Consider the following 57,106-nt stretch of genomic DNA (forward strand, 5'->3'; position numbering starts at 1 on the left):
CGGACGTTCGTGGGGCGTAAGCCTAAATTATCGCCACCGCGAACTTCGGCAATACATCACGGGTTGGATGAACTATTTTTCGCTATCGGAATACTACCGGCCGATCCCAGAACTCGATGAATGGTTACGGCGGCGCATGCGTTGCTGCTACTGGAAACAGTGGCGGTGGCCGCGCACCAAAATCAAACATCTGGTCAACCTGGGCGTCAGTCTGAAGGAAGCGATTAAAACCGGCGTAAGTTCGAAAGGACCGTACGCCATGTCGCGCACACCGATCACGCAAATGGCGATGTCGAACGCTTGGTTGGCCGCACAGGGCTTGGTGTCGATCAAAGATCAGTGGGTCCGTTTTCATTATCCTGCTTCAACCGCCTAGTGCGGACCCGCATGCTAGGTGGTGTGGGGAGCGCCGGAGAAATACCGGCGCTTACCCGATTAGCCGCCACTCGCGCAGGCTTCTGCGTTGAGCCTACTTTGCGGCTTGGCATTCTTGTCTTGTCCGATACACGCGCCCATTCTCTGGTGAAACATAGATATTGTCATCTATCCCATGATTCTTTGTTGCTTTACCAGGGATAACGACTATGCAACCAAAGTACATGACGGCTGCGTAGTCGTCATTGATATCCGAGTGATTGAAGGTAATTACTTGGTCGCTGCCGCCGGCATCTTTAACAGAGAACTTGAGATTTTGACCAACCTTGTAGTTGCAGTTAAGCCAGTTGTTTAAGTCTTGTTTGCATTCCGCGCCTGCAACTACAAGCTCAAACATTTTGTTGAGCAATGATTGGGCGTCTGCGAGGTTCGACGACGATACTGCGATGAGAAATAATATGAAGCGTAAGGGTTTCATGGTTCGTAGGTCTCCGTAGATGGCCATCATAATGGCAAACGTTTGACGTGAGGGGCTCGCTCGACGGAATGGTCAGCCAGAGTTCCAAACAACATAGATTCCTTTGTGCCCAAGTAACCACGCTCGGCGGAACGTGTGGCGCCACGACCTCAAATAAGGTTTTATCGTAGGTAGTATGACATTGTCAGGAGTTACGATACGCCCCGCTGTGTAACACAACAACTCGATTGGAACATCCGTTGCGTATTTCTTGCGCAGTTTCTTGGAGATTATGCTGGCAGAAGGATCGGATGTTCGTAGATATCCATCATTTGCTACGGCAATTGATTTTGCCATACGTGGATCGCACATTTCGACGAGTTCAAATGCGATTTTTCCTTCTGACTGATGCGTGCAAAGTATGTCGGGCTCTGGTGGAGAGCGCTTCTCAATGCTAGTCGGGTCAATAGACAACTGCGAAGCAGCCAGAAAGCGCAAGAATACGGCGACTTCTGTTTCTCCCTTGATGTTTTCAGATGCCATATCGAAGATTACCGGCTAACTTAAAGTAGACATCCTACAAGACGTATTACAATACGTCATCACGCATTCTAAATCGTAGTCTTTAGTTGCTCTCATATTTAAAATCAATCAATTACCAATTTTTAGCGCATCCTAATTCAAAATACGAATAGCTACGTCGTTGCGGTGTTTGCTGAACCAGGAATAAGCAAACACCGGTTAGTTTCTGTTGTTTTTGATTATGGCTTATCCGCCAGGATTTTTACAAATTAGCTAACGCTTATTTAGCTCCGATATTTATCCTTTTTGCCCAAAATCACAAAAATAACCTGCTCAACTCTGGATCGGCCCTGCTTTTCTCCCAGCAATCATCAAAATACTTGAGTAACTGCCTGCATTTGAGCGGAGCATGGAAGCAGACTTCGCCTTCATAACGGTCTGTCAGGCGGCGGTGTACTAGGCCGCTGTCGTCGGCGATGACGAATTCTTCGGTGTTGTCTTTGTATTCAATCGGTGGTTTGCGAATTTGCAGGCGACTGCTGATGCGGTGGCTCAATTCAACTATGCGGCTGCCTTGTTTGACGACGGGGATGGAGTCTTGAACGATGATGCGCACCATGGCGTAGCGGCTGGAGGTGGCCAGCTTCAAGATCGCGTCGCAGAACGGTTGCTGGTTGTAGATTTTATTATCCAGCTGGTGGCTGAAGATAATGAGGGAACGCTGGGCCTGGGCGGCGAGGGTGGTGATGGCTTCACGAACGTCATCGCTGCTGGTGCTTTGGAGTACGTCTGTTGAGCTGCCTAGCGTGAGTTGGTTGAGATCGAGGGCCATCGGTTCGCTCCTGTTGTGCCGCGTTGAATTAATTGTACGCATTCATGGCGAATAGGCAAAAAAAACCGAACTACCTTGGGGGAGATAGTTCGGTCACAGATTCCGGGGGCGACAGTGGCGAGCGTCGGGGTAGATGCGGGGGTAGCCACTGTCATTCCGCCCGTGAATTAGTTATCGGCCATTGGTTGCCAGTTCCGTGTGCGCTGTGTCACAAAATCGGACAAATCTTTTAGCCGTTTTTTGCCAGGCGCATAAAAAAAACCGAATCACCTAGGGGGAGTGATTCGGTCTGGTACTTGGGCTGAGTCAGCGACAGTGCGTCGGGGTGGATGCGGGGGAGTCGCTAGTGTCTCAGCCCATGGATTGTATTATCCATAGCCTGGGGGTGAATTCTGCGAACTGGGTCACAGTTCGCGATTTTCCCTGTTTGGGTCTCAAGGTCAGCTTTGGACCCATTGTAAGGGCGGGTTTAAAATCCGCCCTTACCCATCCTTAGAGGTTCTTGGCCTGCGCGTCGGCATTACCTATATAAGTGGCCGGGGTCATGGCTAATAGGCGCTTCTTTTCGGCCTCTGGGATCGCCAGGGTATTGATAAAGGCGCGCAGGCTGTCGCGGTCTATACCCTTGCCACGGGTCAGTTCCTTGAGCTTTTCGTATGGCTTTTCAATACCGTAGCGGCGCATTACGGTCTGGATCGGTTCGGCCAGCACTTCCCAGCAGTGGTCGAGGTCCTGGGCCAGGCGGTTGGGTTCGATCTCCAGCTTGGAGATGCCCTTGAGGCACGACTGATAGGCCAGCACGCTATGCGCCAGACCCACGCCCAGGTTACGCAGGACGGTGGAATCGGTGAGGTCGCGCTGCCAGCGTGAGATCGGCAGTTTGGCGGCCAGGTGTTCGAACAGGGCGTTAGCGAGGCCGAGGTTGCCTTCGGCGTTTTCAAAATCGATCGGGTTGACCTTGTGCGGCATGGTTGAAGAACCGATTTCACCCGCAACCGTTTTTTGTTTGAAATAACCGAGCGAGATGTAGCCCCAGATATCGCGATTGAAGTCGATCAGCACAGTGTTGAAACGGGCGATGGCGTTGAAGAGTTCGGCGATGTAATCGTGCGGCTCGATTTGGGTGGTGTACGGATTCCAGTCAAGGCCGAGTGAGTTCACAAACTCTTCACTGATAGTCATCCAGTCCAGTTCTGGATAGGCCGAGAGATGGGCATTGTAATTGCCGACGGCACCGTTGATCTTGCCGAGCAACGGCACCATGATCATTTGTTCACGTTGACGCTTCAGTCGGAAGGCGACATTGGCCATTTCCTTGCCGACGGTGGTCGGTGATGCGGGCTGACCGTGCGTGCGCGACAACATCGGCACATGGGCATAACGTTGCGCCAGATCGCTGATGGCGTTGATGGTGTCATCCATCATCGGCAGGATGGCTTGGGTGCGTGCTTCGCGCAGCATTAAACCATAAGCCAGATTGTTGATGTCTTCCGAGGTGCAGGCGAAATGGATGAATTCGCTGACGGCTTCCAGTTCCTTGTTGCCGGCGATTTTTTCTTTCAGGAAATATTCGACGGCCTTTACGTCATGGTTGGTGGTGCGTTCAATGTTTTTGACGCGCTGTGCGTCTTCGACGCTGAAGTTTTCAACGATGCCGTTGAGCAAATTGATGGTGTGACCGCTGAGTTTGGGCACTTCTTTGAGGGCATCGATCCCGGCCAGTAATTGTAACCAGCGTACTTCCACCAACACGCGGTGGCGAATCAAACCATATTCGCTGAAGATGGGGCGCAGGTCGCCGGTCTTGTTACCGTAGCGGCCGTCGATAGGGGAGATCGCGGTAAGTTCTGATAAGTGCATGGTGACTCCTGCCATTTAATAAGTTTCTTCGAGTATGATTTTGGTTTGATCCAGTAACTTGCGGCGACTGAATAGTAGTTTTAATCGGTGGCCGCCACACTGATGCCACAGCACGGTTGAACGAATTCCTGCCAGCAATAACGCACGCACCTTGGCCGCGTTGTCTGAGTTTGACAGGTGTCCTTGTTCGCCGATGACAATAATCTTGGGCGGAATGGTGCTGATGGTGGTGCTGTATAAATCACCGAGGCGGGCAATGACGTTTTCGTGGGTGTGCGTAAAATGCTCGGCCTGGTTTTTGGCGAAGTCTAACCCCTTACTGACTTTGCGCAACAGATCCTGATTTTTGGTCAGCTTACGCTCCAAATGCATCAGCGAAATGACGTATTTGGTTAGCTCTAGATCGCGGTAAGTCGTCGCATCGCCGAATTGTTCGAGAATCACCTTGAGGCCTGATTCAACACCTTTGGCAGAACCAAACACTTCATCAACGTTTTTCGGGTCGGTGACAAACAGACTTTTAATGCAAACCTCAAAGTCATGGCTGTTGGCATTGCCTTTGTAGGCGATTTGTTTCACCAGCGAAACGGCCTGCCAGATACCGGCAAAGGCCATGACTTGATCGCGATATGAATGTTCCATGCGGGTGTGTTTATCCTGAATGCGCCTGGCGCAGTGTTGTGGTCTGGATCGCTGTGGTTTCGATAATCCCGCCGCCGAGACATTCATCGCCCTGATAAAAGACCACGGATTGGCCCGGTGTGACGGCACGTTGCGGCGTGTCGAAGGATACCAGGCACCGGCCATCCGCCAGTGCTGTGACCACGCAGTCCTGATCGGTTTGCCGATAGCGTGTCTTGGCGGCGCAGCGGAGTGGCATTGCGGGTGTTTCGCCGCTGGTCCAATGCAATTGTCCGGCTTCCAGACTGTCGGAGTAGAGCAGCGGATGATCGTGGCCCTGTGCTACCAACAATACATTGCGCGCCACATCTTTGCCAACGACAAACCACGGCTCGCCGTTGGTGTCTTTCAGACCACCAATGCCCAAACCTTGGCGTTGGCCTAAGGTATAAAACATCAAACCGTCATGTTGGCCGACGAGTTTGCCTTCGGGTGTGCGCATTTCGCCGCGTTGCGCCGGTAAATAACGATTCAGAAAATTTTTAAAATCGAGTTCACCGATGAAGCAAATCCCGGTGCTGTCCTTTTTGTCGTGATTGACAAAACCGGCATCGGCGGCGATCTTGCGTACTTCGGGTTTGGTCAGATCACCCAATGGAAACAGGGTGCGCGACAATTGTGGCTGGCCAAGGGTATAGAGAAAATACGTTTGATCCTTATTCAGATCAGCGGCTTTCAACAAGCGATAACGGCCATCACGAAACTCAACCTTGGCGTAATGGCCGGTGGCGATTTTGTCCGCGCCTTGGGCCAGGGCGTGATCGAGAAAGGCCTTGAACTTGATTTCCTTGTTGCACAGCACATCCGGGTTTGGGGTGCGATAGCGGCGGTATTCTTCGAGAAAGTAGGAAAACACGCGATCCCAATATTCCTTGGCGAAATTGATGCCGTCCATCGCGATGCCGAGCTGGTCGCAGACGGCCATTACGTCCTGCGAATCCTGTACCGCGGGGCATTTGCCGTCCGGAAAGTCTTCCCAGTTTTTCATGAACAGCCCGCTCACGGCGCAACCCTGCTGCTTGAGCAACAGTGCCGCGACCGAGGAGTCGACGCCGCCGGACATGCCGACAATGACGCGCTGGGGGCTGTGTTGAACCATTTCGCCTGAATCTGTAGCCAAAGAGGCGGTATTTTAACCTAAAAACGCTGGGTTACGTAGGTTTGGTGTCCTTGGCACGGCTAACGATCAAGGCTCCGGCGATGACCAGGGTGGCGCCGAGGAACTGGACGAAGGTGAGTTGCTCATCCAATACCAGGTAGGCGAGAAAAATGGTTATCACCGGCCCCACGGCGCTGATGATGGCAGCGGGACCAGCGCCGATGCGTTCGATCCCGGCGTTCATGAAAAAGGCGGGGATGACGGTGGAGAACACAGCCATGATTAGGGCCAGGCCATAGACCGGTGCGGGCAAGTGCAGGATGACCGGGTCGTAGCGGAGTCCGAAATGAAGCAGGGTGGCGATGCTGGCGATGGTCATGGCATAGGCGGTGAAGCGCGTTGAACCCAGGCGTTTGACCATCTCGCCACTGCCGATCAGGTAAATGGAAAAGGCGGTGGTGCTGCCGAAGATAAAGGCCGCGCCGAGGATTACGTCTGGACCGGCCAGGATCAGTTCCTTGGCAAATACAATGACGATGCCGCCATAACTGAGGACCAGCGCCACAACCTCCGGAGTGCGAATCGGCCGCTGCAGAAAGATCGCCGACAACAGCACCACGAGCGTTGGGTAGAGCATCAGAATTAATCGTTCCAGACTGGCGCTGATATAACTCAAACCAACAAAATCGAGATATGCCGCCAGATAAAAGCCGATCACACCCAGTCCCAGAAGGTGAATCATGTCCTGCCGAGTGAGCGGGGTCTGCTGATTTCGTTCAAGCAACACGATGGCGACCAGGAAAAAAGGCAGTGATAGCACCATGCGCAAAGTCATCAACATCAACGGTGTGATCTGGGCGCCGTAACCGTAGGCCAGCTTGATCAGTATCGCTTTGGCCGAGTAGGAGAAGGCAGCGATGATGACCAGCATCAGGCCGCTCATCATGTGTGTGGGTGAATTATTTGCTGGACTCACGTTTTATCTCTCCTAAACGCGGCCACGAATTCCGGATGCAAAATATACATGCAGTCACACGAATATTCGTGGCTGCAAGTTGTTCCGAATGAAAGTTGGGTATCTATAAACGAGCAGCTACGGGCGCGTTAGCGTCGCCATGGCCACAGTTGGAAAGAAGAATCAGTGATGGTGTAAAAGCAGTTCATGGCGGGAGCATAGAGGCGACGACTTGCGAGTGTCAAGCGGGATCACATTTGATTGTTATTCTTCGAGAGATACATCCACCAACAAACTCAGCGGATAACGATGCCCGGCCTGATAGTCATTGATGCATCGTCGTACCAACGGACTCCGCAGACGTGGCGAAAGGTTTTCGATCTCAGCAAGTGTGAGCCAATGCGGGGCGACGATGCCTTGATCCAGCGCACGATTCGGATCATGCCCGGTGATATCGCCCGTGAAACACACGCGCAGGTAGGTGTCACCCGTCTCCGGATTGATCCAGCGATAAATGCCGGTCACGGCGGTGGGTGTGAAGTGATAGCCGGTTTCTTCCAGCGTTTCACGGATCGCGGCGTCGATCAGGCTTTCACCTGCTTCGAGATGCCCCGCCGGTTGATTGAAGACGGTTTCGGGATGACCAACGTCCTCTTCGACCAGCAAATAGCGGTCGTTATCGGCGACGAGGGTGGCGACGGTGACGCGGGGTTTCCAAACCATGGGACGAAACTTTAGCACGTTTCGGAGTCGACTGCGCCAACCACTCCGGTGGGCAGGGTTCCTCGCGCCACTCACCCGGAGTCAGTCCCTCTAGCGTGAATGGACCGATCGCATAGCGAATCAGGCGCAAGGTGGGGTGGCCGACGGCCGCCGTCATGCGTCGCACCTGACGATTGCGGCCCTCGCTGATAATCAGCTCGATCCAGGCGGTGGGGATGCTGGTGCGATAGCGAATCGGCGGATCGCGTGGCCAAATCGCCGGTTCCGGGATCAGGCGCACTTGGGCCGGACGGGTCGGGCCGTCGTTGAGTGTCACACCGTGCCGTAACTGTTCCAGCGCCGTCTCATCCGGAATGCCTTCAATCTGTGCCCAATAGGTTTTTTCCAGCTTCTGGCGTGGATGGGTGATGCGATGCTGAATCGCGCCGTCATCGGTCATGAGCAACAAGCCCTCGCTGTCACGGTCGAGCCGCCCCGCTGCATACACACCCGGCATCTTGATATAGTCCGCCAGCGTCCGCCGACCTTCCTGGTCGGTGAATTGCGTCAGCACGTCGAAGGGTTTGTTGAACAGGATCAGCTTAGCCATGGGCGGGATAGGGGTGGTAGAATGATGGGCTAATTTTGCACAACTGAACTTGGAGTTTCCATGGCTTATCAAAAGATCAAAGTACCGACCCATGGCGAAAAAATCAAAGTCGCGGCCAATGGCGCGCTCACGGTGCCTAACAATCCTATCATTCCCTACATCGAAGGGGACGGCATCGGGGTCGATATCACGCCGGTCATGATCAAGGTCATCGACGCCGCCGTGGCCAAGGCCTATGGCGGCAAGCGCAAGATCTCATGGATGGAAGTTTATGCCGGTGAAAAATCGACCCACGTTTACGACAAAGACACTTGGCTGCCTGCTGAGACCATGGATGCCGTTAGAGAATTTGTTGTTTCCATCAAAGGGCCATTGACCACGCCCGTCGGCGGCGGTATCCGTTCGCTGAATGTCACGCTGCGTCAGGAACTCGATCTTTATGTCTGTCTGCGCCCGGTGCGTTATTTCGACGGCACCCCCAGCCCGCTGAAAGAACCGGAAAAGACCGACATGGTGATCTTCCGTGAAAACTCCGAAGACATCTATGCCGGCATCGAATGGGCTGCCGGTACGCCGGAAGCGAAGAAGCTGATCGACTTCCTGCAAAAGGAAATGGGCGTTAAGAAGATTCGGTTCCCGGGAACGTCAGGTATCGGCATCAAGCCCGTTTCCAGCGAAGGCACGCAGCGTTTGGTGCGCAAGGCAATTCAATACGCCATCGACAACAACCGCGATTCTGTCACGTTGGTGCATAAAGGCAACATCATGAAGTTCACTGAAGGTGGCTTCAAAACTTGGGGCTATGAATTAGCGAAGAAGGAATTCGGCGCCATCGAAATCGATGCCGGTCCGTGGTGCAAATTCAAGAATCCAAAAACGGGCAAAGATATTATTGTCAAAGACGTCATCGCCGATGCGTTTCTGCAACAAATCCTGCTGCGTCCGGATGAATACAGCGTGATTGCGACATTGAATTTGAATGGCGATTACATCTCCGATGCATTGGCGGCACAGGTGGGTGGTATTGGTATTGCGCCCGGTGCCAATTTGTCAGACACCGTTGCCATGTTCGAAGCGACACACGGTACGGCACCTAAATATGCGGGGCAGAATAAAGTTAATCCAGGCTCGATTATTCTGTCAGGTGAAATGATGTTGCGTCACATGGGTTGGGTTGAAGCCGCGGATCTGATCATCAAGGGATTAAGCGGTGCAATCTCCGCCGGTACTGTGACTTACGATCTGGCGCGATTGATGCCGGGCGCGAAAGAACTGAGCTGCTCTGGTTTTGGCGATGCGCTGATCGCCAAGATGTAAAATTAAAAACTTCGCCGGTTGCCCTGCCTCCCTGGGCGACCGGCGTGTAGGAGCCTACCGGCGATGAGCTTAGCTATTAGCTTCGTTGGAGTTGCTGGGTCTGGCGTCAGGTACATTGGCAACCCTGATGCCGGATGCCAACAGACCTTTCGGTCCTTGATTCAAATCGAACAGAACCTTCTGACCTTGGCGTAGCGATTTGTAACCATCCATGTCAATCGCAGAAAAGTGGACGAAAATATCATCACCACCTTCGTCTGGAGCGATAAAGCCATACCCCTTAGCATTACTGAACCACTTCACTGTACCTGTCGCCATACTTACATAACCTCGCGGCTGCATGCTGACTCACTCTGCCGGAAACCGGCCCCCCGGGGTGGGGAGAGATGATCCTTTTTACTCCCCCACTCAACTAGTAACTTTTGACCAAAAACGCCGATTAGTCAAGGGATTGAAATTCATATGGTTTCTAAGGGGATATCAAAAAGGTGAAGTTAAAGGAAAGTGTGAAAACTGCCGATTAACTAATTAAGGGGATGCGAGAGCGTTTCAGATCAGGGAATCGGAAGCGTGTTCTGCTGTGAAACCCAAGGAAGGGCAAGGGAAAAACTGCCTATTTCCCACGCAAGATGCAACGGGAAATAAAGTGGTACGAAGGAAAGTAAGGAAGCTGAGTATGGCGCGGATTTGGTATAATTTTCGATGCCATGAGTAAAACACAGCAACAACATGATGACGGTTTAGCGATACAGGAAGCGCGGCCCAAGCTCAAGCGTCCTCCGCTATACAAGGTATTGTTGTTAAACGACGATTACACGCCAATGGAGTTCGTCGTCCAGGTACTGGAGAGGTTTTTCTCGATGAATCGAGAAAAGGCTACGCAGATTATGCTGCACGTGCACACCCGAGGGGTGGGCGTCTGTGGAGTATTCTCGCGGGATGTTGCTGAGACCAAAGTGGCTCAAGTCAATGATTTTTCCCGTGAGAACAAGCATCCGCTGAAGTGCACCATGGAAGAAGCGTAGTCAGGACAAATGGAGTAATGACGGGCGATCGTCGCCGGAGGTGCTTGATATGTTGAACAAGGAACTAGAATTTACCCTGAATCAGGCTTTCCGCGAGGCCAGCGGCAAGCACCATGAATTCATGACCGTTGAGCATCTGCTGCTGGCACTGCTCGATAATCCCGCTGCGGCAGCTGTACTCCGTGCCTGCGGCGCGGATTTATCCAAACTGAAAGTCGATCTGGTCAGCTTCCTGGATGAAACCACCCCGGTGATCACGGATCGCGATAGCCGCGAGACCCAGCCGACCCTGGGTTTTCAGCGTGTGCTGCAACGGGCCGTGTTCCATGTCCAAAGCGCAGGTAAAGATGAAGTCTCCGGCGCTAACGTGCTGGTCGCGATTTTCGGCGAACCGGATTCGCAAGCCGTTTATTTCATGAGCACCCAGAATATTACGCGCCTGGATATCGTGAACTATATCTCGCACGGTATTTCCAAAGTTTCGGGCGATGAAGAAAACGAAGGTTTCTCACATTCGGAAGATGAAGAGGCCGGCACGGGTGAAGCGCCTGCCAAATCACCGCTGGAAAGTTTTGCTACTAATCTCAATGAACGCGCCCGTCAGGGCAAGATCGATCCGCTGATTGGTCGCGACCATGAGATCGAGCGTACTGTACAAGTCTTGTGCCGTCGCCGTAAGAATAATCCCCTGTTTGTCGGCGAGGCCGGTGTCGGCAAAACAGCAATGGCCGAAGGCTTGGCGAAGCGGATTATTGAAGGTGATGTGCCGGAGGTATTGCAGAATGCCACGGTCTATTCACTCGACATGGGCGCTTTGCTGGCAGGGACCAAGTATCGTGGCGATTTTGAAAAACGGCTCAAGGCAGTATTGGGGCAGTTGAAAAAAGATCCGAGTGCGATTCTGTTCATTGACGAAATTCACACCATCATTGGCGCCGGTGCGGCGTCAGGCGGGGTGATGGATGCTTCCAACCTGATCAAGCCAGCCCTGGCGTCGGGTGAAATGAAGTGCATGGGCTCGACCACCTACCAGGAATATCGCGGCATCTTTGAGAAAGACCGTGCCTTGGCGCGTCGTTTCCAAAAGATTGACGTGACTGAGCCGAGCGTGGACGAAGCTACGGAAATTCTCATGGGCCTCAAATCGCGCTTTGAAAGCCATCATGCTGTGCGCTATACGCGGCAAGCGATTCGTGCTGCCGTTGAATTGGCGGATCGTTATATTACAGATCGCCATTTGCCGGACAAGGCGATTGACGTGATCGACGAGGCGGGTGCCAGACAGCACATATTACCTGTGTCCAAACGCAAGAAGACGATTGGCGTCCACGAAGTCGAAGAAATCATCGCCAAGATGGCGCGGATTCCTTCCAAGACCGTGCACAACTCGGATCGCGAACGCCTGCGCACGCTGGAGCGTGATCTGAAGTTGGTGGTGTATGGTCAGGATGAAGCGATTGATACTCTGGCGACGGCGATTAAGTTATCGCGTTCCGGTTTGGGTCAGGAAGACAAACCTATCGGTTCTTTCCTGTTTGCCGGCCCCACTGGCGTTGGTAAGACTGAAGTCACTCGCCAGTTGGCGAAGGTGATGGGCATCGAACTGATTCGTTTTGATATGTCTGAATACATGGAACGTCATACGGTATCGCGTTTGATCGGGGCGCCGCCGGGCTATGTCGGATTTGATCAAGGCGGTTTGTTGACTGAAGCCGTGACCAAAACGCCGCATGCGGTATTGCTGCTCGATGAAATCGAGAAGGCGCACCCGGATGTCTTTAACTTGCTGCTGCAAGTAATGGATCACGGCACCTTGACGGATAACAATGGCCGTCAGGCAGACTTCCGCAATATCATCATTGTAATGACGACCAATGCCGGCGCTTCCGAAACCAGTCGTCGTTCCATTGGTTTTTCGAGCCAGGATCACAGCACGGATGGCATGGAAGCAATCAAACGCCTGTTCTCACCGGAGTTCCGTAATCGTTTGGATGGCGTGATTCAGTTCAAAGCACTGGATAGCCGTACCATTGCCAGCGTGGTGGATAAATTCATCATCGAACTTGAATCTCAGCTGGGCGTCAAGAACGTCACGATTGATATCGAGCCAGCGGCGCGCGCCTGGCTGGGCGAACATGGCTTCGATCCTGCGATGGGGGCTCGTCCTATGGCGCGTGTGATCAAGGAGCACATCAAACGGCCATTGGCTGAGGAGCTGCTCTTCGGCCGACTGGCTGAAGGCGGCCAAGTGCGTATCGGCGTCAAGGATGGTGAGCTGAGCTTTGAGATAGAGGACGACGAGAAATAATTCGTCGTTCTGCATTTCTCTCAGCGGGCGCGAAAGACAATACGGCCCTTGGTTAGGTCATAGGGGGTCAGCTGCACGGTAACACGGTCCCCCGTCAGGATGCGGATATAGTTCTTGCGCATTTTGCCGGAGATGTGGGCGGTAACGGTGTGCCCATTATCCAACTGCACGCGGAACATGGTGTTGGGCAGGGTATCGGTGACCGTGCCTTCCATTTCAATTGCTTCTTCTTTTGCCATACTGCCAGCAAGTCTCCTTTGGTCCATAAGTAAGTGGATTGGTTCAAGCCCGCGTATTTTGCCGTAATTTTTCTTTTAGAGCAAAGGTTCTCTCATTTCTCCAGATGCCTGGCGCGGCGGGGTTCCGCCGGTGTCCGGGATCGCGTAGCATAAAACCTGGGCAGGGGAGTTCAAGTCAAGAGGAAGTGCTTGATCGTGAGTCAGAATGGAGGATTTGTGCAGGTGCAGGAACGGCTGGTGGCCAGTACCCACCACTATATCGACCGGGCGGGTATCCTGTTTGGACAGCGTTTTGACTTTATCCCGATTCATTTCGATCTTAGGGGGGCTATCGCCGGTCGTTATCAGCGACGTTATTTTCAGGCAAGTATTCATTACAATCTCTTGATCGCAACCAATGATTACGATGCATTTGCGGCGGAAACAGTGCCGCATGAGGTCGCGCATTATATTGTTGATCTGCTTTATCCGCATCGGCGCCTACAACCTCACGGTCGCGAATGGAAACAGGTGATGGTGGCCTTTGGCATTGAAAAGGCAGCGTCCAGGCATCAATTTGATTTATCCGGCATTTTACTGCGGCGGCAGAAACGGTTTCGCTATTCTTGTAGATGTATCAAGCAACAACACTGGTTATCGACGACGCGACATAAACGGGTGCTGGATGGCGCACGTTACATCTGCCGAAACTGTCATGGTATCTTGCAGTGGGAGGGATGTTTTGCTGATGGCGGTGAAGTGGCTGTGAGTGCATAACACAATAAAGAAAAAGCTGACCGATTTCTCGACCAGCTTTTCAACTGTACTACGTGTGTTGCTTAGTTGCTCTGTCTTACTTAGCAGCTGGAGCAGCAGCGTCAGCAGCAGGAGCGGCAGCGCCGTCGATGCTTTCCATCGGGGCAGCAGCAGCTGGATCAGCGGCTGGAGCTGGAGCTGGAGCAGCGACTTCTTCAGCAGGAGCAGGAGCAGCGGCTTCTTCCTTCTTGGAGCAACCGATGACCGACAGGGACAACAGGGTCAGACCGACAACGGCAAATTTACGCATAGGTGTATCCTTAAACAAATATAATCATCACTGGAGTTAGTCCACAATGCCGCTGTGGCGAAAAACCCACAATCGGACTGTGCGGACGTATTCTACAGCGGATTAACACGAGAATCTAGTAATCTTGCGTCTAATTGTAGGAAATTGTTAGAAAATACCCCTTTGACTAAGAAAGGTATTAGCGGTGGTAAGTCTCCTGCCACATTCCATGTCGAAATATTTCCAAGGGTTGAAACTGATTTTTGTAGGCCATTTTGCGGCAGTCTTTGATCCAATATCCAAGATATATATAAGGTAATTTTCGACGTAACGCCTCCTGTAGCTGCCACAGGATGGTGTAGGAGCCGAGGCTACGCTGATTGAGCGTGGGTTCATAGAAGCTATAGATGGCGGACAGGCCGCTGGGGACATAGTCAGTGACGGCGACGGCCACGAGTCGTTTGCCGAGTCGGAATTCGTGAAATACGGTTTCAACGCCGGGGCAGGTCAGAAAGTTGAGGTAGTCTTCCTCGGCGGGATTGTTCATGCTGCTGTCGTCGTGACGCAGTGCCAGGTAACGGCGATAAAGCGCGAAATGTTCAGGATTGAATTCGGCGGCGGCTGGGTGTTGGGTGAGATCCTGGTTGCGTCGCTGGCAGCGGAGTTGGCTGCGATTGGGGAGAAACCGGTGACTCGCTACCCGTGCGGGCACGCATTCCTGGCAGCCGTTGCAATGTGGGCGGTAGACGTGGCGGCCACTGCGGCGAAAACCATGATTGAGCAGGGCATCAAACAGGGTGGTATTCATGGCCACTGCCGGATCGACCAGCAGGTTGCGGGCGAGTCTGGGCGGCAGATAGCTACAGTCGAAGTCAACGGTAATGTAACAGCGCAGTGTGTTGAAAAGATCGGTGCTTTGGTCATTCATGGCGCAATGTGCCGGAGAGGGGACGGTGATCTGGGTCAAATCTCCAATGGCCGCTGATTGCTGGCAGTGTGGTGGCGTAGGCGAGCAATTCCACGAAACGCTGACGGTCGATTTCTGTTGCGCCGAGGCTGATGAGATGTGAAGTGGTGACTTGGCAGTCGATCACATGAAAGCCCCAGCGTTGTAATTGTGTGACGAGATAGACAAAGGCGACCTTGGAAGCATCGGTTGCCCGATTGAACATCGACTCGCCAAAGAATACTTTTCCTAAGGCAATGCCATAGAGTCCGCCGGCCAGCTTTCCATTCTGCCAAGCCTCAACGGAATGTGCCAGTCCCCGGCGATGAAGTTCGCAATAGGCATTAATCATTTGCGGGGTAATCCAAGTGCCGTTGTTTGCGTTGCGTGGTGCAGCACAGGCATGAATGACATCGTTGAACGCCTGATCGAGTGTGATTGAGTAGATTTCTTTTTTTATGGTTTTGCGGAGGCTGCGTGCAACACGCAGTTGCTCTGGAAATAAAACAGCGCGTGGATTGGGAGACCACCACAAAATGGGTTGGTCTTCTGAAAACCAGGGGAAAATGCCGTGTTGATAGGCCTTGATGATGCGCTCAGGTTTTAAATCGCCGCCGATGGCGAGTAGGCCATTGGGTTCGCTGAGCGCGAGTTCCACGGGTGGGAATTCGTAGCTCGCATCACGTGGATTGAGCCAGTAGGGGGCGGTCATATATATAAAGGGAATATAGCTACAACCGTCACAACATCGGCAACGAAGATAGGGAAGTTGGCGCGCATCCTTGCGCAACAGGACGCCGAGTTATGCTTGCCGTTCGGTAATCAATCCGGCGACATCATATTTGTTGCTGTCAGCATCGCGAAACACGCGTACTACGGTCATGGTGGCCAGCAGCGGTGGTGTCAGGTCGGTGCCGGGGTGGATTGCGACGTCCAGTTGCTCGCCGATATCAACGGCGGCATCGGTGATGAATCGCAGACCGGTGGCGCTGAGGTCTTTGGCTTTGGCACTGTGTTCACTCTTGGAGCTGATGCGACTGAATACGATGCGAGCATCGATGTTCATTCGAATGAAGTTACGTTTGTCATCACGACCGATCATCACTAAGTCCCTTGCTCTGTTTGAAACATCGGAATAGAACCTTTCGAAAGTCATGTCGTAATACTCCTCCCTATGTTTGGTTGTCCAAATAGCGCTCCGCATCGAGCGCTGCCATACACCCCGTGCCCGCCGATGTGACGGCCTGCCGGTAGATATGGTCCGCACAGTCGCCGGCCGCAAAGATGCCGGGGACACTGGTAGCCGTGGCATTGCCATTACTGCCAGTTTTAACTTTGATATAGCCACCGCTCATTTCCAGCTGGCCCTCGAACATGTCGGTATTGGGCTTGTGGCCGATGGCGATGAAAACACCCATGACCCCGATATTTTTGGTGGCGCCGGTGTTCACATCCTTAAGACGCATGCCGGTGACGCCGCTGTTATCGCCCAGCACTTCATCGAGGCCGGTGTTCCATTCAATACTGACCTTGCCTGACTTCACTTTATCCATCAGGTGATCGATCATTATCTTTTCAGCCTTGAGTTTGTCGCGGCGATGAACCAGGGTGACATGAGACGCGATGTTGCTGAGATAGATGGCTTCTTCGACAGCAGTATTGCCGCCGCCAATCACGGCGACGCGTTGATTGCGGTAGAAAAAGCCGTCGCAGGTGGCGCAGCCGGAAACACCACGTCCCATAAAGGCTTCTTCAGAGGGCAGGCCGAGGTATTTGGCGGAGGCGCCGGTGGCGATGATCAGGGCATCGCAGGTGTAGCTGCCATTATCGCCCTTGAGGGTGAATGGACGTTGTTTCAAATCAACACTGTTGATATGGTCGAAAATGATCTCGGTCTTGAAGCGCTCGGCGTGCTTTTGCATCCGGGCCATCAGTTCCGGGCCTTGAACACCGTCGGCATCGCCGGGCCAGTTGTCGACCTCGGTGGTGGTGGTGAGCTGGCCGCCCTGCTGCATGCCGGTGACGAGGACCGGATTGAGGTTGGCGCGGGCCGCATAGACGGCGGCGGTATAGCCGGCAGGTCCGGACCCTAGAATCAACAGGCGGCTATGTTTAGTTTTGCTCATGCTGGATTCCTCAACTCCTTGTCACACTATAGGTTGTGTTTTGCCCGGGGTCCACTACCATACTTGTTGTGGAGCAGGTAAAACTGCATCATAGGGATAATGATAGGGGATGCGGTGAAAAAGTCTATAGGTGTGAATCCCCAATCGACGCCTCGCATATTCTTGATAGAATGGGCCGAGTGGGGCGGCAATGATTAGCGTTATCGTTGAGTTGTGGATGTAGGAGTTGACAGGCAGTTGGCACAGGCTTCGCAAAAAAGGAATCGATCCATCTTAGGCTCAGGGACACTGACGCGAGGATTACGGGAAGGCGCGCTGTTCATTTTCGGGGCAGTGGCGATCTATCTTGCAGTCTCGCTGCTCAGTTATCACACGACTGATCCGGGCTGGTCACGCAGTGGTACGTTGGGGCCCGTCGAAAACGCCGGTGGCGTGGTGGGCGCGTGGTTTGCCGATGTCTTTCTTTATCTCTTTGGTTATTTTTCGTATCTCTTCCCGTTGATGGTGGCATATAGCGGCTGGTTGTTGTTTAAAGGCCGCAAACTCGAACATGCGCCGAATACGCCGGAATTTGGGTTGCGCAGTTTGGGTTTTGCGTTGACGGTGCTTGCCGGATGCGGATTGGCGGCGTTGCACTTTGGTTCACCCACCAGCTTGCCGCTGAATGCGGGCGGTATTTTGGGTGATGTCGTGGGCCATGCCTTGGCTGGCAGTTTTAGTTTTGCCGGGGCGACATTATTTATGTTGGCCCTGTTTCTGGCGGGTGTAACGCTGGCAACGGATTTATCCTGGATTTGGCTGGCGGACGTGATGGGGCGACTGGCGTTGCGTTTTGCGCAACAAGTAATGCAATGGTACGCCCAGTTGCAGGAATATCTGGCAGCGCGTAAGGCAGCGATGCCGATAGTTGCCACTTCGCCCAATATAATGGAGCGTGCAGCACCACCACCTCCGAAAATTGTCGAGCCACGCCCAGCGCCGCGTATTGAAACCGCAGTTGCCAAAATTGAAGTCAGTCCTCGCGCCGAGAAAGAAAGGCAGCAACCGTTGTTTGCCGCTGATTATTCGAAGCAGGAATTGCCGCCGATCTCGTTGCTGGATGAGGCAACGCCGAGCGGCAAAGCAATGCCGGCGGAGGCACTGGAAGCCATCTCGCGTCTAGTCGAGTCCCGTCTCAATGACTTCGGTGTTGAGGCTAAGGTGGTGGCAGTGCATCCTGGTCCCGTCATCACTCGTTTTGAATTGCAGCCGGGCGCGGGTGTCAAGGTCAGTCAGATCAGCAATCTGGCCAAGGATTTGGCGCGCGCGCTGTCGGCAGTGAGTGTACGTATCGTTGAAGTGATTCCGGGCAAATCCGTGGTCGGTCTGGAAATCCCGAATGAACATCGCGAGATCGTGCGTTTGAGTGAATTGGTGCGATCCAAACAATATGATGATTCGCCGTCGCCGCTGACCTTGGTGATGGGTAAAGATATTGGCGGTCATCCCATCGTCGCCGATCTGGGCAAGATGCCGCATTTGCTGGTGGCGGGTACTACGGGGTCCGGTAAATCGGTGGCGATCAATGCCATGATCCTGAGCATGCTCTACAAGGCGACAGCCGAAGAGGTGCGTTTGATCTTGATCGATCCCAAGATGTTGGAGCTGTCGATTTATGATGGTATTCCACATCTGTTAGCGCCTGTGGTCACTGACATGAAAGAGGCCGCCAATGCCTTGCGCTGGTGTGTGGTGGAAATGGATCGCCGTTATCGCTTGATGGCAGCGTTGGGCGTGCGCAATATCGCCGGTTATAACCGCAAGGTGAAGGATGCGATCGACGCCGGTGAGCCGATTCCTGATCCGACAATTAAAGAGCTGGCAGAAGGTGAAGTGCGGCCGACATTAGTGCCCTTGCCTTACATCGTGGTTGTGATCGATGAATTGGCCGACATGATGATGGTGGTGGGTAAGAAGGTTGAAGAATTGATTGCACGTCTGGCGCAAAAGGCGCGTGCGTCGGGTATACATCTGCTACTGGCGACGCAACGTCCTTCAGTGGATGTATTGACCGGGTTGATCAAGGCCAATATCCCGACGCGTGTCGCCTTCCAGGTGTCTGCCAAGGTGGATTCGCGCACCATCCTCGATCAAATGGGCGCCGAGGCACTGTTAGGTCATGGTGACATGCTGTACCTGCCACCAGGTACGGGTGTGCCGATGCGTATTCACGGTGCCTTTGTTGCCGATCACGAAGTGCATAAAGTGGTGCAGATGCTGAAGCAGAAGGGTGCGCCTGACTATCAGGAAGATATTCTGAGTGGCGTGGATGCTTCGGACTCTACTGATCTTTCGGTCATCGATGGTGGTAATGCGGCGGATGAAGATGATCCGCTTTACGATCAAGCCGTGCGAGTCGTCACCGAATCACGGCGGGCATCGGTATCGGGCGTGCAGCGGCGCTTGAAGGTCGGTTATAACCGCGCCGCGCGTTTAGTTGAAACCATGGAGCGAGCGGGTATCGTTGGGCCGCTGCAATCCAACGGTTCACGTGAAGTGTTGGCACCACCCCCACCTAGAGGTTGAATACAGTGTTTGAGCAAGGATTGTTCTGGTTGCGTCAGTGGTGTCTGGCGGCGGTATTGGCTGTAGTTTCTTGTGCGGTGATAGCCGCCGATGCAGCAGAGCCTGTGGCGCGCTTTTTTTCCTCATTTAACGGACTCAAGGCCGATATTGTGCAGTCGGTTTATGATCAGCGGCATCAGCTGCAACAGGAATTGCACGGTTCGGTGGCCATTCAGCGGCCGGGGAAGTTTCGTTGGAGTTATCAAACGCCGTATGTGCAGCAGATTGTTGCTGATGGCCGCAAGCTCTGGTTTTATGACGTAGACCTGGAACAGGTTACGGTGAAGCCTCAGGATCAAACCTTGGGTAGCACACCGGCATCACTCTTGTCGTCGAGCTCGGCATTGAGTGAACAGTTTACTGTCGAAGCTAACGGTCAGCGCGAGGGGTTGACTTGGTTTAAGCTGACGCCTAAAAAGCAGGATGCCAATGTCGAGCGCATCGCGTTGGCATTTAAGGGTGAGACCTTCAAGCGCCTTGAAGTGATCGATAGTTTTGGTCAGTTGACAGTATTTAGTTTTGAGAATCTACAACTCAATCCGAAGCTCGATCCTCAGCTCTTCAAATTCACGGCGCCCAAGGGCGTCGATGTGATTGATGAAACCGCAACACAGTGATTCATCTGCCACAGGCTGGAAGCCATTGGCTGACCGGATGCGGCCGCGCACGTTGGATGAATACGCCGGGCAGCAGCATCTCGTAGGTCCTGGCAAGCCGCTACGGCAGGCGATCGAGAGCGACAGACTTCATTCCATGATTTTCTGGGGGCCACCTGGAACCGGCAAGACGACGCTTGCGCGTTTGATTGCCAATCGTGCCAACGCTCAATTTATCGCTATTTCTGCGGTGCTGGGCAGCGTCAAGGATATCCGCGCCGCTGTGGAGCAGGCGCAACACGTGCGAGAGACGGAGGGACGCGCAACGGTCTTGTTTGTCGATGAAGTGCATCGTTTCAATAAAGCACAGCAAGATGCCTTTTTGCCTTATGTCGAAAACGGCACCTTTATTTTTATCGGTGCGACCACGGAAAATCCGTCTTTTGAGCTGAATAATGCGTTACTTTCCCGAGCGCGGGTCTATGTGTTGCGCGCGCTGCAGCCCGAGGATATTCGAGGCATTATTGATCGTGCATTGTCAGGCACTGAGCATGGGATCGGAAAACCGCTGAAGATGGCACCTGAATTACGTGATCGTCTGGCTCAGATGGCAGATGGCGATGCGCGCCGCGCCTTGAATTTTCTGGAAATTGCCGCTGATCTCGCTGTGCCTACCGAAGATGGCGAAGAAATCACCGAAGAACTACTCAATGAAATCTTGAGTGGCGGTGCCTTGCGGCGTTTCGACAAGGGCGGCGAGGCGTTTTACGATCAAATCTCCGCGCTGCATAAGTCGGTGCGCGGTTCCAGTCCCGATGCGGCGTTGTATTGGTATGTGCGCATGATCGACGGTGGCTGTGATCCGCTGTATATCGCACGGCGCGTGGTGCGCATGGCGAGTGAGGATATTGGCAATGCCGATCCACGCGCACTCACGCTCGCGCTGGAGGCGTGGGATGTACAGGAACGTCTCGGTAGTCCGGAAGGTGAGTTGGCGATCGCTCAGGCGGTGGTCTACATGGCCTGTGCGCCGAAGAGTAATGCGGTGTACGTCGCCTTTAATACTGCCATGGCTGACGTGAAACAGCACGGTTCCTATGAAGTCCCTATCCATCTGCGCAATGCGCCGACCAAACTGATGAAGGAACTGGGTTACGGCCGCAAATATCGTTACGCCCATGACGAGCCCGAGGCCTATGCCGCAGGCGAAAACTATTTTCCTGAAGACATGCCGCCACGGCAGTATTATCAGCCGACGCCACGCGGGCTGGAGGGCAAGATCGCCGAGAAACTGGCCCATTTGCGGAAATTGGATGCTAAGTCCAGAGGTGCCAAGTGATCGGGTATAATCTCGCTATTGATGAGCGAGAATGGGAGCGAGCTTGAATCAACTGATCGCGATTGCCGCTGGTGGAGCGCTAGGCTCCGTGGCACGATTCTGGATGTCGAGCGGCATGTATCAGTGGTTAGGTCGCGACTTTCCTTACGGGACATTGGCGGTCAATGTGTTGGGTTCGTTTTTGATGGGACTGTTATCAGTGCTGTTAATCGAGCGTCTGGCGCTGGGACCTGAGTGGCGGGCCGCGATTTTGATTGGAGTCTTGGGTGGCTTTACCACCTTTTCTGCCTTTTCGTTCGAGACACTTTCTTTGCTCGAGACGGGCGCTATCAGCCGGGCCGTTTTGAATGTGATAATGAGCGTTGTGCTGTGTCTCGGTGCCGTATGGTTGGGATCAGTGGCGGGGAGACAATTATGAAAATGACCGAAGTCACCATGGTGCGCCTGTATCTCAGCGAATATGACAGCCATCTGGATAATCTGCTCAAGCGCCTGCATGATTGGGAAAAGGTGCGGGGCGTGACGGTGTTTCGTGGCATCGGGGGTTTTGGTGACACCGGCCAGGTGCACAGTTCACGGCTAACAGATTTGTCCCTGAATTTGCCGCTGGTGGTTGAATTCTTCGATGAACCCGCCAAGATTGAAAATATCCTTGAGCATTTAAATGCCACGATCAAACCTAAACATATGGTGAAGTGGAATGTGTGGGTGAATGAATAGTGATTTGAAATTATTTACCACAGAGACACAGAGACACAGAGACACAGAGACACAGAGAAGTAAAAATGTGAGCAGAATAAGCATGTGCATTGACGGTATTGAGTATGAATTCAATGCGAATTAATCATTTCTCCGTGTGCTCTGTGCCTCTGTGGTGAATATTAAAGATATTAAAGGAAAGGTTTGTAATGCTGGACCCGAGATTAATTCGAAATGAACTGAATGAAACTGCCGCCAAATTGGCTAAGCGTGGTTTTACATTGGATGTTGCGCGCCTGGGGGAATTGGAAAGTCGCCGCAAAGAGATTCAGGTACGCACCCAGGAATTGCAGTCCGAGCGAAATAGCCGCTCCAAAGCTATCGGGCAAGCAAAGGCCAAGGGCGAGGACGTGGCTCCATTGATGTCAGCAGTGGCCGATTTAGGCGATCGCCTCAAGGCCGCAGAGCAGGAATTACAGCAAGTTCAGATCGATCTGGAAAATATCTTGTTGAGTGTCCCCAATATCCCGCATGCCAGCGTCCCTGAAGGGCGCGATGAAAATGATAATCGCGAGATTCAGCGTTGGGGTGAGCCTGCGCAGTTTGATTTTGAGCCGAAGGATCATGTCGATCTCGGCACCACGTTGGGGCTGATGGATTTCGATACTGCGGCCAAGATTACCGGTGCACGGTTTACGGTGATGTCCGGTGCCATGGCGCGGCTGCATCGGGCATTGATTCAGTTTATGCTCGATTTGCATAGCAGTGAGCATGGCTACACCGAGACTTACGTACCTTACATGGTCAATGCCGATAGCTTGCGCGGCACGGGTCAGCTGCCAAAGTTTGAGGCGGATTTATTCAAACTGTCAGGTGAACAGAATTATTATCTGATTCCAACGGCAGAGGTGCCAGTCACCAATATCGTGCGCGACGTGATTGTGGATAGTGACGTCATGCCGCGCAAGTTTGTGTGTCACACGCCGTGTTTCCGCAGTGAAGCGGGTTCTTATGGCAAAGACACGCGTGGCATGATTCGCCAACATCAATTCGAAAAAGTGGAATTGGTGCAGATTGTGAAACCACAAGATTCCTATCAGGCCCATGAAGAGCTGACTCGACATGCCGAAATTGTGCTGGAGAGGTTGGGCTTGCCTTACCGGCGTATTGTGTTGTGCAGCGGCGATATGGGCTTTTCAGCGGCCAAGACCTATGATCTGGAAGTCTGGTTGCCGGGGCAGCAGAAATACCGCGAAATTTCTTCGTGCAGCAATTTCGAAGATTTCCAGGCGCGACGTTTACAAGCGCGCTGGCGTAATCCTGAAACGGGTAAGCCGGAATTGGTGCATACCTTGAATGGCTCCGGTCTTGCCGTGGGCCGGACTTTGGTCGCGATCATCGAGAACTATCAGCAAGCCGATGGTTCGATTCGTGTGCCGAAAGTACTCCAAGGTTACATGAACGGCGTAGAAGTTATTTGCTGATCAGGATCGGTTTCAGCCAGCGCGCATACAAAACATCTGCTATTTTCTGAAGACGTTCAACGCGGCGTGCCAAATCTTCGGTCATCGCAGTTGGGTTTTGTATGCTGGCTGAAGGCGCTACGCCTTCCTGATCGAAGTGTTCCGCCCAATGTCGCACCATGGAAACTGTCATTTCAACATGACATTGCAGCCCCAGTGTATTACCCAAAGAAAAGGCCTGATTGGTACAAAAATCGCTGCCAAACAAATGCACGGCATTTTTCGGCAAGGTAAAGCGCTCACCATGCCAATGAAAGACTTCGAAATTTTGTGCTAACCCATGCAGCCATTCGTTATTAACGTCATTGCTAGTTTGTGTGACTGGTAGCCAACCCAATTCCTTAACGGGATTGCGATCAATGGTGCCGCCCAGTGCCTTGCTGATCAGTTGTCCCCCCAGGCAATGGCCCAGGATTGGTATCCGTAACTCCTGAGCTTTGCGGATGAGGGTGAGTTCTTGTGTAACCCAGGGCAGTGGATCGTTGACGCTCATCGGTCCTCCCATAAAGACTAGTCCCGAAAACAACGCTGGATCGATGGGAACGGTATCTCCGGCGTCGATTGCAATCAATTGATAGCGTAGACCGTGGCGATCAAGCACCTCAGTTAGATAGCCAGGGCCTTCTCCAGCAAAGTGGCGGAAAATCAGAATCGGTTTCATGGGCTGACCTGCGAATTGATGGTCCAGTGTATCGTGGAGCCATTGGGTTTGAACAGATAGCGGATGCCAAGGATAAGGGAACGGTATGTTAAAATGACAGTCATAACAGTTTATTAAGGTTTGACCATGCAGTATTTACCGATATTTGTCGATCTCAAACAAAAATCATGCCTTGTCATTGGCGGTGGCGAGGTGGCCGCGCGCAAGGTGCAGATGTTGCTGCGGGCACAGGCGCAGGTCACCGTCGTCGCCCCCCACTTGTGCCCGATATTGCAGTCGTTTGCCAATGAGGGGTCGATTGTCCATATCGCCGGAACTTATCAAGAGTCGCAGCTCGAACACGCTACACTCGTTATCGCTGCGACCGATGACGAGGCAGTGAATCACGAAGTCTCGTTGCAGGCGCGTCAGCTGAATCTTCCTGTGAATGTAGTGGATCATCCTGAGCTTTGTAGTTTTATCTTGCCTTCAATTATTGATCGCTCACCGGTGTTGATCGCAGTCTCCACTGAGGCGCAGTCACCCACCTTGGGCCGCTTATTGCGTGCACGCTTGGAAACGCTGGTGCCTGCGGGGTATGGTCGGTTAGCAGAATTCAGTGGTCGCTTTCGCCAACAGGTCAAACAACGATTTGCAACCATCGGTCAGCGGCGCCGGTTTTGGGAACATGTGTTGGAAGGCCCGATTGCAGAGCAGGTGTTGACGGGTAAAGAGGCGGAGGCAGAGCAGGCGTTGATGTCGGCGCTGGCAGCTACAGATTCTGAATCCCTGACGCGAGGTGAAGTGTATCTCGTCGGTGCAGGTCCGGGTGATCCTGATCTACTCACTTTTCGTGCATTGCGCTTAATGCAGCGTGCCGATGTTGTCCTTTATGATCGACTCATCTCCCCACAAATTCTGGATTTGGTGCGGCGTGAAGCGGAACGGATTTATGTCGGCAAGCGCCGTGATTTTCATGCCGTGCGCCAGGAAGAGATCAATCAATTACTGATCGATCTGGCGAGCCAGGGTAAGCGTGTATTGCGACTCAAAGGCGGCGATCCGTTTATTTTTGGACGTGGCGGTGAAGAGATCGCGGGCCTTGCAGCGGCGAATATACCTTTTCAGGTGGTGCCTGGGATTACCGCGGCCACGGGCTGCGCGGCCTATGCCGGAATTCCGCTGACGCATCGTGATTATGCACAGTCGGTGGTGTTTGTGACCGGTCAGCTGAAGGATGGCGCGGTGGATCTGGATTGGTCTACGTTAATCCAGCCGCGTCAAACACTGGTGGTGTATATGGGATTGGCGGGTCTTGATATTATTTGCAGTGAATTAATAAAGCACGGTATCCGCACCGATATGCCCGCCGCATTGGTGGAGCAGGGGACGCTGCCACAGCAGCGAGTCCATATCGGCACAGTCAGTACCTTGCCGAAAATCATTGCAGGGCTGGATGAAGTACATGCGCCGACATTATTAATTGTCGGTGATGTGGTGAAACTGCATGAGCAGCTCGCCTGGAATAAAAACTAAAATCCACGAAAAATAAATGTACGAGTGCATGGATGCACGAGGGCAACGCAGGGAGCAATTGCCGAGGGTGGGTTAGCCGCAGGGCGGCGTAGCCCACCGAGCCGTCGCCAGAGGCGACACAAAACTTTAAAGCCAATCCTTCGGCCTCGCACTCCACCAATCATTTGCCAATGCCATCGCGCTTGCCGGAGAGTCTGCTTTATTCAACAAGCGTAACGCAACAGCACAGGTGCCAGTGACAGCTCCGATAGCGTATTCATCGTCATGCGCCCCACGCCAGAGTGCGGTAAGTTCAGCAACATTTAGCTGATCTGGCCGCACATGGCGGCGTTCGAAGATTGATGGCCAGTCTTCAATGCCGGTTTCACCATTGTTGACCCAATACAGTTTGCACGGCGAATCGGGATTACGCTCAATCTCGCCCCCCTCACCTTTGATGATGGCAGTATGAGGTTGCCCCAGGCACAGCGCTGCACCTTGATGGATGTTCTGATAACCGGGATGAAAGATGCCTTGCATCTGATACGGTGCATTCAGTGGATTTAGCATCCGCGCTACAGTATGCACCGGCGAGCGTAGACCAAACAGTGGTCGCAGATCCATGATCGCCTGCAACGCAGGGCAGAGATCGGCAAGATCAACATAGGCAAAGTTATTTTGAGCCAGCTGTGTGGCCGCAGTGTTTAGATCCAGACTGGGGGTTAATCCCAATTGTTGCAAGATATCGCAGGTGTAAAGACGTCCGGTGGTATGGCCTCCCGCGCCATGCATAAATACGCGCACGCCATTGGCAGCCAGTAATAATGTACTCAGAATGAACCAAGGCAGATGGCGACGCTTGCCCGCATAGGATGACCAATCAATGTCCACGGCAGGGACAGGCGTGGGCAGTGGAATCCGTTCACGTACTGCACGCACAAAGCCCGCCACTTCTTCAGGCGTTTCTTCCTTGACGCGCATCAACATCAAAAAAGCACCGGTTTGCACCGGCTCTGCAGCGCCATCCAGGATCATGCCGAGCGCCAGACGCGCTTCGTCTTCGGTCAAGGCGCGCGAGCCGTGGCGGCCCTTACCAAGGATGCGTACATATTGAGCAAATGGATGTTCAGTCGTCATGTGAGAAACCAGTATTTAATTCGCTACCACAATACCAAAAATAAAGGCCCCATGCGGGGCCTTTATAACCATTTAACGAATGCCTGATCAGTCGTCGTTAGCGAAGCCGATCAACTGCAACAGGCTGATGAAGAGATTGTAAATATTGAGGTACAGTGAAACGGTCGCCATGATGTAATTGGTTTCGCCACCATTGACGATACGGCTGGTATCAAACAGGATGAAGCCGCACATCAGCATGGCGACCAGGCCCGATAGCGCCAGTGAAGCGCCGCTGAACTGATAACCAAACAGCCCGGCAACCAACAATGCCAGCATCCCAACCACGGCAATCAGCAAGCCCGCCATCAGGAAGCCCCCCATAAAGGAGAAATCCTTGCGTGTGGTCAACACATAAGCCGACAAGCCGACGAACACCACCGCTGTCGCCCCCAGGGATTGCATCACAATCATCGAACCATTCGCCATGTTCAGGTAGTGGTTCAGGACCGGGCCGAGGCCAAACCCCATCAGACCGGTAATGGCGAATACCACGCCCAGGCCAGCGACAGAGTGCGCCGTGCGTGGCAACACAAACCAGATCAGCCCCAGCGAGACCAGTGAGCCAACCATGGATACCCAGTACGGGGCTTGTACCGCCATTGAAACGGCGGCCATTACTGCGCTGAAGGCCAGGGTCATGGCCAGCAACATGTAAGTGTTGCGCAGCACCTTCTGGGTGGCGAGGGTGCCGGAAAGGGGGCGGGCGATAGAAGCTTGATTGTATTGCGACATTACATTGATCTCCTTATGGAAAATCTAACAACTGCCAGACACCAACAGTGTATCGTTTGACCCAAAAATGGCAAGTCGGTTCCAACTAAGTTGGCAATATTCCTCATTATTCGGTATCCTTCCGCTTCCAAACGGAGAGCTGGCTGAGCGGCCGAAAGCGGCGGTCTTGAAAACCGTTGAAGGGTGACCTTCCGGGGGTTCGAATCCCTCGCTCTCCGCCAAATAACACCAAAAGCCAATAATTACGCTAAATCAACGGGATAGCGCAATCCCGGGGTCAGAAATGGTGTTACATACTAGTGTGTAAATTATCCCCCTTTTCCCGGTAGCATTTTTATACATTTCGACGCTTTGATTTGATGATATTCCGGGCTGCTCATGTTGCCCCTGCAAGCCATTTGAACCCCGGCTTTTTTGATCCCGGCACGTAGTCAGATGCTGATTCCCCTCTAAAATATCGTATGCCTCAGTCGGCCGAGGCGCTGGTAATTGTATGCATTAACATCGCTGATGGTTTTGAGAAACAGATATCGTGTTATCAGTAAAACAATCGTCACATCATTGTTAACAATTGTTTCGCATTCATTCAACATCAAACCACAATCATTTAGCTATAAATATATATGTTAATGTTTCCGAAATAATACATGGGGATCATCGTCATTGATGTGAGTATATTTATGTCCGAGATTGCTGCGCAAATACCGATAGGGTCCACAGACGCTACGAAGTCTACCGTTGAAGAGGGGACTCTGTAGAAGAAAAGATAATCGAACCCGTCAATATTGAAAAATTAAATCCATTCGAGATTATTGATCACTGTGCCGACAAGGTCGGTGAGATTCTGCCAAATCTGGCGAAGTATCAGAATGCTGAAAGTGAGATTCTGGCTATCAGTGATGCGCTCATAAGCGCATGTAAAAAAGATATTGATGCCACCATTGGTGCTGTTCACGTTGCGCACAGACATCAATATAGCAATCTGCATCCAATATATACTGCAGTAATTAGCTACATTCTTTGCGATACTTTAGCGATGGACGCGAAATCATCGCAAAGCATTATCTCTGCAGCGTTGACATCTAATATTGCCATTCTCAATTTGCAGGATATATTGCAGCAACAATCGTCGGCACTTAGCGAAGAACAACAAAAAGAGGTGCGCAGTCATCCTGAGAAGGGTGTGGCGATGTTGAAGGCATGCGGTATTAATGATCCGGAGTGGTTGGATAGCGTTCGTCAGCATCATGAGCGCGCCAATGGTAAAGGTTATCCTGGTGGGCTGACTGGAGACAAAACAGTAATCGGTGCCAAGATTCTTGCGCTGGCGGATGTTTACAGCGCCATGATATCGCCGCGTGTTTACCGGAAATCACTGGAGGCTTCAGGGGCGCTAAAAACCGTTTTTCTCGAGCGTGGCAAGGAATATGACGAAACGCTTTCAATTCTCTTGATCAAAAGGATGGGAATCTACCCGCCAGGCAGTTACGTCCGACTCAGGAATGAAGAAATCGCGATTGTAACTAAACGCAGCTATGACAGTATGAAGCCGGGTGTGGCAAGTCTGGTGAACCCTAATGGGAAAAGCTATATCAAACCGCTGTATCGCAATACGCAAAGTCCAGAATATAGTATTCTCGGTGCGGTAGAGTTTAATGGGGAACTGGAGATGGCACTGCCGTTGATCTGGGGATATGGATGATCTTTTTCAAATAATTAACTAATATAATCATATGGTTATGATTATATTGGCAAGTGATCAACCCCCTCCATTGCAAAGAATCGGAAAGTTGCCGAAATAATATATAGTGTGCAGGTGATCGCAGGTAATACATAACTTTCCGATTTCTGAATTATTGACCGAGGTAATTTATGCACGAAAAAAGCTTTGCCTTGGTGATTGATGATTCAATATCCATGCGTCAGTACGTTACCTCCATTTTACGTCAGGATGGACGATTGGGTGAGGTGATTGAAGCTGAAAATGCCGATCATGCCTTACGTCTGTTACAAAGTTACGATGGGCGCTTGTTGTTCATCGTGAGTGATTGGAATATGCCCGGCATGTCGTTAGGCGATTTTTTGAGGAGCATCCAGTTACGGCCTCGACTAGCGGGCGCGCCGGTGTTTCTTCTCACTGCCGAGAATGAGGCCAAGGCGCAGTTTGTTGCGGATGCAATTGGCGCAAGCGCGGTATTGACTAAGCCGTTTAAGGCTGAAGATTTATTGAATATGGTCGTGGCGGCGATAGGCGTGGATGAGCGTCGGCGTGCCAAGCGAATCCAACCCATGATCAGCTGTGATGTTGATCTTGGATTTTCCGAAGGCCAGCAAACGTATTCTGGAGAAATAATTGATATTTCGGAAACGGGTATTTTGTTGCGTTCGCCGGTGCCTTCGACAGGGGCCGGTTATATTTATGATTATGCGACCATTCTGTTGCGCCCGGTTACGGGGGAAGTAATGAAGTTATATGGTCAGATTATCCGTCTTGAGGCGGAAAAACAGCATCGTGACGAATCTGGCGATGACAGACAAGTATTAATTGCATTTGACTTTGGTCGCATGGATTCGATGACACGTGATCAGCTGCGACATTACATTATGTTGAGTGATGCGAATAATGTGGTTGGGGATCGAAATTAATCGCATGTGGTGTGAGATTCTCTAGCAAATTCTGGGTAATGGCTCGTCATCCAATTCCGGTAATAGTCGTTGGCCTCCAAGTTCTGTTTCCAGTGTCACACGTCCTTTCGAATTTGTAATAGTTCCAATTATCGCTGTCTCAGTGGCGCCGGCGGTATGCAGTTGGTCGAGGGCGATTTGTGCTTGCGAACTGGCAATCACCGTGACGAGGCGGCCTTCGCAGGCAAGATAGAGAGGATCATAACCCAGGATTTCGCAGAATGAGCGCACTGGGTCGCGTATCGGGATAGTGGATTCAAATAAAGTTACGCCTAAACCACGCGCATGGCTAATTTCATGGGCCACGGTAGCGAGTCCACCGCGTGTAGGGTCGCGCATGAAGCGAAGGCCATCGAGTGGTAGTAAGACCTGCACAAGAGGAAGAATGGAGGCGGCATCGGATTGGAGTTCGCCGCTGAGGCCAAAAGTATTGCGGGCGAGGAGTACGGCAGCACCATGATCCCCAATCGGTCCGCTGACAAGAATGGCATCGCCGGTTTTGATGGATTGCATGCCGAATTGAATGTGCTTGGGCTTGATCCCAATACCACCGACGGCAATATATAGGCCACTGCCTTCACCTCTTGGGACAACTTTAGTGTCGCCCGCGACGATGTGTACTTTGTTGTCGCACGCAGTGCTGGCCATGTCATTGATGATGCGTTGTAGTTGCGCCAGCTCCAGCCCTTCTTCAATAATCAGATTGACAGTCAAGTAGCGGGGCAATGCGCCGCTGACGGCAAGATCGTTAATCGTGCCGTGGATTGCCAGTGAGCCAATGCTGCCGCCGGGAAATTCAAGCGGCTGAACGGTAAAGCTGTCACTCGTCATCACCAGCTGATGATCGGGTGGTATGGCGTTGATAGGTAACGTTGCGGCATCAGTATTCGTATCGAGATATGGATTGTTAAACGCGGTGGCGATAATTTCTTCGATCAATTGCCGCATGCGGCGGCCGCCATTGCCGTGGGCGAGGGTGATACGCGGTGTATGCGTCATGGGGTGCTCCTGTGCATCACTTCTATGGCTTGGCCAAAACTGAGGCCGCCGTCATTACAGGGAACAGATCGATGTAATAACACGTGGAATCCGCCTGTTTTTAATAGGGAAACAGTTTCTTCGGTAAGACGGTTATTTTGAAATACACCGCCGCTGAGGCCAATCAAATTGATTCCATATTTGGCTCTTGCCAGTTGACTTTGGGCCAACAGATTGTGCGCCAGGCTCGAGTGAAAGTCAGCGGCGCGCTGTGCAGATGTGAGTTTATTGTCCTGTAACCGGGTGACGAGCGGATGCCAGTCGCAGCGCCAGAGCCGGGCATTGCGCTGGTCAATGGGCAGGTCAACGGGATTACCGAAGGAGTTGCAGGTGTGTTCCAACAGCATGGCCGCCTGAGCTTCGTAACTGGCATCGTCGCACAATCCTAAGATCGCGGCAGCGGCATCAAATAAGCGGCCAATGGCGCTGGTTTGATGACAGTTCAGATTTTGTTGCCAGGCTTGGTGGACGATGCGTGTAGCTTTATTTTCATTCACAGGTAGACCAAGTTCCCAGCATAGCGCGGCAGCGCTACGCCAGGGTTCGTGTGCGGCGCGGTCGTTGCCTTGCAAACGCCAGGGGCGGAAACTGCCGACTCGCTGCCAAGTTCCGGGGTGGCCAAGCAGTGTCTCGCCGCCCCAGAGCGTGCCGTCATCGCCAAGACCCATGCCATCCCAGGTGAAGACGAGCGCAGTTTCCTTGCACCCATGTTCGCCCATTAACGCAGAGGCATGGGCGTGATGATGCAATACTGTTTCGATTTGATAGTTTTGAGTTTCGGCCCAACGATGTGCAGTGAAGCCAGGATGGCGATCGCAAACGATGATTTCTGGATTTACTTGATAGAGATTCTGTAACTCATGGCTGAGTTGAATCAGTAAATCGAGACTGGCGGGACTGCTTAGGTCGCCGATATGCGGAGAAACGACGACACGGTCATCCCAGGCGAGCGTGAGCGTGGTTTTGAGATGCCCGCCCAGTGCAAGTATGGGTTGGCGAGTAGTCCAAGGCAAATTCAGTTCAAGTGGCGCAATGCCACGACCAAGCCGAATCGGTCGTGCTTGCTTGGCGATGATGCGATACACACTATCATCTGCAGGACGCAATATAGTGCGGTTGTGATGCAGTGCGGCGTCGGCAATGTTGCGCAATTTATGATCAACTTCTTGTTCCCGGTAGAGTACCGGTTCGCCGCTGATGTTGGCCGAAGTAGCCACCAGCGGGCCACCGAATTCGTTGGCGATGAGATGATGTAGCGGGCTGTAGGGTAACATTATGCCAACTTCATTCAATCCAGGAGCAATGGTGGCGGCCAAGCGGCTGTTTTTTTTACGTGGCAACAAGAGAATGGGGTGCTGTGGGTGAAGCAGAGTTTCAGCACCAAGCGCATCGATGATTTCAATATCACAACGCACAGCATCGAGGCCATCCTCTCCGCGCCAGGGATAAAGTATGGCGAGCGGTTTGGCGGGGCGATGTTTGCGTTGGCGTAATGTGTCTACCGCTTCGTTATTGTAGGCATCGCATAACAGGTGATAACCGCCAATACCTTTGACAGCGACGATTTGGCCGTCACGCAGGGCTTGAATGCAGGCGTGGATTGCAGCGTTGTTATCCTCGATGGTTTTCGTTTCACGATAATGATGAAAGCGAAGTTGTGGTCCGCAAGTTGGACAACTTATGGTCTGGGCATGATAGCGGCGATCTGTGGGATCCGTGTATTCATTTTGGCACTGCGGGCACATTGGAAAGTCGTGAAATGTCGTGTGCTCCCGTCCGTAAGGGAGTGACTGCAAAACAGTATAGCGAGGACCGCATTCGCTACAGGCGATGAAGGGGTAGCGATAACGGCGATTGTCTGGATCATTGAGCGCTTGTAGGCAAGCATCGCATAGGCTCAGATCGGGCAGCAGGTGTGGGTGGTTGATTTGATCAGCCGAGCTGTCATGGATTTCAAAGTTATCAGTGCATTCGGCATCGCAGTCACTGGATTGCAGCAACACTGGTTGGCTAATGGTGGGCGCTTCGCTCAACAATGCCAGTTCGAACTTCAGAACTTGCTCTGAGTCGCCATGTGCAATGATTTCGACAACATCGCGCTGATTGCGTACCCAGCCGCCGAGTTTGTAACGTTTGGCGAGTCTGGCAACAAAGGGGCGAAAGCCAACGCCTTGCACTAGGCCGCCAATCAACCAGCGGCGGGTGAGTATGACGGCATTGTGAATGAGGGCTTGCGGCATGTCTCCATCATAGGTGGAGAGGGGCTGGGAGTGAAGCGAAGATGGATGTGTCGCCTGCGGCGACGGCTTGGTGGGTTACGCTGCTACGCCGCTAACCCACCCTACATTTATTATTTTAACCTTCGTTTTGAGGGGTGATCGCAATCCGATACAGCTCAGAGATTTCATCCTGCTTGCTGACGCACAGGCGCAGGTCGCGCAGCAGACCGTCCTTGATGCTATAGATCCAGCCGTGGATGGATAGCGATTGGTTGCGCTCCCAGGCCGCCTGGACGATCGTGGAATGACTGATATTGTGAACCTGTTCGATCACGTTCAGCTCGCAGAATTTATCCCAGCGTTTGTTTTCGTCCTGGATGGCGTTGAGGGCGTGCTCATGTTTTTGATAGACATCACGCAGGTGGCGCAGCCAGTTGTCGATCAGGCCCAACGGCTTGTTGTCCATGGCCGCTTTGACGCCACCGCAGCCGTAGTGACCGCAGACGATGATGTGTTCGACCTTGAGCACGTCGACGGCGTATTGGACAACCGATAGGCAATTGAGGTCGGTGTGGATGACGACGTTGGCGACGTTACGGTGGACAAACAGTTCGCCCGGTAACAGCCCCACGATCTCATTGGCCGGAACACGGCTGTCGGCGCAGCCGATCCAGAGAAAATCCGGCGCCTGCTGATTAACCAGTTTTTTAAAGAACTCAGGATCGTTTTGAGTGATCTTTTGGGTCCATTTACGATTGTTTTCTAAGAGATTTTCTAGTCGTTCCATGGGTGCCATATCAGTGGTTGTAAGCGCGGCTAGGATAGCAGCTTGTCGCCCTGGCCGCAAAGCACGAGAGGGGCACGGGTAAAATAGCTGATGCGTATATCTATATACAAAAAAATAACATAATAAACCATTGGTTATAGTATAATTGTATAAAGGTTAATGCAGCGTAAGATTGAGTGTCCTCGAGCCGGACCGAATTTGAGTGATTGATAGAAGATGGCGGTATCCATGGCAGCTACAGAGAAAATGACCAGCACAGACTCAATAGAAACACTGATTCAGGATTTGAATCAGCGCTATCGGCCACTGAATGTCGAAGAAAGGGTAAAGCAACTTTATCGTGACTTTACAGTCGCAGAGGTGATGCTGACGTCATCATTTGCGGCTAATTCGGCGCTGCTACTGCATTTGTTTGCCACCACAGCGCCGGAGCAGCCCGTGCATTTCATCGACACGGGATTTCATTTCCCGGAAACCCTGGCTTATAAAGACAAATTGATCGAGCTTTATCATTTGCAGGTCATTGATGTGCGGCCCGAGGACTGGAAACACGAATACACGGTCAAGGATCAAACCTGGAAGACCGATCCTGATTTCTGCTGCTCGGTGAATAAGGTCGAGCCCTTGGAGGCAATCAAAAAGAATTATAAGGTCTGGGTATCCGGCTTGATGCGCTGGCAGACCGAACATCGCGCCGATTTGGATGTATTTGAATTTCGGGGTGGTATTATCAAATTTTATCCGTTGGTTGATATCACGAAAGAACAACGCGAAGAGTATATTCGTACCCATAATCTGCCGTTCCATCCGCTGGTGGCACAGGGATATTCTTCCATTGGCTGCACGCATTGCACGCGTCCTGGGGATGATCGGGCGGGGCGGTGGGTGGAGAGTGCCAAGACGGAGTGTGGTTTGCATCTCTAAATATAGAGATTAAAAAAATCCAACGCAAAGGCGCAAAGGCGCGGAGAAGTGCCAAAAATTGGCGGGATGCGTGCTCTTTCTCACGACTTGGGAGGGCTGTGAAGAGAGTGACATAAGGTGTCTTTCGTAAAATGCCAGTCTATGGACTGAGTTCCACGGCTCAATGGTGAATATTAAAATTGTAATTAAGTGAGGTAAACCCCCGGCTCTGCCGGGGGACTCCCACAGGTTTGACCTATACGGCGGTCGATGTTCTGGTTTTTTATCCCCTCCTCCTAATTAAGGAGGAGGGGTGGCGGTGAAGTTGATGAAGATTCGCTGGTATGGTGTTCTTCACGCACACCACCCCGCCCTCCGGGCACCCCTCCTCATGTCATGAGGAGGGGAGGAAAATAGCGGGTGACAGCCGCCTTAAGGCGGCACCTGGTTTATATGACACGCCCCTTCTTCTGACACCATGCACGGCCCGATAGGGCGTTGCGGTGTACAACTTTTACCGAAGAGTTTGCATTCATTAGGGTATATTTTCCCGAGCACGACGTTGGCGCAATCGCAGCCCGCGGGCATTTGAGTGTTCTGAGTTGTTTCTGACGGAAGATTAAATATATCCTGCGCATCATGTGCGGCGTATTCACGCTGTAATTCAAAAGCGGAATCATTAATCTGACCAATGCCGCGCCAGATACCGGGTTTGATTTCGAATATTTGATCCAACAATGCCTGAGCCCGTGGATTGCCTTCTGGTTTCGCAACATCCGCGTAACAATTGTCGAGAAAGATTTTCCCTTCGAGTTTTTGGCGGAGGATGGAATAAATCGCGGCCAATAAACTTTCGCTGGTAAAACCGGCGACAGCCGCGGGTAGCTGATGTTCATCGACAATAAATTGCCACTCATTAACGCCCATGATGGTGGCGACATGGCCGGGAGCGATCAGGGCATTGAATGCTGCATCACTTGTACGGAGTAAATGTTTAACGATCGGCGCTGTTCGTCTGCCAGTGGCCAAGAGGCTGAGATTGGCGGGTAGACCTTGAGCGATGACAGCGGCAATCGGTGCCATGGTGGTTTCAAAACCAACAGCAAGAAAAATGCAACGTCGATCTGGATGTTGCTGCGCAATCGCAACCGCTTCTTGTGGCGTGGCAATAGCGTGCACGTCTGCACCGGCAGCGCGTGCCTGCTCCAGAGATCGAATTTGTGCCTGCGGGCGATTGATGGGTACGCGCAACATATCGCCGAAACTGATGATGATTGCCGATTGATCGAGACCGAGATTTATAACGGTTTCAATGGCTTCTTCCGGGCAAATGCACACCGGACAGCCTGGGCCGGGAATGAGTTCGATGTACGCAGGAAGAATAGTGCGCAATGCGGCGTGAGTGACGGTACGCTCATGACCGCCGCAGACGTTCATGATGCGGACGGGTGAGTCGGGTGCGGGTAGGCGATGAATGCGCTCCAGCCAGTTTCGTGCAGTCATCACGTCAAACGACAAGCTCCATGTCAGCAATGTGCATTTGATCGCCATCGAGCAGACGGGTGTTGTCGCTCTGGCAATGGCTGCAATGCATATGCTTGAGATCGCCCTCGGATTCACAGCCGCAATCGCGGCACTTAAAGCGCAAGGGGATCAGCCGCACAATCAGTTCAGCCCCTTCGGCAATTGTGCCATCGGAATTATGGGGGAAAGCCTGGCGTAGTTCTTCGGGATCAATCCCCGCCAGCGGGCCAATATCGAGCGTGACGGATTTTACTTTGCGGGCCTTGTGTTCCTGGGCAAAGGCCTCTATCTGTTGCAACAGGGATTTGCATAACGAATGTTCATGCATCTGCCAATTTCTCCATTGCCAGTCTCTCCATGTCATCGAACAATTGCCAGCGCGTGCGGGCCTCGCTGGCGTCAATCCTTTGTATGGCATGTCCCACATGCACCATCACAAAATCACCGACCTTTAGCGTTTGATCTGCCAGCAGAAATAGATCGACCTCGCGCGTAATGCCTTTGGACTGACACCGGGCGCGGTGGCCATCAATGGCCGTAATCTCCATAGGTATTCCGAGGCACATAACTCAGTATAGCTTCAATACCATTAATTTAGGCAAATAAGCTATAAAATGTAGGGTGGGTTAGTGTTTTTTGTGTAACCCGCCAAGTGTGCTTGTATTTAATGAGTGCCTCGCGGCAAGGCTGGCGGGTTACGTTGCGAAAAGCTCACAACTAACCCACCCTACATCGAGTTTTTCAGGTGGTTTATCAAGGTGCGGGCCGCAGTGTCCATCCCGGAATCAATCTTGATGATCATGTCTGCTTCATCATCAGTCAACGGTTCCTGGGTAGTGAGTTGCCGGTCGAGGATTTCGAGGGTGGCTTCGGAGGCATCGCGGGCTTGCTGCTGGCGCTCCATGACCCAGTGCCGCAACAGCTGTTCATCAGCATAAAAGTGAATGATGATGAATTTAATGCCGAGTTCGCGAGCCAGGTGTTGAAACAGTTCACGCTCACTTCGTTTAAGAAACGTGGCATCGACCACGACTGGCCAGCCACTGTTAATGACGGTACGCGCCAGCTCGGCGAGATACCGGTAGGTGCGTTGGCCGGCATCGGGGCTATAGATGCCGCTACCGGGGGCAGAATCAGTCCGTGCATCGGGACTTAATCCGAAAAGGCGCTTACGTTCGACATCGGAGCGCAGGCGAATCAAGCCATAATGTTCCAGCGCTGGTTGGGTGAGCGTGGTTTTGCCGGATCCGGACACGCCGTGGGTAATGATTAACGGTGTCTGATGTGGGATGGTGTATTGTTCCGCCAAAGCGATATAGCGGCGATAGTCACGCAATAACGTATCGCGTTGTTGGGGCGTGATGTCTTTTTGTTCCATCCGAATGACAGTGACCTTGGCCCGCACCAGGGCGCGATAGATTTGATAAAAGCGCAGAACCGCTAAGCCAGAATAATCACCGCTATAGTGTAAATAGGTGTTGAGATAACGCGCCGCAAAGTCCGGTCGGCCACGTTCGGCGAGGTCCATGGTGGTGAAGGCGACTTCGCTGATGATATCAATCCAGCGCAGGTTGGCGTTAAATTCAATGCAATCGAAAATGACCACCTCATTATCCATCAGCACCATATTGGCCAGGTGCATGTCACCATGGCAATTGCGGATGTAGCCATTCGCTTTGCGTTCGGCAAAGATGTATTCCAGACGTTGGAAGGTATTTACGCTCCATTCTTGTAAGCGAGACAGCGCTGCTTTATCAGCGCTGGATTCGAGTAACGGTTCAATGTGCAGAAAATTATCGGTGACCGGCTTGAAAATGGCTTTGGCTGTGCCGTGTGGACTTTCGGTCGTTGCAACTTCAATGCGTTGATGAAAGGCGGCGACGCGTGCGGCCAATTGATCGATATGTGCGGGTAGCAGTTCGCCACGGGCTAGCACCCGATCCAGTTGTTGTGGCTGATCAAATTGCTTCATCTTCACTGCATATTCGATGGCATCGCCGTCGCCCTCTAGTCGTGGCGAGGCCTCGCTACCAGTAATTGCTACCACCTCAAGATAAAGTTGCGGTGCCAGGCGGCGATTGAGGGTCATCTCCTGATGGCAATAGTGGCGACGTTGCTCGAGGGTGGTGAAATCGAGAAAACCAAGATCGACCGGTTTTTTGATCTTATAGGCGTAAGGGCCGGTGAGCAGCACCCATGAGATATGGGTTTCAATCACCTCAAACCCCGTGACCGGATGGTCAAAGAGCGCGGGATTTTGCAGGGCGGTGAGCAGGCGGCCGGTCATGGAGCACCTCGTAAAGTGGGCCTCCCTTGATTATGGCAGAGTTTGGGCGAGAGATAAGTCCCCGGATGGCTGGCCTTTTTGTGGCATTATCGCTATATAATGGGGTAACTGATTGATATAGGCTTTTGACGTGGCGCTGTATTCGCTGGACAAACTGATCGCCGAGACGCGCCGCATCGCGCGTGACTACAAACTCGCCACTGGCAAGCCGCTGGGGGGCGTCAGTAATGAGATCGCCCAGTTCGATGCCTGCCGCCTGCTTGATCTGGAACCGGCGCCGCCGGGAGCCGAGGGTGGCTATGATGCCGTCGGTAAAGGCAGTCGCGAAGGTCTGAAATATCAAATCAAGGCCCGCGTTATTTATGACGAAGGCAAGGCCGGGCAACGCATCGGTCAGCTCAAGCTCGAACAGCAATGGGATTCAGTGTTGCTGGTATTGCTGGATGAAAATTTCGAGCCCTATGAAATCTACGAGGGCGAACGCTCCGAAGTCACCGAAGCCATCAAAGAAAGCAACCGCAGCAAACGCGGCATGATGTCCGTCGCCCGCTTCAAAGCGGTGAGTCGTCTGGTGTGGACGAAGGAGCGGGGTGAGGAAGAAGAGGTTTGGGATAATCGGGCGGGGTGAGGTGTGGTGAAGGTTGCCCTGGGTTTCGCAAATAACTCTCAGTATAGGTTATGCTTGCTAATCTTGCTGATGCTGTTTTCGAGCTACTTGGTTAGTCAGCCAGATATTGCGTACGCACAGGAGGCTCCCGAAAGGGTTTTGTCTGAGCTATTGCAGAGTGATTTTGATGGGAATTCGGGAGGAAGAATAGATAAGGTTATTTATACTTCTCCCAATAATAATCAATGTCGTGGTGAAAAAGATTGTTCTCTCCCTGCCAGAGAAGTGTTTTTCCTTGATTCTGATCCTTTGTTGATTGTTAATGCCTGGAATATCGAGGAGATAATTTCTGTTGATAAGTCGCATATGCGAATTAAAGTGAACTTTAAAGTTCTCGCGAAGACTGAAGGAACAGGCACTCCATGGTGGGAGAACATGTCCGGCCGTGAAATTAGGGCGATAAAGGGACAACAGGAGCAACGGATTAACTATGACCTAGCGCTAAAAGACGGAAAATGGAAATTAATTGATCCTCCTATGCCATGTGTAGGTATTTTGGCAATAGTTAAGTTTTTTAAATCTAAAGAAGAATCTTATCGAGAACGGTTTAGTAAACTTAAATCGAATGGTGACAGTTTTCAACTAATGAATATCATGATTCATCATGAATGGGCACTTCGTCAGTTGCAAGTGCTGAATTTGGTAAACTTGTAACTTGTGGCCGTCTATACCATCAACCTATGCTTTTTATTCTACATACGGTGCGGTGAGCAAGCGTCGCGATTGATGCGGTTCACTGCGTTCACCACATCCTACCGATGGTGTATTGGGAGCGCGGCCATCCTGGCCGCTGTTTGCGGGCGGGACGCCCACGGTTCCGGTAAGCCGGATTCCGGTGCCACATTGAATATCAGCCGCAATGCAGGTTACAGTCCCCTCCATGATCGAACAAATGCATGAAGTCCTCGGCCCCCAAGGCCCCTTTGCCCACACCATTACCGGTTTTCAACCCCGCCCTCAACAACAGGCGATGGCAGAGGCTGTGGCGGAGGCCATCGCCGATTACGCAACACTGATCGCTGAGGCAGGCACGGGGACGGGCAAGACCTACGCCTATCTGGTGCCGGCACTGCTCTCGGGCAAGAAGGTGATCGTTTCCACCGGCACCCGCAATCTTCAGGATCAACTCTTTCATCGCGATTTGCCGATGGTGCGTTCGGCATTGAATGTGCCGGTGTCGGTGGCGCTGCTCAAGGGGCGGGCCAATTATCTGTGCCAGTATCGGTTGCGGCTGGCGGAGCAGGAAGGGCGGTTTGCCTCGCGTGAGGTGGTCGATCAATTTCAACGGGTGCGGAGTTGGGCGGGGCGGACGCAGGCCGGTGATATCGCCGAGGTGAATGATGTGGCGGAGGATTCTCCGCTCTGGCCGTTGGTGACTTCAAACGCTGATAATTGCATGGGCGGCGAGTGTCCGGATTTGGCGGAATGTCATGTCGCCAAGGCGCGGCGGGCGGCGCAGGAGGCGGAGCTGGTGGTGATTAATCATCACTTGTTGTTTGCGGACATGGCACTCAAGGAAGATGGTTTCGGCGAGCTGTTGCCGACGGCGGAAGCCTACATCATCGATGAGGCACATCAATTGCCGGAAGTGGCGAGCACATTTTTTGGTGTCAGCGTCGGTGGTCGGCAATTATTGGAGCTGGCGCGTGATAGCGTACTGGAGCATCAGCACGAAGCCGGTGATATGCCGGAATTGGTGAAGGCGGCGGAGACACTGGAATATCGCGTCCGTGATTTGCGTCTGGCCTTTGGCAATGAAGGGCGGCGCTTGTGGAACGAGGTGCGCAGCGAATCCAAGGTTATCAACGCATTTACAGAAATGAGCGATGCGCTGTCGGCATTGCATGAATTATTGTCAGCCGCTGCGTCGCGTGGCAAAGGATTGGAGAATTGTTGTGATCGGGCCGAGTTGTTGCAAACTCGACTTTCACAATTTGGTGAACCGGCTGTTAGCGAACAGATTTATTGGCTGGAGGTTTATCCGCGCACGTTTACCTTGAATGCGACGCCACTGGCGGTGGCAGAACCGTTCCAACGCTTTATGGCGATGCGTAAGGCGGCGTGGATATTTACCTCTGCTACCTTGGCGGTGAAGGACGATTTCAGTCACTACGCCCGTCAGCTGGGTCTGGAGGTAGCGGCAACCGCTAAATGGGATAGTCCGTTTGATTATGCCCGCAATGCTTTGCTTTATGTGCCACCGGATCTGCCCGAGCCGAACAGCGCCGACTATACGGATGCGGTGATTGAGGCCGCATTGCCAGTGGTGGAAGCAAGCCGCGGCCGGGCCTTTCTGTTATTCACCAGCCACCGGGCCTTGAAACGGGCAGCCGAGGTGTTGGTCGGACGTTGCGATTATCCATTGCTGATTCAGGGCTCGGCGCCCAAGTCTGAGCTGCTGCGGCAATTCCGGGAACTGGGGAATGCCGTGTTATTGGGTACCGGCAGTTTCTGGGAAGGGGTGGACGTGCGCGGTGAAGCTTTGTCTTGTGTGGTGATCGACAAATTACCATTTGCCATGCCCGACGATCCGGTGTTGCAGGCGCGGGTGCAGGCGATTGAACGACAGGGTGGCAACGCCTTTCGTGACCATCAGTTGCCGACAGCAGTGATTTCGCTCAAACAAGGGGTGGGGCGGCTGATTCGTGATGCCGAGGATCGCGGTGTAATGATGTTGTGTGACCCACGCTTGATTAGTCGCAGTTACGGCAAGGTCTTTTTGGATAGTCTGCCGCCGATGCGCCGCACTCGGCGTCTGGATCGGGTGCAGCAATTTTTTGCCCGGATGGAACAAGTTCCCAATGTTGCAGTGAGCTAAGTGGCAAAATTGTAAACAATTTTCAGGTCCTATCATGATTGGCTAAATCTTCGTCCAGGATCGCCGTTAACTTTATTGCAGGGTGCGGTGTTGGGCCTCAAGAGGGAATGGAGGCCGGGTAATAATCTAGGAGATCCAGTCATGTCCAGCTTATATAGTTTTATCGTTGAGGCCGTGGTCGTTTCTTTTTGCATGGGCGGAGCCATCGGTGCGGTCGTCACCATGCAGTTGCAGGTGCGGTCAAAACAAAATGTGGAACAGAATGATATCGCCGACGGCGAATTGCAGGTGGTACGTCGTCGCATTTCCAAATAATCGCTGATTTTTCGCAGACAGAACCGGCGTTCCCTGTAACGGGGCGCCGGTTTTTTTGTGAGACATTAAATACCGTTATCCGGTATCATATTTTGAACATTTTTCGCGATGAAAGCCTAAGCACTTGAAGATTCTCGCAATTGAAACCGCCACTGAAGCCTGTTCCGCTGCGCTGCTGAACGGCAACGAAGTTTTGGAACGCTATCAACTTGCGCCGCGTGGCCATGGGGACTTGATTCTGCACATGGCTACCGAAGTCCTGGCCGAGTCAGGGCTGAGTCTGGGGCAGTTGGATGCCATCGCTTTTGGCCGGGGACCCGGCGCCTTCACTGGGGTTCGGATTGCATGCAGCGTCGCTCAAGGCATTGCTTTTGGGGCCGATCTACCCGTTATTCCCGTCTCGACACTGGCGACCTTGGCTGCCGGTGGGCAGCGGGTAACCGGCAGCCAGCGAATCATCGCGGCGCTGGATGCGCGGATGGGCGAGGTGTACTGGGGAGTGTTTGAGCTGGCGGGTGGCAAGTTAACGTCACAAGCCGCTGAGGTGGTCTGTGCACCCGGCCAAGTGCCGCGGGTGGCAGGTGGCCAATGGCAGGGGATCGGCAGTGGCTGGTTGACCTATGGCGAGGTATTGATGGCGCATTACGCGTCACAATTAAGCGGAGTAAAGGCCGATTTGTTGCCGCAGGCTCGGGACGTGGCACACCTGGCCATCGATATTTGGGAGGCGGGAGGTGCAGTGGCCGCCGAACAGGCGCTACCCGTTTATCTGCGTGACAACGTAGCGGTTAAATCGAGTTCCTCATCATAAGGATGGCGAGTGCCTCAATCCAAACCTTATCTTGAAATCGCACACCTGACGGATACACATATCTTTGCCGATCCGCAAGGCGGTTTGTTTGGCTTGGAAAGCGAGCGGGCCTTGCGTGAAGTCATTGCGCTGGTGCAGCGGCGGCAACCTAATCTGGTAATGGTGACGGGTGATTTGATTCACGATGAACGTGCAGAGGCTTATGCACGCTTGAGTGAAATACTCGCTGATCTTGGTGTTCCCGTGTATTGCCTTGCTGGAAATCATGACGATCTGGATTTGATGCGTGTGTCTTGTGCAGGCGGTGAGCTGCGTTGTGACACAAGTATCGATGTCGGTGACTGGCAGATTTTGTCAGTGAATAGCGTAGTGCCAGGACAGGTGGGCGGTCATCTGGATGCTAATGAACTGGAATTATTACGACGCCGCTTGCAAACCAATCGCCACCGTCCAACGCTGGTGTGCCTGCATCATCAACCCGTGGCGATAGGATCGCAATGGCTGGATCGAATTGGTATCGACAATGGCGACGAATTATTTTCGATTCTGGATGTGCATCCGCAAGTAAAAGCGGTGTTCTGGGGGCATGTGCATCAGGAATATCACGCACAACGCAATGGCATGCAGTTGTTGGCGACACCTTCGACCTGTGTGCAATTCAAGCCCGTGAGTAAAGATTTTACCTTGGACATGATTCCGCCGGGATTTCGCTGGTTACACTTGCATAAAGATGGTCACCTTGAAACCGGTGTTGAGCGGTTGCGGGAGATTCCGGGGAAGATCAATTCCGCCGCCAAGGGTTATTGAAAAAATTGATTATTCACCACAGAGACATAGGGAACACAGAGAAAAGGCCTGGCTGCGTTGCCGATAACGCATTTGAGATTTGGTCGGCGATTTAATCAAAACTCTGTGCTCTTCGTGTCTCTGTGGTGAAAAAAATTAATATGGACCGAGCTGCAATTCCTCAGCCATCTGTTCCAGGCTAATATGGCGCACATCCTTGCCTTTCACCAGATAGATCACGTATTCGCAGATGTTGCGGCTGTGATCGCCGATACGCTCCAGCGCCCGTGCCGCCCACATCACATCTAGCACGCGTTTGATGGCGCGTGGGTCTTCCATCATGAAGGTGATGGATTGGCGCATGATACCTTCATATTCAAGATCGACCTTGAGGTCTTCCTTGGCAACCGTGATTGCCGCGGTGGCATCCATGCGGGCAAAGGCATCCAGGGTGTCGCGGATCATGCCTTGTACATGATTACCCAAGGATTGAATTTCCATATACCCATTACGTGGCCGTTCAAGTTCGGCGAGTGCCTTACCCATGCGGGCGACTTTCTCGGCCTGGTCACCCATGCGTTCCAGATCGGTGATGGCCTTGATGACCGTCACCACCAAACGTAAGTCACCCGCTGTTGGCTGGCGGCGGGCGAGGATGTGGGTGCATTCCTCATCCAGTTCGACTTCCAGCAGATTGACTTTGTAATCATTGGTGATGACCTTGTCGGCGAGGGCAATATCACCATCGGTCAAAGCGCGAACCGCATCGCGTACTTGTTGTTCGACCAAGCCGCCCATCGCGAACACACGACTGCGCAGGCGTTCGAGTTCGGCGTCAAACTGTTGTGAGATATGTTGCTTTTCCATTGTGTACCCCGTTAGCGAAGGCTTAATTCAATTAACCATAACGACCGGTGATGTAATCTTCGGTCTGTTTTTTGGCTGGGTTGGTGAATAAGGTGTTGGTGTCGTTTATTTCAATCAGGTCACCCATGTACATAAAAGCAGTGATATCGGACACACGTGCTGCCTGTTGCATGTTATGAGTGACGATGACAATGGTATAAGTCGACTTCAATTCATAAATCAATTCTTCGATCTTGAGCGTTGAAATTGGGTCTAGCGCCGAGGCGGGTTCATCCAATAATAGTACCTCCGGCTCGATAGCCACGGCACGGGCGATGACCAGACGTTGTTGTTGACCACCGGACAGGCCAAAGGCGTTGTCATGCAGACGGTCTTTAACTTCGTCCCACAAGGCGGCGCTACGTAATGATTTTTCCACGACTTCATCCAGTACACGGCGCGAATTCACGCCTTGGATACGCAGGCCATAGGCCACATTTTCATAAATTGTTTTGGGGAAGGGATTGGGCTTTTGGAACACCATTCCAACCCGACGCCGCAAATTGGAAACATCCACACCTTTGCGATAGATATTTTCACCGTCGAGCAGGATTTGACCTTCGATGCGGATGTCATCCACCAAATCATTCATGCGATTAAAACAACGCAACAACGTTGACTTGCCGCAACCACTGGGACCGATAAAGGCGGTCACCCGTTTTTTTGGGATGGTCATGTTGATGCCCTTGAGAGCCTCTTTCTGACCATAGAACAAGCGCAAATCCTTGGTTTCGAGCACCGTGTCGGCGGGCTCTAATTTCTCGCGGCGCCGGTCTTTGCCGAGTGACTCGGCATTAATGGCGTGAGTGCGTGGCGTTTGGCTGGGATTCATGGTGTTATCCATTGTCTGATTATGTCACAAAAAATTAATGTTCCATGGCGCGGTATTTCTCGCGCAAACGATTACGTATGGCGATCGCGGCCAGATTGAGTACGATCACCACCAGCACCAGCAAAAATGCTGTTGCGTAAACTAGCGGTCGTGCCGCTTCGATATTCGGACTCTGGAAGCCGACGTCATGGATATGGAAGCCCAGGTGCATGAATTTGCGATCCAGATGCAGGTAAGGGGGGATCGAATCGATGGGTAGCGATGGCGCCAATTTCACCACGCCCACCAGCATCAGTGGTGCGACTTCACCGGCAGCACGAGCGACGGCAAGAATCATGCCCGTCATGATTGCCGGGCTGGCCATCGGAATCACGGTACGCCAGAGTGTTTCAGCCTTAGTCGCGCCCAGCGCCATGCTACCTTCGCGGATCGAGCGTGGGATACGCGACAAACCTTCTTCAGTGGCAACGATGACAACAGGCACAGTGAGTAGCGCCAGGGTTATTGAGGACCACAACATGCCCGGCGTGCCGAACACGGGGGCGGGCGCCGCTTCGGGAAAGAACAATGCATCCACCGAACCGCCCAGGAAATAGACGAAGAAACCTAAGCCAAAGACGCCGTAAACAATCGAAGGAACCCCCGCGAGATTGTTGACGGCGATGCGGACGAGGCGAGTCAGAAGGCCTTGTTTGGCGTATTCACGTAAATAAACGGCTGCGATGACGCCAAAAGGGGTGACCATCAGTGACATGATCAACACCAGAATAACGGTGCCGAAAATGGCGGGGAAGATGCCGCCTTCGGTATTGGCTTCGCGCGGTTCCTCACTTAAAAATTCCCATACCTTCATGGCATAGAATGAGGCTTTGTCGACAGGCGTCATCGCATTCGGCAAATAGGCGCGAATGACTTTGGAGACGGGGATCTCAACCACTTGTCCATCCATGACCTCGACCTGGAAACTATCGCGGCCAATTTCTGTATAAAGTTTGGCAAGTTGTGCTTCATGTTTTTCATATTGCTGGCGCAGCTCAGTGCGTTCTTCTTCTATGAGTGCCAAACGCTCTGGTGTGTTCTCGCCATTGATTTCAAGCTTACGCTGATCCAGGCGTAAGCGCTCCAGATGACCATTGATGGTGCCTAACTCGCCCCTTTCGATGCTGCGTATCTGGCGACGCAGGTCTTCGGCGCGTGCAATGCGCGATTGAAGTTCCTGCCATGCGGCATCACCATTGGCAACTACTTGATGGTTTTCCATGACGGTGCGCAGGAAGCCGTAAAAATTGCCCCACTCAGCCCGTTCGACAGTCATCAAATTGGCGGGGAAGGTGCGGTCGGTGAGCAGTGGTTTGACCATCCACCTGAAATCCTGGCCGGAAACATCGCGGTTTCCGGTCTTGATCAGATAACGGGTGATCATTTTGTCTTTGGTGTCGAGGTGGATGCCACTGTCGGCAACCCGTTCGATGGCGACCGATTCGCGAGTATGCACTTCACCAATGATGCGAATTGAAGATTGTCCGGGTTCCTGATAATTCGCCATCATGACGTCGGATGGCCAGAAGTGCCCCATGCCACGCACGGCGATCAAGCCTAGTAAGCCGATCACGACGATAATACAAACGCTAACCGCAGCTGCCGTTAGCCAGACCCATGGTGCACCACTTTTTATCCAGCTTTTCATTATAGTGAACTATATTTTTTCCGTAGCCGTTGTCTAACGATTTCGGCAATGGTGTTGAAGATAAAAGTGAATATCAGAAGTACCAACGCAGTTAGGAATAGTACCCGGTAGTGAGTGCTATTCACTTCGGATTCCGGCATTTCAACGGCGATGTTGGCCGATAGCGTACGTAATCCCTGGAAGATACTTAAATCCATCACCGGCGTGTTGCCTGTCGCCATTAACACAATCATGGTTTCACCGACAGCGCGGCCAAAGCCGATCATTACCGCAGAGAATATGCCGGGGCTTGCGGTCAGCAGCACAACGCGGGTCAGGGTTTGCCATGAGGTTGCGCCCAAGGCCAAGGAGCCATTGGTCAGATGTTTAGGTACACTGAAGATGGCATCTTCGGCAATAGAGAAAATGACCGGAACCACGGCAAAGCCCATGGCAATGCCCACCACCAAGGCATTGCGTTGGTCAAATTTCATGCCAAATTCAGTGTCGAGCCAGGCTCGCATGTCTCCACCAAAGAACCAACCTTCAATCGTGTGGCTCATAGCAAACGCCAGCCAACCCGCCAACAGAATGACTGGAATGAGTAGTGCCGGTTGCCAGCCATCAGGAACGGTTGCACGTATGTTGCGTGGCAATTGATGCCAGCTGAAACTGAATACCAAGATCGTAACCGGTAACAATATCAATAACGTGAATACGCCAGGCAAATAATTTTCGAGCAAAGGCGCCAGCCACAATCCTGCCATAAATCCTAAAATGACCGTTGGCAGCGCTTCCATGATCTCGATCGTGGGTTTGATGGTGCCGCGCAATTTGGGCGTCATGAAATAGGCGGTGTATATTGCCCCCATCAATGCCAGCGGGATAGCGAATAACATGGCATAGAAGGCAGCTTTCAGTGTGCCGAACGCGATGGGAACCAGGCTGAATTTCGGTTCGAAATCGTTGCTGGCGGAGGAAGATTGCCAGATGTAATCGGGCTTGTCGTAATTTTCGTACCAGACTTTGTTCCAGAGCGAAGACCAGGAAACTTCTGGGTGTTCGTTGTGTACGTGATAGAAATACACTTGATTGTTGGCATCTTCTGCCAGCATCCCGTTGGCGTGAGGCGACACTGCCAAATAGCGAATCGGCGCATCACTGATCTTTTCTTGCAGGATGGTGCGATTGGCCGTGGCATGGAAGATACCGATATCGCCGTTGCTGTCGCCGCCGATAAATCCTTTACGGCTATGTTCTGGCGCAATGGCGTCCACGGAGTTATTACCAACTTTAAACAAACGGATCTTGGTCAGATTGTGAATATTGTTACTATCCCGCACCGGGAACCACTGTGTGATCCAGCCATTGCTGTCTCCTACCAGTAATGAAATATCGCCGGTAAGGAAGCGCAGACTGGTGATGCTGCTGCCCTGACTAGTGACCGAGACACGATTGATCAATTCAGGAGAATCTGGATTGCTGATGTTAAAGCTTGAGATTTGGCCATTGGCATCTGCCGAATAGAGTGATTTCAAATCCTTTGTAATTCGGAGATGGGTAATGGGTGCCGGTTGGTTTTCAAAAGTATGGCTTGTTGCCTTGATTGTTGTGCTTTCGTCGAGAAATGAGGTTTCTCGGGTGATAAAGTAGACGATTAACTGATTGTTGTCAGTCGCGGCGGCAATGACGGAGTTTTCGTCCCCCTCGGCGACAGCCAGGGTTTTAATGAATGTCCCGTGTGGGGCAATTTGTATCGGCGTATCGCCTAAAGGAAACTCCATGGCAGGAGTGACTGTGCGCGTGTTGTCGGCGTAGCTGGTGGAGAAAGCGCGTTTCGTAACAATTACCCGGCCATCGGATAGGGCATAGCCCGTCACTTGCGAGTCTGGCGAACTGGCGGCATAACTGGTAATCGTCGTGTTGGCAGGAATAGGCAACGCCTGTTCCAAAATGAGCTTGCCGGTTACAGCTTCAAAAAAGATGACATTTCCGCTTTGAGTATCACGAAAACCGATTTCGTTTTGTTCATCCAGCCCCAGTGCCAGGGTAGCGGACTGTGGATTGCTGCCGGGCGCGGGATAGTGGCCCCGGGATTCGATTTCACCCGGAATAAACAGGGGGTAGACCACATAGGCGAGGTAAAAGAAGATGAGTAGGATGGCGGCAATGACCGCGATGCCACCAATGCCAATAAAATACTTGGCCAGCAAGTCCTTGATTCGGCGTTGTAACCGGCGCCGGGCTGCGGCTGGAGAATCGCTGGGCGGTAATACAGTGGCCATAGGGGACGTTTCGGGTCAAATTTCCGGCAATGTTACCTATCATTTATTACAGTTTTGTTACAAAACAATATTTTTTATATGTGAGTTGATAAGCCAATGAATCTAAAGGATACTTGATTCAGGACGATAAGCTGAGTGATACCCCTGGGGTCGGACGCTTGTAACAAAGGGGTAGGCCATGGAATGACTGGTTAGAGAGGCATGTATTCAATGCGTTATTCGTTAATTGCCTTGTTGATCTTCGGTTTTGCATTACCGCCAGTATATGCGGCCGATGTCTATGTCAGCGATTATTTGGTAATCACATTGCGTGCGGGCAAAGGCGATTCATTCAAGGTGGTGAAGTCTTTGTCATCGGGCATGGTGCTGGAGGTCATTGAGGTCGATGGTGAATTTACCCATGTCCGGACTAAAGAGGGCTTGGATGGGTGGGTCCGGAATCAGTATCTCAGTGAAAAACCGGTCGCTCGCAGCTTGGTTGATGACTATAGCAAGAAGCTGGAACAGCTGGCGGCAGAAAACAAAAAGCTTAAAGACTCGTTGGCAGAAGTTAACCGTGAAGCCAAACAGTTATCCCAGGATCAAAAGCGGATTGTTGCAGAAAAGACCAAGATGGAGCAGGAACATGCTCAAATCAAGGAGCTTGCCGCACGCCCAATGGAGCTGGAAGATAAAAATAAAAATTTGAGCAGTGAAAATACAGCGATGAAGACGGAACTGGCTAAGTTGCGGCTGGAGTCGAGCGAGTTTAAAAAAAATCAAGTGCAGAAATGGTTTTTGGCTGGCGGAGGGGTGTTTCTATTTGGAATTGTGGCGGGTCTGATATTGCCTCGGTTTAAATCTCGTCGTCAGTCTAATTGGGTGTAGTAGGGGGGATTCATGAATCGCCCCTACGGTTATGTTTGATCTGAGGTGGTACTGTTGTACCTGATGCCAAACGGTGTGCCCAGCGTGTGGTTTCCGGTAATCGAAAACGGGTGGTGCAGGCCATCACATAATGAATCGCTGTTGCCAGGCTGATTTTGTGGCCAATGGAAATATACAACGGCTTAGTACCGGCGCGACTCCGTAATACAGCGCCAATGATTTCTCCCTTGTCGATTAATTTAGTCCATGTGCCGCGTTGTTCAGGGCAAGGAACATGGATGCCTACAAGACGTGTTTTTGCCACACCGATAGTTGCGATATCGGTGCAGAGTCCTAGATGGCAGGCAATTCCTAAGCGCCGCGGATGCGCCAATCCTTGGCCATCCACCAGGATCAGTTCGGGTAGTCGCTGTATCTGTTTGAGGGCATCAAGTATTACCGGTATTTCCCGAAACGAAAGCAAGCCGGGGATATAGGGGAATGTGGCTGGGCGGCGGGCGATTGCATAATCCAACAGGTTTAATTCGGGGAAACTGAGTATCGCAACAGCGGCGCGCGCAATGGTGCCGTTATTTTCAAAGCCAACATCAACGCCGGCAACGGTAGCTGGTGTAGGAAAGCAATCATGGGTGATGATATTTGCGGCCAATTCCTTTTGCAAGGCGATGGCTTGTTTGGGGCTCAATTCCCAGGAATATGGGTAGGGGTGATTCATGAATCACCCCTCCGTCAAATGTCCACGTGCCGCCATGTTACGAATGCGAGCGGATTTTTTCCGCGCTGGAATCTAAAACAGAAGAGATCTGGCTGTTGGGAAAATCGCAGCTAAATGTACTGCCCTGATTGATGACCGAAACGATGCGTAACTGTCCCTGATGACGCTGCAGCACGTGCTTAACGATGGCCAAGCCCAGACCGGTGCCGCCTGTCTCGCGTGAACGTCCGGTATCGACGCGGTAAAAGCGTTCGGTCAGGCGTGGAATGTGTTGGGCCGGGATGCCGATGCCAGTGTCTTGAACCGTCAGGTGTGCGCCACTGCTGTCACGATACCAGCGAATATTGATGCGTCCCTGGGCGGGGGTATAGCGTACGGCATTAAAGATCAGGTTTGAAAAGGCGCTGTGTAATTCATTAGGCACACCGCGCAATTCAAGCGAGGGATCGGCGTCCAGCGAAATCTGATGGTGCTGATCGCCGCTCAGGGCCAGCGCATCCTGGAGGATTTGATTCAGGATGGCTGGCACATGAACATCGCTGGTTTCCTGTGCTGTGGGCTCTGTTTCCAGGCGCGTTAACACCAGTAGATCTTTGACGATGTTTTCCATGCGCGAGGTTTGTTGCTGCATCAATTGCAGCGATCTGCGCCAAGGTTTGAGCGCATCATCGCTGTCATCTTGCATGGTTTCAAGATAGCCATTCAGGACTGTCAGTGGGGTGCGTAATTCATGAGAAATATTGGCGACGAAATCACGGCGCATATTTTCAAGTTTGCGAATACGGGTGATGTTACGGGCAATCAATAATTGTTGGTTCTGGCCAAATTGAACGATACGGATGGAGACAAATTCCTGTTCATTACCTAACGGGTGGATTTCTATCGGCGATGAAAAATTTCCTGCATCCAGGTAATTGTTGAACGCAGGATTACGGATCAAATTACCAATGTATTGACCGCGATCCTTCTGGTTGTGCAAGTTAAATAATTGTTGCGCGGGGGGATTAAACCATTCGATTTGACCAAGATCGTTCAAGACGATCGTGGCATCCGGCATGGCCGAGGTCGATTCTTGATAGCGGCTTAGATAACCTGTCAGGCGTTTTTGCCGTTCACGGGCGCGTTTTTGCAAGAGGTAGAGCTGATCAAAGACTTCAGCCCAGATACCGCGACTGCTGGGGAGGGTGGCTTTACCACGTGATTCGAGCCAGCGCTCAAGATAGCGCAGATTCCGCAGACTCCAGGCTAGATAAAGGGTGATGGCAATCAGGGCGGCTAATGTAGAGCGTCCAAAAAGGGCGCCGATGAAGGTGGCAACGGCAACCCAGCCCGCTAATCGGAACAGCTCACTTGTCCAGGGATTGATCAATCGTTTCCTCGCGTCGAAAACCGGTAACCGGCGCTTCTGATCGTTTGAATGAAACGGTCATAACCACTTTCTTCCAGGGCTTTACGCAACCGTCGGATGTGGACATCGACGGTGCGTTCTTCGACGTAGACATTACTACCCCAGACCTGATCGAGCAACTGGGTACGGCTATAAACCCGGTCAGGATGCGAAATAAAATACTGTAACAAGCGGAATTCCGTGGGTCCCAGTTCCACGGTTTGCCCCTTGGCGGTGACGCGATGACTCTCAAGGTCTAGCTCCAGTCCTTCCGCATTCAACTTGTTCTGGCCATGGCCAGGCAGGCGGCGGAGCACTGCTTTGATGCGGGCCATCAGCTCTCTTGGCGAAAAAGGTTTGGTGATGTAGTCATCGGCGCCACTTTCGAGGCCGCGGATTTTATCGTCTTCTTCGGCGCGGGCGGTGAGCATGATGATCGGTAATTCGGCGGTATCGGCTTCCTTTTTGAGTCGGCGGGCAAAATCGACGCCGCTCATATCGGGCAGCATCCAGTCGAGCAGGAGCAGGTCGGGGCGATGTTCGGCAATTTGTAATTGGGCGCCACGGGTGTCACCGGCTTCATAGATTTCATAGCCGCTACGTTCCAGCGCAAAGCGTACCATTTCCCGAATCGAGGGTTCATCGTCGATGACTAATATCTTGGCTGACATGGTAATTCCACAGGTTATTTATCTGGTGGTCATTAAAATTTAATATTGTTACCAGAATATGACAATTTAGAAATCTTCTCAGGGTATTTCTAGCCGTTTTTCAGAAATGAGCAAAATCTTGGTCAGCGCGATGCCGAAGATATGGTAACTGTCGCGTTCGACCAGGGGGCTGTTGTGAAACGCCGCACCTTGCAGGGTATCGAAACGGGCAAAGGCAGAGAATCTGAGGGAGCCAAATTGATGGTGAGTCACCAATGTGATACGGCTGCCGCTATAACCGCCGGGGCTGTCGTAAGCAGGGCGAGTCGTTGTCGCATACTGGGGCTCCACCGAGTAGTAATAATCGTGATAGGGGGAGTTGGCGAATAAGGGACCGATGCTGGCGGTGAAGCTCCACTCATTACTGTTATAGTGTTCGGCCTTGTATTCAATATAGGGCGCAAATACCCAGCCCTGATGATTGATGCCGCTATCGCCAATTGAAAATACCGAGCGTAATGGCAGCCCCAGCCATACGCTATCCCGTTTTTCCGGATGATTCCATAGGCGTGCCAATAGCGAGGGTCCGAACTCAGCCGTGGGCGCCAGATCGGGCATGCCGGCCCGTGCATTGTTGCGGTCACTGCTGACCGGCAGTCCGCCCGCGAGACTGATATCGAGTTTTAAATCAGGTGAACGGAACAAAAAACCTTGCAGGTTGCCGTCGGCAAAATTTATCCGTTCGCTGCGGTAAACGAGGTAAGGGAAGGGAAGTAAATAATCATTGTCATGCGCTGAGCCGCGATAATTTTGCAGATGCAATGCAGTAACACCGGCACCCAGTTCCCATTTTGGCAATAGTTGCGCCGCCGCATTTTGATTCGGCAGCAGTGTGCTGCCGAAGAGAGCGATGACGCATGATGTTTTGCAATACCTAAATACGGGCGAGGACAATCTGTGTTACCTCGTCGTCGTTAAGTACGATGGGATTGATTAACATGCTGTTGCCGCGACTGTTGGCATGTTGTGGCGCGCGTTGTTTAAGGGCGGCGATGTTGATCTCAGTGGCCTTTGTCACCAACGTGCCAGACCACGCCATGCGGGATTGGGAAAAAGGCTCCCAGTGGCGAGGCCAAGCCATGCCGCATTGTTGCAGGTCATCGATCAACGTTTGCCAATGTGAAGTGGCGCGCAACGAACGGGCGCCGGTGACGAGCAATATCTTGCGTCCATGGTTGGCAGCCAGGGTCGCAAGTTCTTTAATCCGGCCCCGGCCAAAGATGATGCGTGGTAACCGCGAGATAGCAAAGGGTGCAAACTGCATGTAGCCCGACCTTTATTGATTGAATTCCTTTAGCTTATCAAAGGCGCTCGCTACCAGGGTAAGCGCGGCCAAAAAAGAAAGCCCCGCACTAGGCGGGGCTCGACCGGTAGGTCAGACTGATGTTGAGATTACTTCAATTTGGCCAGTTCTTTTTCTAGAACTTTGGCTGGTAGCGGGATAAAACCGTCTTTCTCGACCTGCTCCTGTCCCGTCTTGGACAGCACCATCTTCAGGAACTCCAGTTCCATGGGTGAGAATGGCTTGTTCGGGGCCTTGTTGACGTAGATATAGAGATAACGGGAAAGCGGATACTCGCCGCTGATCGCGTTCTCTTCGGTAGCTTCGACGAAGGCTTCGCCTTCCTTCGTGGCCAAAGGCAGCGCCTTCACAGTGGCAGTCTTATATCCGATGCCGGAGTAACCGATACTGTTAACCGAGGCGCTCACTGACTGTACTACCGAGGAAGAACCCGGTTGCTCGTTGACAGTGTTCTTGAAGTCGCCTTTGCACAGTGCATGTTCTTTGAAGTAACCGTAGGTTCCGGAGACAGAGTTACGGCCGAACAACTGGATGTTGCGATTGCTCCAGCTACCGCTGAGACCAAGCTGATCCCACTTGGTGACATCGTTGGCGTAGCCGCACTTGCGGGTGGCGGAGAAGATGGCATCTACCTGGGGCACGGTCAGACCCTTGATCGGGTTGTCCTTGTGCACAAATACTGCCAGGGCGTCGATGGCTACCCGAATGCCTGTGGGTTTGTAGCCATATTTGTCCTCGAAGGACTGAATTTCCTTGTCTTTCATCGCCCGGCTCATTGGGCCGAAGTTGGAGGTACCTTCAGTCAGGGCTGGCGGTGCGGTCGAGGAGCCAGCAGCCTGCACCTGAATGTTGACATTGGGATAAAAACGCTTGAAATCTTCGGTCCAGAGTGTCATCAGGTTGGCCAAGGTGTCCGAGCCGACGCTGGACAGATTGCCGGCCACACCACTGGCCTTTTTGTATTGGGGAATCTGCGCATCGACCGATGCCAATGTTACATTTGCCGTCAGGCTCACGGCGGCAGCCAGGGCTGAGAGGGTCAACAATTTGGAAGCTTTCATTACGTTAATACTCCTTAAAATTAAGGCTTGGTTGGGTCTACGATGCGGGATCGTTTTCCCGCTGTACGGTGAAGCATTCTCTGCCGTTTTCGTTACGATTGTGTTAACAATTTGTTGCAGTTTTATGACAGCGGCTAGAATTTTACTCAAAATGACGAGCTTAATGAGTCAGTATAGTCAGCGAGTGGGTCTGTGGCCAGTGGTCGTCTCTAGTGATAATTATTATGAGGAGTAATTCATGACTGATTGTTTATTCTGTAAATTTGCATCTGGCGAGATCAAGCCCAAGGTGGTGTATGAAGATGATGCCGTGCTGGCTTTTCGTGACATCTCGCCACAAGCCCCTAGCCATGTGCTGGTCATACCCAAACGTCACATCAGTACGGTGAACGATTTGTGTGACGGCGATGCTGAGCTGGTCGGCCGTCTCTACTTGGCTGCCAAGCAGGTTGCTGAGCAGGACGGTATTGCGGCTTCAGGTTATCGCACAGTGATGAACTGTAATGCCGATGCCGGACAATCCGTGTTTCACATCCATCTCCACGTACTGGGTGGGCGGTCCATGAAATGGCCGCCGGGTTAACACCGATCCGACGGCCCGGAGCTTGGGGGGTATTGATGCTGCCGAT

Annotated in this window: 60 protein-coding genes and 1 tRNA gene; 24 read left to right on the forward strand and 37 right to left on the reverse strand. The window is 52.4% G+C overall.

The features are described 5' to 3' along the window. The coding region (locus HY272_02340; GenBank protein ID MBI3771529.1) for a group II intron reverse transcriptase/maturase at positions 1-376 on the forward strand (376 nt) is incomplete at its 5' end. Between the two features lie 93 nt (positions 377-469). Here HY272_02340 and HY272_02345 read toward each other — a convergent pair. The 9 genes from HY272_02345 to HY272_02385 all read right to left on the reverse strand — a co-directional run bounded on the left by HY272_02345 (position 470) and on the right by HY272_02385 (position 8,093). Beyond that, complete coding sequence (locus HY272_02345) at positions 470-853, reverse strand: hypothetical protein (protein MBI3771530.1); 384 nt, start codon at positions 851-853, stop codon at positions 470-472. Positions 854-925: 72 nt separating this feature from the next. Continuing rightward, positions 926-1,375, reverse strand: coding sequence for a hypothetical protein (locus HY272_02350; protein ID MBI3771531.1), 450 nt, complete (start codon positions 1,373-1,375; stop codon positions 926-928). A 295-nt stretch (positions 1,376-1,670) separates the two neighbouring features. Continuing rightward, on the reverse strand, positions 1,671-2,186 hold the full coding sequence (locus tag HY272_02355; protein ID MBI3771532.1) for a hypothetical protein: 516 nt from the start codon (positions 2,184-2,186) through the stop codon (positions 1,671-1,673). Positions 2,187-2,678: 492 nt separating this feature from the next. Further along, on the reverse strand, positions 2,679-4,046 hold the full coding sequence (gene purB / locus HY272_02360; GenBank protein MBI3771533.1) for an adenylosuccinate lyase: 1,368 nt from the start codon (positions 4,044-4,046) through the stop codon (positions 2,679-2,681). Between the two features lie 15 nt (positions 4,047-4,061). Continuing rightward, positions 4,062-4,688 carry a high frequency lysogenization protein HflD gene (hflD, locus tag HY272_02365; protein MBI3771534.1) on the reverse strand — a complete coding sequence of 209 codons (627 nt, stop codon included), beginning with the start codon at positions 4,686-4,688 and terminating at the stop codon, positions 4,062-4,064. Positions 4,689-4,698: 10 nt separating this feature from the next. Beyond that, positions 4,699-5,826, reverse strand: a complete 1,128-nt coding sequence (gene mnmA, locus HY272_02370; GenBank protein ID MBI3771535.1) for a tRNA 2-thiouridine(34) synthase MnmA — start codon at positions 5,824-5,826, stop codon at positions 4,699-4,701. 52 nt (positions 5,827-5,878) lie between these two features. After that, positions 5,879-6,772, reverse strand: coding sequence for a DMT family transporter (locus HY272_02375; GenBank protein ID MBI3771536.1), 894 nt, complete (start codon positions 6,770-6,772; stop codon positions 5,879-5,881). Positions 6,773-7,045: 273 nt separating this feature from the next. Further along, complete coding sequence (locus HY272_02380) at positions 7,046-7,504, reverse strand: NUDIX hydrolase (protein MBI3771537.1); 459 nt, start codon at positions 7,502-7,504, stop codon at positions 7,046-7,048. Then, positions 7,458-8,093, reverse strand: coding sequence for a pseudouridine synthase (locus HY272_02385; GenBank protein MBI3771538.1), 636 nt, complete (start codon positions 8,091-8,093; stop codon positions 7,458-7,460). Before HY272_02385 ends, HY272_02380 begins: the two co-directional genes overlap by 47 nt. A 60-nt stretch (positions 8,094-8,153) precedes the next feature. Here HY272_02385 and icd point away from each other — a divergent pair, with 60 nt between their 5' ends. Continuing rightward, on the forward strand, positions 8,154-9,410 hold the full coding sequence (gene icd / locus HY272_02390; protein MBI3771539.1) for an NADP-dependent isocitrate dehydrogenase: 1,257 nt from the start codon (positions 8,154-8,156) through the stop codon (positions 9,408-9,410). A 69-nt stretch (positions 9,411-9,479) separates the two neighbouring features. On the opposite strand, the gene HY272_02395 is transcribed toward icd, so the two are convergent. Beyond that, complete coding sequence (locus tag HY272_02395; GenBank protein MBI3771540.1) at positions 9,480-9,728, reverse strand: cold-shock protein; 249 nt, start codon at positions 9,726-9,728, stop codon at positions 9,480-9,482. A 389-nt stretch (positions 9,729-10,117) separates the two neighbouring features. Here HY272_02395 and clpS point away from each other — a divergent pair, with 389 nt between their 5' ends. Together clpS and clpA are read left to right on the forward strand one after the other, a co-directional pair. Then, a complete protein-coding gene (clpS, locus tag HY272_02400; GenBank protein ID MBI3771541.1) occupies positions 10,118-10,435 on the forward strand; it encodes an ATP-dependent Clp protease adapter ClpS in 318 nt (105 codons plus the stop codon). A gap of 49 nt (positions 10,436-10,484) precedes the next feature. Next, positions 10,485-12,743, forward strand: coding sequence for an ATP-dependent Clp protease ATP-binding subunit ClpA (gene clpA, locus HY272_02405; protein ID MBI3771542.1), 2,259 nt, complete (start codon positions 10,485-10,487; stop codon positions 12,741-12,743). A gap of 20 nt (positions 12,744-12,763) precedes the next feature. Here the strand turns inward: clpA and infA are convergent, their stop codons facing one another. Then, positions 12,764-12,982, reverse strand: coding sequence for a translation initiation factor IF-1 (gene infA / locus HY272_02410; GenBank protein ID MBI3771543.1), 219 nt, complete (start codon positions 12,980-12,982; stop codon positions 12,764-12,766). Positions 12,983-13,177: 195 nt separating this feature from the next. Here infA and HY272_02415 point away from each other — a divergent pair, with 195 nt between their 5' ends. Then, positions 13,178-13,738 (forward strand): SprT-like domain-containing protein, encoded by a 561-nt coding sequence (locus tag HY272_02415; protein MBI3771544.1) that lies wholly within the window; start codon positions 13,178-13,180, stop codon positions 13,736-13,738. Between the two features lie 76 nt (positions 13,739-13,814). Here HY272_02415 and HY272_02420 read toward each other — a convergent pair whose 3' ends face one another. From HY272_02420 to trxB, 5 genes are all read right to left on the reverse strand, one after another. Continuing rightward, positions 13,815-14,027 carry a hypothetical protein gene (locus HY272_02420; GenBank protein ID MBI3771545.1) on the reverse strand — a complete coding sequence of 71 codons (213 nt, stop codon included), beginning with the start codon at positions 14,025-14,027 and terminating at the stop codon, positions 13,815-13,817. A gap of 178 nt (positions 14,028-14,205) precedes the next feature. Beyond that, on the reverse strand, positions 14,206-14,934 hold the full coding sequence (locus HY272_02425) for an arginyltransferase (GenBank protein ID MBI3771546.1): 729 nt from the start codon (positions 14,932-14,934) through the stop codon (positions 14,206-14,208). Then, positions 14,927-15,664: a leucyl/phenylalanyl-tRNA--protein transferase gene (locus tag HY272_02430; GenBank protein MBI3771547.1), complete on the reverse strand. Its 738-nt coding sequence runs from the start codon at positions 15,662-15,664 to the stop codon at positions 14,927-14,929. Before HY272_02430 ends, HY272_02425 begins: the two co-directional genes overlap by 8 nt. A 90-nt stretch (positions 15,665-15,754) precedes the next feature. Next, positions 15,755-16,108 carry a PilZ domain-containing protein gene (locus HY272_02435; GenBank protein MBI3771548.1) on the reverse strand — a complete coding sequence of 118 codons (354 nt, stop codon included), beginning with the start codon at positions 16,106-16,108 and terminating at the stop codon, positions 15,755-15,757. 16 nt (positions 16,109-16,124) lie between these two features. Then, the gene (gene trxB / locus HY272_02440) at positions 16,125-17,078 is read right to left on the reverse strand and encodes a thioredoxin-disulfide reductase (protein ID MBI3771549.1); all 954 of its coding nucleotides are present in this window, start codon (positions 17,076-17,078) and stop codon (positions 16,125-16,127) included. Between the two features lie 237 nt (positions 17,079-17,315). Between trxB and HY272_02445 the strand changes: the two genes are divergently transcribed. The 6 genes from HY272_02445 (at position 17,316) to serS (ending at position 23,800) form a co-directional block, all read left to right on the forward strand. Beyond that, complete coding sequence (locus HY272_02445; GenBank protein MBI3771550.1) at positions 17,316-19,643, forward strand: DNA translocase FtsK 4TM domain-containing protein; 2,328 nt, start codon at positions 17,316-17,318, stop codon at positions 19,641-19,643. A gap of 5 nt (positions 19,644-19,648) precedes the next feature. Then, the gene (gene lolA, locus HY272_02450; protein ID MBI3771551.1) at positions 19,649-20,299 is read left to right on the forward strand and encodes an outer membrane lipoprotein chaperone LolA; all 651 of its coding nucleotides are present in this window, start codon (positions 19,649-19,651) and stop codon (positions 20,297-20,299) included. Beyond that, the gene (locus HY272_02455) at positions 20,280-21,617 is read left to right on the forward strand and encodes a replication-associated recombination protein A (GenBank protein MBI3771552.1); all 1,338 of its coding nucleotides are present in this window, start codon (positions 20,280-20,282) and stop codon (positions 21,615-21,617) included. The genes lolA and HY272_02455 overlap by 20 nt, the downstream gene beginning before the upstream one ends. Positions 21,618-21,660: 43 nt before the next feature. Further along, positions 21,661-22,035, forward strand: coding sequence for a fluoride efflux transporter CrcB (crcB, locus tag HY272_02460; protein MBI3771553.1), 375 nt, complete (start codon positions 21,661-21,663; stop codon positions 22,033-22,035). Further along, positions 22,032-22,337, forward strand: a complete 306-nt coding sequence (locus HY272_02465; protein MBI3771554.1) for a DUF190 domain-containing protein — start codon at positions 22,032-22,034, stop codon at positions 22,335-22,337. Before crcB ends, HY272_02465 begins: the two co-directional genes overlap by 4 nt. Before the next feature lie 188 nt (positions 22,338-22,525). Next, complete coding sequence (gene serS / locus HY272_02470) at positions 22,526-23,800, forward strand: serine--tRNA ligase (GenBank protein ID MBI3771555.1); 1,275 nt, start codon at positions 22,526-22,528, stop codon at positions 23,798-23,800. Here serS and HY272_02475 read toward each other — a convergent pair. Beyond that, positions 23,790-24,500, reverse strand: coding sequence for a type 1 glutamine amidotransferase (locus HY272_02475; GenBank protein MBI3771556.1), 711 nt, complete (start codon positions 24,498-24,500; stop codon positions 23,790-23,792). The genes serS and HY272_02475 overlap by 11 nt on opposite strands. A 126-nt stretch (positions 24,501-24,626) precedes the next feature. On the opposite strand from HY272_02475, the gene cobA reads away from it, so the two are divergent. Continuing rightward, the gene (cobA, locus tag HY272_02480) at positions 24,627-26,015 is read left to right on the forward strand and encodes a uroporphyrinogen-III C-methyltransferase (GenBank protein MBI3771557.1); all 1,389 of its coding nucleotides are present in this window, start codon (positions 24,627-24,629) and stop codon (positions 26,013-26,015) included. A 126-nt stretch (positions 26,016-26,141) separates the two neighbouring features. On the opposite strand, the gene HY272_02485 is transcribed toward cobA, so the two are convergent. Together HY272_02485 and HY272_02490 are read right to left on the reverse strand one after the other, a co-directional pair. Further along, positions 26,142-27,131 (reverse strand): glycosyl transferase family protein, encoded by a 990-nt coding sequence (locus HY272_02485; protein ID MBI3771558.1) that lies wholly within the window; start codon positions 27,129-27,131, stop codon positions 26,142-26,144. An 87-nt stretch (positions 27,132-27,218) separates the two neighbouring features. Next, positions 27,219-27,905 carry a Bax inhibitor-1/YccA family protein gene (locus tag HY272_02490; protein MBI3771559.1) on the reverse strand — a complete coding sequence of 229 codons (687 nt, stop codon included), beginning with the start codon at positions 27,903-27,905 and terminating at the stop codon, positions 27,219-27,221. Positions 27,906-28,038: 133 nt separating this feature from the next. On the opposite strand from HY272_02490, the gene HY272_02495 reads away from it, so the two are divergent. Further along, positions 28,039-28,126: transfer RNA gene (locus HY272_02495), tRNA-Ser, on the forward strand. Positions 28,127-28,698: 572 nt separating this feature from the next. Here HY272_02495 and HY272_02500 read toward each other — a convergent pair. Then, on the reverse strand, positions 28,699-28,893 hold the full coding sequence (locus tag HY272_02500; protein ID MBI3771560.1) for a hypothetical protein: 195 nt from the start codon (positions 28,891-28,893) through the stop codon (positions 28,699-28,701). 48 nt (positions 28,894-28,941) lie between these two features. Here HY272_02500 and HY272_02505 point away from each other — a divergent pair, with 48 nt between their 5' ends. Both HY272_02505 and HY272_02510 read left to right on the forward strand, forming a co-directional pair. Beyond that, positions 28,942-29,607, forward strand: a complete 666-nt coding sequence (locus HY272_02505; protein MBI3771561.1) for an HD domain-containing protein — start codon at positions 28,942-28,944, stop codon at positions 29,605-29,607. A gap of 170 nt (positions 29,608-29,777) precedes the next feature. Then, positions 29,778-30,551 carry a response regulator gene (locus HY272_02510; protein MBI3771562.1) on the forward strand — a complete coding sequence of 258 codons (774 nt, stop codon included), beginning with the start codon at positions 29,778-29,780 and terminating at the stop codon, positions 30,549-30,551. A 21-nt stretch (positions 30,552-30,572) separates the two neighbouring features. Here the strand turns inward: HY272_02510 and hypE are convergent, their stop codons facing one another. The 3 genes from hypE to can all read right to left on the reverse strand — a co-directional run bounded on the left by hypE (position 30,573) and on the right by can (position 34,634). After that, positions 30,573-31,589: a hydrogenase expression/formation protein HypE gene (hypE, locus tag HY272_02515; GenBank protein MBI3771563.1), complete on the reverse strand. Its 1,017-nt coding sequence runs from the start codon at positions 31,587-31,589 to the stop codon at positions 30,573-30,575. Beyond that, positions 31,586-33,868: a carbamoyltransferase HypF gene (hypF, locus tag HY272_02520; protein MBI3771564.1), complete on the reverse strand. Its 2,283-nt coding sequence runs from the start codon at positions 33,866-33,868 to the stop codon at positions 31,586-31,588. The genes hypE and hypF overlap by 4 nt, the downstream gene beginning before the upstream one ends. 115 nt (positions 33,869-33,983) lie before the next feature. Continuing rightward, entirely contained in the window at positions 33,984-34,634 is a 651-nt protein-coding gene (gene can, locus HY272_02525; GenBank protein MBI3771565.1) for a carbonate dehydratase, read from the reverse strand. A gap of 246 nt (positions 34,635-34,880) precedes the next feature. Between can and HY272_02530 the strand changes: the two genes are divergently transcribed. After that, the gene (locus tag HY272_02530) at positions 34,881-35,558 is read left to right on the forward strand and encodes a phosphoadenylyl-sulfate reductase (GenBank protein MBI3771566.1); all 678 of its coding nucleotides are present in this window, start codon (positions 34,881-34,883) and stop codon (positions 35,556-35,558) included. 411 nt (positions 35,559-35,969) lie between these two features. On the opposite strand, the gene hypD is transcribed toward HY272_02530, so the two are convergent. From hypD to HY272_02550, 4 genes are all read right to left on the reverse strand, one after another. Beyond that, positions 35,970-37,040, reverse strand: a complete 1,071-nt coding sequence (hypD, locus tag HY272_02535) for a hydrogenase formation protein HypD (GenBank protein ID MBI3771567.1) — start codon at positions 37,038-37,040, stop codon at positions 35,970-35,972. 4 nt (positions 37,041-37,044) lie between these two features. Further along, complete coding sequence (gene hypA / locus HY272_02540) at positions 37,045-37,389, reverse strand: hydrogenase maturation nickel metallochaperone HypA (protein ID MBI3771568.1); 345 nt, start codon at positions 37,387-37,389, stop codon at positions 37,045-37,047. Next, positions 37,382-37,627, reverse strand: a complete 246-nt coding sequence (locus HY272_02545) for a HypC/HybG/HupF family hydrogenase formation chaperone (protein MBI3771569.1) — start codon at positions 37,625-37,627, stop codon at positions 37,382-37,384. The genes hypA and HY272_02545 overlap by 8 nt, the downstream gene beginning before the upstream one ends. Before the next feature lie 161 nt (positions 37,628-37,788). Next, on the reverse strand, positions 37,789-39,348 hold the full coding sequence (locus tag HY272_02550) for an AAA family ATPase (protein MBI3771570.1): 1,560 nt from the start codon (positions 39,346-39,348) through the stop codon (positions 37,789-37,791). 130 nt (positions 39,349-39,478) lie between these two features. Between HY272_02550 and HY272_02555 the strand changes: the two genes are divergently transcribed. From HY272_02555 to cpdA, 6 genes are all read left to right on the forward strand, one after another. Next, positions 39,479-39,976, forward strand: coding sequence for a hypothetical protein (locus HY272_02555; GenBank protein MBI3771571.1), 498 nt, complete (start codon positions 39,479-39,481; stop codon positions 39,974-39,976). 138 nt (positions 39,977-40,114) lie between these two features. Then, the gene (locus HY272_02560) at positions 40,115-40,669 is read left to right on the forward strand and encodes a hypothetical protein (protein MBI3771572.1); all 555 of its coding nucleotides are present in this window, start codon (positions 40,115-40,117) and stop codon (positions 40,667-40,669) included. A 205-nt stretch (positions 40,670-40,874) separates the two neighbouring features. After that, complete coding sequence (locus HY272_02565) at positions 40,875-42,833, forward strand: ATP-dependent DNA helicase (GenBank protein MBI3771573.1); 1,959 nt, start codon at positions 40,875-40,877, stop codon at positions 42,831-42,833. A gap of 141 nt (positions 42,834-42,974) precedes the next feature. Beyond that, positions 42,975-43,148: a hypothetical protein gene (locus tag HY272_02570; protein MBI3771574.1), complete on the forward strand. Its 174-nt coding sequence runs from the start codon at positions 42,975-42,977 to the stop codon at positions 43,146-43,148. 124 nt (positions 43,149-43,272) lie between these two features. Next, positions 43,273-43,959 carry a tRNA (adenosine(37)-N6)-threonylcarbamoyltransferase complex dimerization subunit type 1 TsaB gene (tsaB, locus tag HY272_02575; GenBank protein ID MBI3771575.1) on the forward strand — a complete coding sequence of 229 codons (687 nt, stop codon included), beginning with the start codon at positions 43,273-43,275 and terminating at the stop codon, positions 43,957-43,959. 9 nt (positions 43,960-43,968) lie between these two features. After that, positions 43,969-44,766: a 3',5'-cyclic-AMP phosphodiesterase gene (gene cpdA / locus HY272_02580; protein MBI3771576.1), complete on the forward strand. Its 798-nt coding sequence runs from the start codon at positions 43,969-43,971 to the stop codon at positions 44,764-44,766. Between the two features lie 135 nt (positions 44,767-44,901). On the opposite strand, the gene phoU is transcribed toward cpdA, so the two are convergent. Genes phoU through HY272_02600 form a run of 4 tightly spaced genes read right to left on the reverse strand, consistent with a single transcriptional unit; the run spans position 44,902 to position 50,434 of the window. Next, positions 44,902-45,612, reverse strand: a complete 711-nt coding sequence (gene phoU / locus HY272_02585) for a phosphate signaling complex protein PhoU (protein ID MBI3771577.1) — start codon at positions 45,610-45,612, stop codon at positions 44,902-44,904. 31 nt (positions 45,613-45,643) lie between these two features. Beyond that, positions 45,644-46,483 (reverse strand): phosphate ABC transporter ATP-binding protein, encoded by an 840-nt coding sequence (locus HY272_02590; protein ID MBI3771578.1) that lies wholly within the window; start codon positions 46,481-46,483, stop codon positions 45,644-45,646. Between the two features lie 34 nt (positions 46,484-46,517). Further along, entirely contained in the window at positions 46,518-48,170 is a 1,653-nt protein-coding gene (gene pstA, locus HY272_02595; protein ID MBI3771579.1) for a phosphate ABC transporter permease PstA, read from the reverse strand. Next, positions 48,170-50,434 (reverse strand): ABC transporter permease subunit, encoded by a 2,265-nt coding sequence (locus HY272_02600; GenBank protein ID MBI3771580.1) that lies wholly within the window; start codon positions 50,432-50,434, stop codon positions 48,170-48,172. Before HY272_02600 ends, pstA begins: the two co-directional genes overlap by 1 nt. 210 nt (positions 50,435-50,644) lie before the next feature. Here HY272_02600 and HY272_02605 point away from each other — a divergent pair, with 210 nt between their 5' ends. Next, complete coding sequence (locus HY272_02605) at positions 50,645-51,301, forward strand: TIGR04211 family SH3 domain-containing protein (protein ID MBI3771581.1); 657 nt, start codon at positions 50,645-50,647, stop codon at positions 51,299-51,301. A 10-nt stretch (positions 51,302-51,311) separates the two neighbouring features. Here the strand turns inward: HY272_02605 and nfi are convergent, their stop codons facing one another. The 6 genes from nfi to pstS all read right to left on the reverse strand — a co-directional run bounded on the left by nfi (position 51,312) and on the right by pstS (position 56,477). Next, a complete protein-coding gene (gene nfi / locus HY272_02610) occupies positions 51,312-52,016 on the reverse strand; it encodes a deoxyribonuclease V (protein MBI3771582.1) in 705 nt (234 codons plus the stop codon). A gap of 37 nt (positions 52,017-52,053) precedes the next feature. Beyond that, positions 52,054-53,385: a phosphate regulon sensor histidine kinase PhoR gene (gene phoR, locus HY272_02615; protein MBI3771583.1), complete on the reverse strand. Its 1,332-nt coding sequence runs from the start codon at positions 53,383-53,385 to the stop codon at positions 52,054-52,056. After that, positions 53,382-54,074 carry a phosphate regulon transcriptional regulator PhoB gene (phoB, locus tag HY272_02620; protein MBI3771584.1) on the reverse strand — a complete coding sequence of 231 codons (693 nt, stop codon included), beginning with the start codon at positions 54,072-54,074 and terminating at the stop codon, positions 53,382-53,384. Before phoB ends, phoR begins: the two co-directional genes overlap by 4 nt. Before the next feature lie 78 nt (positions 54,075-54,152). Beyond that, positions 54,153-55,007, reverse strand: a complete 855-nt coding sequence (locus HY272_02625; GenBank protein MBI3771585.1) for a MipA/OmpV family protein — start codon at positions 55,005-55,007, stop codon at positions 54,153-54,155. Then, positions 54,988-55,377, reverse strand: coding sequence for an iron-containing alcohol dehydrogenase (locus HY272_02630; protein MBI3771586.1), 390 nt, complete (start codon positions 55,375-55,377; stop codon positions 54,988-54,990). The genes HY272_02625 and HY272_02630 overlap by 20 nt, the downstream gene beginning before the upstream one ends. A gap of 128 nt (positions 55,378-55,505) precedes the next feature. Further along, positions 55,506-56,477: a phosphate ABC transporter substrate-binding protein PstS family protein gene (gene pstS / locus HY272_02635; protein MBI3771587.1), complete on the reverse strand. Its 972-nt coding sequence runs from the start codon at positions 56,475-56,477 to the stop codon at positions 55,506-55,508. 238 nt (positions 56,478-56,715) lie between these two features. Between pstS and HY272_02640 the strand changes: the two genes are divergently transcribed. Continuing rightward, positions 56,716-57,060, forward strand: a complete 345-nt coding sequence (locus tag HY272_02640; protein MBI3771588.1) for a histidine triad nucleotide-binding protein — start codon at positions 56,716-56,718, stop codon at positions 57,058-57,060. Positions 57,061-57,106: the final 46 nt, after the last annotated feature.

This window comes from Gammaproteobacteria bacterium, from assembly GCA_016200485.1.
Classification (GTDB): domain Bacteria; phylum Pseudomonadota; class Gammaproteobacteria; order Tenderiales; family Tenderiaceae; genus JACQEP01.

Bases quoted from the DNA above. Each gene is read 5' to 3' on its own strand.
- HY272_02345 (MBI3771530.1), bottom strand. From the start codon at position 853: ATGAAACCCTTACGCTTCATATTATTTCTCATCGCAGTATCGTCGTCG.
- HY272_02350 (MBI3771531.1), bottom strand. From the start codon at position 1,375: ATGGCATCTGAAAACATCAAGGGAGAAACAGAAGTCGCCGTATTCTTG.
- HY272_02355 (MBI3771532.1), bottom strand. From the start codon at position 2,186: ATGGCCCTCGATCTCAACCAACTCACGCTAGGCAGCTCAACAGACGTA.
- purB (MBI3771533.1), bottom strand. From the start codon at position 4,046: ATGCACTTATCAGAACTTACCGCGATCTCCCCTATCGACGGCCGCTAC.
- hflD (MBI3771534.1), bottom strand. From the start codon at position 4,688: ATGGAACATTCATATCGCGATCAAGTCATGGCCTTTGCCGGTATCTGG.
- mnmA (MBI3771535.1), bottom strand. From the start codon at position 5,826: ATGGTTCAACACAGCCCCCAGCGCGTCATTGTCGGCATGTCCGGCGGC.
- HY272_02375 (MBI3771536.1), bottom strand. From the start codon at position 6,772: ATGATGAGCGGCCTGATGCTGGTCATCATCGCTGCCTTCTCCTACTCG.
- HY272_02380 (MBI3771537.1), bottom strand. From the start codon at position 7,504: ATGGTTTGGAAACCCCGCGTCACCGTCGCCACCCTCGTCGCCGATAAC.
- HY272_02385 (MBI3771538.1), bottom strand. From the start codon at position 8,093: ATGGCTAAGCTGATCCTGTTCAACAAACCCTTCGACGTGCTGACGCAA.
- icd (MBI3771539.1), top strand. From the start codon at position 8,154: ATGGCTTATCAAAAGATCAAAGTACCGACCCATGGCGAAAAAATCAAA.
- HY272_02395 (MBI3771540.1), bottom strand. From the start codon at position 9,728: ATGGCGACAGGTACAGTGAAGTGGTTCAGTAATGCTAAGGGGTATGGC.
- clpS (MBI3771541.1), top strand. From the start codon at position 10,118: ATGAGTAAAACACAGCAACAACATGATGACGGTTTAGCGATACAGGAA.
- clpA (MBI3771542.1), top strand. From the start codon at position 10,485: ATGTTGAACAAGGAACTAGAATTTACCCTGAATCAGGCTTTCCGCGAG.
- infA (MBI3771543.1), bottom strand. From the start codon at position 12,982: ATGGCAAAAGAAGAAGCAATTGAAATGGAAGGCACGGTCACCGATACC.
- HY272_02420 (MBI3771545.1), bottom strand. From the start codon at position 14,027: ATGCGTAAATTTGCCGTTGTCGGTCTGACCCTGTTGTCCCTGTCGGTC.
- HY272_02425 (MBI3771546.1), bottom strand. From the start codon at position 14,934: ATGAATGACCAAAGCACCGATCTTTTCAACACACTGCGCTGTTACATT.
- HY272_02430 (MBI3771547.1), bottom strand. From the start codon at position 15,664: ATGACCGCCCCCTACTGGCTCAATCCACGTGATGCGAGCTACGAATTC.
- HY272_02435 (MBI3771548.1), bottom strand. From the start codon at position 16,108: ATGACTTTCGAAAGGTTCTATTCCGATGTTTCAAACAGAGCAAGGGAC.
- trxB (MBI3771549.1), bottom strand. From the start codon at position 17,078: ATGAGCAAAACTAAACATAGCCGCCTGTTGATTCTAGGGTCCGGACCT.
- HY272_02455 (MBI3771552.1), top strand. From the start codon at position 20,280: ATGAAACCGCAACACAGTGATTCATCTGCCACAGGCTGGAAGCCATTG.
- HY272_02465 (MBI3771554.1), top strand. From the start codon at position 22,032: ATGAAAATGACCGAAGTCACCATGGTGCGCCTGTATCTCAGCGAATAT.
- serS (MBI3771555.1), top strand. From the start codon at position 22,526: ATGCTGGACCCGAGATTAATTCGAAATGAACTGAATGAAACTGCCGCC.
- HY272_02475 (MBI3771556.1), bottom strand. From the start codon at position 24,500: ATGAAACCGATTCTGATTTTCCGCCACTTTGCTGGAGAAGGCCCTGGC.
- cobA (MBI3771557.1), top strand. From the start codon at position 24,627: ATGCAGTATTTACCGATATTTGTCGATCTCAAACAAAAATCATGCCTT.
- HY272_02485 (MBI3771558.1), bottom strand. From the start codon at position 27,131: ATGACGACTGAACATCCATTTGCTCAATATGTACGCATCCTTGGTAAG.
- HY272_02490 (MBI3771559.1), bottom strand. From the start codon at position 27,905: ATGTCGCAATACAATCAAGCTTCTATCGCCCGCCCCCTTTCCGGCACC.
- HY272_02500 (MBI3771560.1), bottom strand. From the start codon at position 28,893: ATGCAGATTGCTATATTGATGTCTGTGCGCAACGTGAACAGCACCAAT.
- HY272_02505 (MBI3771561.1), top strand. From the start codon at position 28,942: ATGGACGCGAAATCATCGCAAAGCATTATCTCTGCAGCGTTGACATCT.
- HY272_02510 (MBI3771562.1), top strand. From the start codon at position 29,778: ATGCACGAAAAAAGCTTTGCCTTGGTGATTGATGATTCAATATCCATG.
- hypE (MBI3771563.1), bottom strand. From the start codon at position 31,589: ATGACGCATACACCGCGTATCACCCTCGCCCACGGCAATGGCGGCCGC.
- hypF (MBI3771564.1), bottom strand. From the start codon at position 33,868: ATGCCGCAAGCCCTCATTCACAATGCCGTCATACTCACCCGCCGCTGG.
- can (MBI3771565.1), bottom strand. From the start codon at position 34,634: ATGGAACGACTAGAAAATCTCTTAGAAAACAATCGTAAATGGACCCAA.
- HY272_02530 (MBI3771566.1), top strand. From the start codon at position 34,881: ATGACCAGCACAGACTCAATAGAAACACTGATTCAGGATTTGAATCAG.
- hypD (MBI3771567.1), bottom strand. From the start codon at position 37,040: ATGACTGCACGAAACTGGCTGGAGCGCATTCATCGCCTACCCGCACCC.
- hypA (MBI3771568.1), bottom strand. From the start codon at position 37,389: ATGCATGAACATTCGTTATGCAAATCCCTGTTGCAACAGATAGAGGCC.
- HY272_02545 (MBI3771569.1), bottom strand. From the start codon at position 37,627: ATGTGCCTCGGAATACCTATGGAGATTACGGCCATTGATGGCCACCGC.
- HY272_02550 (MBI3771570.1), bottom strand. From the start codon at position 39,348: ATGACCGGCCGCCTGCTCACCGCCCTGCAAAATCCCGCGCTCTTTGAC.
- HY272_02565 (MBI3771573.1), top strand. From the start codon at position 40,875: ATGCAGGTTACAGTCCCCTCCATGATCGAACAAATGCATGAAGTCCTC.
- HY272_02570 (MBI3771574.1), top strand. From the start codon at position 42,975: ATGTCCAGCTTATATAGTTTTATCGTTGAGGCCGTGGTCGTTTCTTTT.
- phoU (MBI3771577.1), bottom strand. From the start codon at position 45,612: ATGGAAAAGCAACATATCTCACAACAGTTTGACGCCGAACTCGAACGC.
- HY272_02590 (MBI3771578.1), bottom strand. From the start codon at position 46,483: ATGAATCCCAGCCAAACGCCACGCACTCACGCCATTAATGCCGAGTCA.
- pstA (MBI3771579.1), bottom strand. From the start codon at position 48,170: ATGAAAAGCTGGATAAAAAGTGGTGCACCATGGGTCTGGCTAACGGCA.
- HY272_02600 (MBI3771580.1), bottom strand. From the start codon at position 50,434: ATGGCCACTGTATTACCGCCCAGCGATTCTCCAGCCGCAGCCCGGCGC.
- HY272_02605 (MBI3771581.1), top strand. From the start codon at position 50,645: ATGCGTTATTCGTTAATTGCCTTGTTGATCTTCGGTTTTGCATTACCG.
- nfi (MBI3771582.1), bottom strand. From the start codon at position 52,016: ATGAATCACCCCTACCCATATTCCTGGGAATTGAGCCCCAAACAAGCC.
- phoB (MBI3771584.1), bottom strand. From the start codon at position 54,074: ATGTCAGCCAAGATATTAGTCATCGACGATGAACCCTCGATTCGGGAA.
- HY272_02630 (MBI3771586.1), bottom strand. From the start codon at position 55,377: ATGCAGTTTGCACCCTTTGCTATCTCGCGGTTACCACGCATCATCTTT.
- pstS (MBI3771587.1), bottom strand. From the start codon at position 56,477: ATGAAAGCTTCCAAATTGTTGACCCTCTCAGCCCTGGCTGCCGCCGTG.
- HY272_02640 (MBI3771588.1), top strand. From the start codon at position 56,716: ATGACTGATTGTTTATTCTGTAAATTTGCATCTGGCGAGATCAAGCCC.